At 71.1% G+C, this 55,984-nt stretch carries 51 protein-coding genes (1 of these 51 cut by a window edge); 21 read left to right on the top strand and 30 right to left on the bottom strand.

The features are described 5' to 3' along the window. Window positions 1-138, top strand: partial view of a Uma2 family endonuclease gene (locus ACFVFH_RS05315; protein WP_383763747.1) — the end only. 483 nt of this gene lie to the left of the window's left edge; only the last 138 of its 621 coding nucleotides appear in the window; its start codon lies off the left edge, out of view; the stop codon is at window positions 136-138. Window positions 139-166: 28 nt separating this feature from the next. Here the strand turns inward: ACFVFH_RS05315 and recQ are convergent, their stop codons facing one another. The 15 genes from recQ to ACFVFH_RS05240 all read right to left on the bottom strand — a co-directional run bounded on the left by recQ (window position 167) and on the right by ACFVFH_RS05240 (window position 18,331). Continuing rightward, complete coding sequence (recQ, locus tag ACFVFH_RS05310; RefSeq protein WP_383763744.1) at window positions 167-2,164, bottom strand: DNA helicase RecQ; 1,998 nt, start codon at window positions 2,162-2,164, stop codon at window positions 167-169. A gap of 139 nt (window positions 2,165-2,303) precedes the next feature. Then, window positions 2,304-3,968: an NADH-quinone oxidoreductase subunit NuoN gene (nuoN, locus tag ACFVFH_RS05305; RefSeq protein ID WP_383763741.1), complete on the bottom strand. Its 1,665-nt coding sequence runs from the start codon at window positions 3,966-3,968 to the stop codon at window positions 2,304-2,306. Beyond that, the gene (locus ACFVFH_RS05300; RefSeq protein ID WP_383763739.1) at window positions 3,965-5,536 is read right to left on the bottom strand and encodes an NADH-quinone oxidoreductase subunit M; all 1,572 of its coding nucleotides are present in this window, start codon (window positions 5,534-5,536) and stop codon (window positions 3,965-3,967) included. Before ACFVFH_RS05300 ends, nuoN begins: the two co-directional genes overlap by 4 nt. Window positions 5,537-5,541: 5 nt before the next feature. Then, window positions 5,542-7,437 carry an NADH-quinone oxidoreductase subunit L gene (nuoL, locus tag ACFVFH_RS05295; RefSeq protein ID WP_383763735.1) on the bottom strand — a complete coding sequence of 632 codons (1,896 nt, stop codon included), beginning with the start codon at window positions 7,435-7,437 and terminating at the stop codon, window positions 5,542-5,544. Window positions 7,438-7,451: 14 nt separating this feature from the next. Next, the gene (nuoK, locus tag ACFVFH_RS05290; protein ID WP_093543641.1) at window positions 7,452-7,751 is read right to left on the bottom strand and encodes an NADH-quinone oxidoreductase subunit NuoK; all 300 of its coding nucleotides are present in this window, start codon (window positions 7,749-7,751) and stop codon (window positions 7,452-7,454) included. Further along, window positions 7,748-8,575 (bottom strand): NADH-quinone oxidoreductase subunit J, encoded by an 828-nt coding sequence (locus ACFVFH_RS05285; protein WP_383763732.1) that lies wholly within the window; start codon window positions 8,573-8,575, stop codon window positions 7,748-7,750. The genes nuoK and ACFVFH_RS05285 overlap by 4 nt, the downstream gene beginning before the upstream one ends. Continuing rightward, complete coding sequence (gene nuoI / locus ACFVFH_RS05280; RefSeq protein ID WP_383763730.1) at window positions 8,572-9,237, bottom strand: NADH-quinone oxidoreductase subunit NuoI; 666 nt, start codon at window positions 9,235-9,237, stop codon at window positions 8,572-8,574. The genes ACFVFH_RS05285 and nuoI overlap by 4 nt, the downstream gene beginning before the upstream one ends. Further along, entirely contained in the window at window positions 9,230-10,633 is a 1,404-nt protein-coding gene (gene nuoH, locus ACFVFH_RS05275) for an NADH-quinone oxidoreductase subunit NuoH (protein ID WP_383763728.1), read from the bottom strand. The genes nuoI and nuoH overlap by 8 nt, the downstream gene beginning before the upstream one ends. After that, on the bottom strand, window positions 10,630-13,146 hold the full coding sequence (locus ACFVFH_RS05270) for an NADH-quinone oxidoreductase subunit G (protein ID WP_383763725.1): 2,517 nt from the start codon (window positions 13,144-13,146) through the stop codon (window positions 10,630-10,632). The genes nuoH and ACFVFH_RS05270 overlap by 4 nt, the downstream gene beginning before the upstream one ends. After that, window positions 13,143-14,519 carry an NADH-quinone oxidoreductase subunit NuoF gene (gene nuoF, locus ACFVFH_RS05265; RefSeq protein ID WP_383763722.1) on the bottom strand — a complete coding sequence of 459 codons (1,377 nt, stop codon included), beginning with the start codon at window positions 14,517-14,519 and terminating at the stop codon, window positions 13,143-13,145. The genes ACFVFH_RS05270 and nuoF overlap by 4 nt, the downstream gene beginning before the upstream one ends. After that, entirely contained in the window at window positions 14,519-15,340 is an 822-nt protein-coding gene (gene nuoE / locus ACFVFH_RS05260) for an NADH-quinone oxidoreductase subunit NuoE (RefSeq protein ID WP_383765539.1), read from the bottom strand. Before nuoE ends, nuoF begins: the two co-directional genes overlap by 1 nt. Window positions 15,341-15,369: 29 nt before the next feature. After that, on the bottom strand, window positions 15,370-16,692 hold the full coding sequence (locus ACFVFH_RS05255) for an NADH-quinone oxidoreductase subunit D (RefSeq protein WP_383763719.1): 1,323 nt from the start codon (window positions 16,690-16,692) through the stop codon (window positions 15,370-15,372). Then, window positions 16,692-17,402, bottom strand: coding sequence for an NADH-quinone oxidoreductase subunit C (locus ACFVFH_RS05250; protein WP_383763717.1), 711 nt, complete (start codon window positions 17,400-17,402; stop codon window positions 16,692-16,694). Before ACFVFH_RS05250 ends, ACFVFH_RS05255 begins: the two co-directional genes overlap by 1 nt. Continuing rightward, on the bottom strand, window positions 17,399-17,953 hold the full coding sequence (locus ACFVFH_RS05245; protein ID WP_030926341.1) for an NADH-quinone oxidoreductase subunit B family protein: 555 nt from the start codon (window positions 17,951-17,953) through the stop codon (window positions 17,399-17,401). The genes ACFVFH_RS05250 and ACFVFH_RS05245 overlap by 4 nt, the downstream gene beginning before the upstream one ends. A gap of 18 nt (window positions 17,954-17,971) precedes the next feature. After that, the gene (locus ACFVFH_RS05240; protein WP_003992243.1) at window positions 17,972-18,331 is read right to left on the bottom strand and encodes an NADH-quinone oxidoreductase subunit A; all 360 of its coding nucleotides are present in this window, start codon (window positions 18,329-18,331) and stop codon (window positions 17,972-17,974) included. Between the two features lie 831 nt (window positions 18,332-19,162). Between ACFVFH_RS05240 and ACFVFH_RS05235 the strand changes: the two genes are divergently transcribed. Then, window positions 19,163-19,996: a C40 family peptidase gene (locus ACFVFH_RS05235; RefSeq protein WP_383763713.1), complete on the top strand. Its 834-nt coding sequence runs from the start codon at window positions 19,163-19,165 to the stop codon at window positions 19,994-19,996. Window positions 19,997-20,298: 302 nt separating this feature from the next. Further along, the gene (locus tag ACFVFH_RS05230) at window positions 20,299-21,543 is read left to right on the top strand and encodes an MFS transporter (protein WP_383763709.1); all 1,245 of its coding nucleotides are present in this window, start codon (window positions 20,299-20,301) and stop codon (window positions 21,541-21,543) included. A gap of 70 nt (window positions 21,544-21,613) precedes the next feature. Here ACFVFH_RS05230 and ACFVFH_RS05225 read toward each other — a convergent pair whose 3' ends face one another. Beyond that, window positions 21,614-22,024 carry a hypothetical protein gene (locus ACFVFH_RS05225; RefSeq protein WP_383763706.1) on the bottom strand — a complete coding sequence of 137 codons (411 nt, stop codon included), beginning with the start codon at window positions 22,022-22,024 and terminating at the stop codon, window positions 21,614-21,616. 188 nt (window positions 22,025-22,212) lie between these two features. Here ACFVFH_RS05225 and ACFVFH_RS05220 point away from each other — a divergent pair, with 188 nt between their 5' ends. After that, window positions 22,213-23,667, top strand: a complete 1,455-nt coding sequence (locus ACFVFH_RS05220; protein ID WP_383763703.1) for an acyltransferase — start codon at window positions 22,213-22,215, stop codon at window positions 23,665-23,667. A gap of 65 nt (window positions 23,668-23,732) precedes the next feature. Here ACFVFH_RS05220 and ACFVFH_RS05215 read toward each other — a convergent pair whose 3' ends face one another. From ACFVFH_RS05215 to ACFVFH_RS05205, 3 genes are all read right to left on the bottom strand, one after another. Next, the gene (locus ACFVFH_RS05215) at window positions 23,733-24,323 is read right to left on the bottom strand and encodes a TetR/AcrR family transcriptional regulator (RefSeq protein WP_383763701.1); all 591 of its coding nucleotides are present in this window, start codon (window positions 24,321-24,323) and stop codon (window positions 23,733-23,735) included. Then, on the bottom strand, window positions 24,320-24,709 hold the full coding sequence (locus tag ACFVFH_RS05210) for a hypothetical protein (protein WP_383763698.1): 390 nt from the start codon (window positions 24,707-24,709) through the stop codon (window positions 24,320-24,322). Before ACFVFH_RS05210 ends, ACFVFH_RS05215 begins: the two co-directional genes overlap by 4 nt. A gap of 72 nt (window positions 24,710-24,781) precedes the next feature. Then, entirely contained in the window at window positions 24,782-25,249 is a 468-nt protein-coding gene (locus ACFVFH_RS05205; protein ID WP_383763695.1) for an ATP-binding protein, read from the bottom strand. Between the two features lie 241 nt (window positions 25,250-25,490). Between ACFVFH_RS05205 and ACFVFH_RS05200 the strand changes: the two genes are divergently transcribed. The 6 genes from ACFVFH_RS05200 (at window position 25,491) to ACFVFH_RS05175 (ending at window position 30,500) form a co-directional block, all read left to right on the top strand. Continuing rightward, window positions 25,491-26,339 carry a helix-turn-helix domain-containing protein gene (locus tag ACFVFH_RS05200; protein WP_383763692.1) on the top strand — a complete coding sequence of 283 codons (849 nt, stop codon included), beginning with the start codon at window positions 25,491-25,493 and terminating at the stop codon, window positions 26,337-26,339. 10 nt (window positions 26,340-26,349) lie between these two features. Next, entirely contained in the window at window positions 26,350-26,550 is a 201-nt protein-coding gene (locus ACFVFH_RS05195; protein ID WP_124717024.1) for a DUF397 domain-containing protein, read from the top strand. Between the two features lie 220 nt (window positions 26,551-26,770). Continuing rightward, window positions 26,771-27,172, top strand: coding sequence for a hypothetical protein (locus tag ACFVFH_RS05190; protein ID WP_383763690.1), 402 nt, complete (start codon window positions 26,771-26,773; stop codon window positions 27,170-27,172). Window positions 27,173-27,268: 96 nt separating this feature from the next. After that, entirely contained in the window at window positions 27,269-28,483 is a 1,215-nt protein-coding gene (locus ACFVFH_RS05185) for an MraY family glycosyltransferase (RefSeq protein ID WP_383763687.1), read from the top strand. A 238-nt stretch (window positions 28,484-28,721) separates the two neighbouring features. Continuing rightward, window positions 28,722-29,882 carry an abortive phage infection protein gene (locus tag ACFVFH_RS05180; protein ID WP_383763685.1) on the top strand — a complete coding sequence of 387 codons (1,161 nt, stop codon included), beginning with the start codon at window positions 28,722-28,724 and terminating at the stop codon, window positions 29,880-29,882. Window positions 29,883-30,008: 126 nt separating this feature from the next. Then, on the top strand, window positions 30,009-30,500 hold the full coding sequence (locus ACFVFH_RS05175) for a hypothetical protein (RefSeq protein ID WP_383763682.1): 492 nt from the start codon (window positions 30,009-30,011) through the stop codon (window positions 30,498-30,500). Between the two features lie 30 nt (window positions 30,501-30,530). On the opposite strand, the gene ACFVFH_RS05170 is transcribed toward ACFVFH_RS05175, so the two are convergent. Beyond that, window positions 30,531-31,451, bottom strand: a complete 921-nt coding sequence (locus tag ACFVFH_RS05170; protein WP_383763679.1) for a helix-turn-helix transcriptional regulator — start codon at window positions 31,449-31,451, stop codon at window positions 30,531-30,533. A gap of 206 nt (window positions 31,452-31,657) precedes the next feature. Between ACFVFH_RS05170 and ACFVFH_RS05165 the strand changes: the two genes are divergently transcribed. Continuing rightward, window positions 31,658-32,509 (top strand): oxidoreductase, encoded by an 852-nt coding sequence (locus ACFVFH_RS05165; protein WP_383763676.1) that lies wholly within the window; start codon window positions 31,658-31,660, stop codon window positions 32,507-32,509. A 100-nt stretch (window positions 32,510-32,609) separates the two neighbouring features. Here the strand turns inward: ACFVFH_RS05165 and ACFVFH_RS05160 are convergent, their stop codons facing one another. Continuing rightward, complete coding sequence (locus ACFVFH_RS05160) at window positions 32,610-33,896, bottom strand: geranylgeranyl reductase family protein (RefSeq protein ID WP_383763674.1); 1,287 nt, start codon at window positions 33,894-33,896, stop codon at window positions 32,610-32,612. A 97-nt stretch (window positions 33,897-33,993) separates the two neighbouring features. Between ACFVFH_RS05160 and ACFVFH_RS05155 the strand changes: the two genes are divergently transcribed. After that, entirely contained in the window at window positions 33,994-34,500 is a 507-nt protein-coding gene (locus tag ACFVFH_RS05155; protein WP_383763671.1) for a GNAT family N-acetyltransferase, read from the top strand. Between the two features lie 298 nt (window positions 34,501-34,798). On the opposite strand, the gene ACFVFH_RS05150 is transcribed toward ACFVFH_RS05155, so the two are convergent. Continuing rightward, on the bottom strand, window positions 34,799-35,491 hold the full coding sequence (locus ACFVFH_RS05150; RefSeq protein WP_383763668.1) for a demethylmenaquinone methyltransferase: 693 nt from the start codon (window positions 35,489-35,491) through the stop codon (window positions 34,799-34,801). A 246-nt stretch (window positions 35,492-35,737) separates the two neighbouring features. Here ACFVFH_RS05150 and ACFVFH_RS05145 point away from each other — a divergent pair, with 246 nt between their 5' ends. Continuing rightward, window positions 35,738-36,376, top strand: coding sequence for a DUF3152 domain-containing protein (locus ACFVFH_RS05145; protein WP_383765538.1), 639 nt, complete (start codon window positions 35,738-35,740; stop codon window positions 36,374-36,376). Window positions 36,377-36,866: 490 nt separating this feature from the next. On the opposite strand, the gene ACFVFH_RS05140 is transcribed toward ACFVFH_RS05145, so the two are convergent. From ACFVFH_RS05140 to ACFVFH_RS05125, 4 genes are all read right to left on the bottom strand, one after another. Then, window positions 36,867-37,493 (bottom strand): hypothetical protein, encoded by a 627-nt coding sequence (locus ACFVFH_RS05140; RefSeq protein WP_383763665.1) that lies wholly within the window; start codon window positions 37,491-37,493, stop codon window positions 36,867-36,869. 159 nt (window positions 37,494-37,652) lie between these two features. Further along, entirely contained in the window at window positions 37,653-38,852 is a 1,200-nt protein-coding gene (gene mqnC / locus ACFVFH_RS05135) for a cyclic dehypoxanthinyl futalosine synthase (RefSeq protein ID WP_383763663.1), read from the bottom strand. Between the two features lie 72 nt (window positions 38,853-38,924). After that, entirely contained in the window at window positions 38,925-40,724 is a 1,800-nt protein-coding gene (locus ACFVFH_RS05130; protein WP_383763660.1) for a protein kinase, read from the bottom strand. A 585-nt stretch (window positions 40,725-41,309) separates the two neighbouring features. Further along, a complete protein-coding gene (locus ACFVFH_RS05125; RefSeq protein WP_383763657.1) occupies window positions 41,310-42,188 on the bottom strand; it encodes a menaquinone biosynthetic enzyme MqnA/MqnD family protein in 879 nt (292 codons plus the stop codon). A gap of 415 nt (window positions 42,189-42,603) precedes the next feature. Here ACFVFH_RS05125 and ACFVFH_RS05120 point away from each other — a divergent pair, with 415 nt between their 5' ends. Continuing rightward, the gene (locus ACFVFH_RS05120) at window positions 42,604-42,807 is read left to right on the top strand and encodes a cold-shock protein (protein ID WP_003967102.1); all 204 of its coding nucleotides are present in this window, start codon (window positions 42,604-42,606) and stop codon (window positions 42,805-42,807) included. Between the two features lie 192 nt (window positions 42,808-42,999). Continuing rightward, entirely contained in the window at window positions 43,000-43,824 is an 825-nt protein-coding gene (locus ACFVFH_RS05115) for a MerR family transcriptional regulator (RefSeq protein WP_383763655.1), read from the top strand. Window positions 43,825-44,061: 237 nt separating this feature from the next. On the opposite strand, the gene ACFVFH_RS05110 is transcribed toward ACFVFH_RS05115, so the two are convergent. Beyond that, window positions 44,062-45,291, bottom strand: a complete 1,230-nt coding sequence (locus ACFVFH_RS05110; protein ID WP_383763653.1) for an amidohydrolase family protein — start codon at window positions 45,289-45,291, stop codon at window positions 44,062-44,064. 275 nt (window positions 45,292-45,566) lie between these two features. Between ACFVFH_RS05110 and ACFVFH_RS05105 the strand changes: the two genes are divergently transcribed. Together ACFVFH_RS05105 and ACFVFH_RS05100 are read left to right on the top strand one after the other, a co-directional pair. After that, window positions 45,567-48,530 (top strand): BTAD domain-containing putative transcriptional regulator, encoded by a 2,964-nt coding sequence (locus ACFVFH_RS05105; protein WP_383763651.1) that lies wholly within the window; start codon window positions 45,567-45,569, stop codon window positions 48,528-48,530. Window positions 48,531-48,713: 183 nt separating this feature from the next. Beyond that, a complete protein-coding gene (locus ACFVFH_RS05100) occupies window positions 48,714-48,932 on the top strand; it encodes a hypothetical protein (protein ID WP_383763648.1) in 219 nt (72 codons plus the stop codon). Window positions 48,933-49,109: 177 nt separating this feature from the next. Here ACFVFH_RS05100 and ACFVFH_RS05095 read toward each other — a convergent pair whose 3' ends face one another. Next, entirely contained in the window at window positions 49,110-50,672 is a 1,563-nt protein-coding gene (locus tag ACFVFH_RS05095) for a FadD3 family acyl-CoA ligase (RefSeq protein ID WP_383763645.1), read from the bottom strand. Between the two features lie 89 nt (window positions 50,673-50,761). On the opposite strand from ACFVFH_RS05095, the gene ACFVFH_RS05090 reads away from it, so the two are divergent. From ACFVFH_RS05090 to ACFVFH_RS05080, 3 genes are read left to right on the top strand one after another with little or no spacing between them, the layout of a single operon-like run. Further along, window positions 50,762-51,910, top strand: a complete 1,149-nt coding sequence (locus ACFVFH_RS05090; protein WP_383765536.1) for a lipid-transfer protein — start codon at window positions 50,762-50,764, stop codon at window positions 51,908-51,910. A gap of 13 nt (window positions 51,911-51,923) precedes the next feature. Beyond that, on the top strand, window positions 51,924-52,364 hold the full coding sequence (locus ACFVFH_RS05085; RefSeq protein ID WP_383765534.1) for a Zn-ribbon domain-containing OB-fold protein: 441 nt from the start codon (window positions 51,924-51,926) through the stop codon (window positions 52,362-52,364). A gap of 5 nt (window positions 52,365-52,369) precedes the next feature. Beyond that, window positions 52,370-53,143, top strand: coding sequence for an enoyl-CoA hydratase/isomerase family protein (locus ACFVFH_RS05080; RefSeq protein WP_383763642.1), 774 nt, complete (start codon window positions 52,370-52,372; stop codon window positions 53,141-53,143). 16 nt (window positions 53,144-53,159) lie between these two features. Here the strand turns inward: ACFVFH_RS05080 and ACFVFH_RS05075 are convergent, their stop codons facing one another. Continuing rightward, a complete protein-coding gene (locus ACFVFH_RS05075; RefSeq protein ID WP_383763639.1) occupies window positions 53,160-53,708 on the bottom strand; it encodes a hypothetical protein in 549 nt (182 codons plus the stop codon). Window positions 53,709-53,865: 157 nt separating this feature from the next. Here ACFVFH_RS05075 and ACFVFH_RS05070 point away from each other — a divergent pair, with 157 nt between their 5' ends. Then, complete coding sequence (locus ACFVFH_RS05070; protein ID WP_383763636.1) at window positions 53,866-54,636, top strand: hypothetical protein; 771 nt, start codon at window positions 53,866-53,868, stop codon at window positions 54,634-54,636. Between the two features lie 59 nt (window positions 54,637-54,695). Here ACFVFH_RS05070 and ACFVFH_RS05065 read toward each other — a convergent pair. Next, a partial coding sequence (locus tag ACFVFH_RS05065) for a PQQ-binding-like beta-propeller repeat protein (RefSeq protein ID WP_383763633.1) occupies window positions 54,696-55,984 on the bottom strand: 1,289 nt, incomplete at its 5' end.

Below are 55,984 nucleotides of genomic sequence, written 5' to 3'. Positions count from 1 at the left end.
TTCGAGCTGGAGCCGTCGACCGGGGCCTACACCTCCACCGGGATCTTCCACGACCGGATGAAGGTCTCCGTCCCCTTCCCGGTCGATCTGGATCTCACCGCGATCACCACCCGCCGCCGGGCGGCGGACCCGCGGTAGGTCCGTCCGCCGCCCGGCCCCGTACCGCTCAGTCGTACTCGGGCGGCTCCTCGTCCCAGCCGAACTCCGGGTCCGCTTCGGGGGCCGCCGGGGTCGCCGGGGCCGGTGCGGGGGCGGCCGCGCGGGCCGGGGCCGGTTCCGCGGGGGCCTTCGCGGGCTCCGCCTCCCCGAACGTCGCCAGCACCTCCAGCACGCCCTCCCCGTACGTCGCCAGCTTCTTCTCGCCCAGGCCGCTGATCCCGCCCAGCGCGGAGACCGAGTCCGGCCGCACCGTCGCGATCTCGCGCAGCGTCGCGTCATGGAAGATGACGTACGCCGGGACGCCCTGCTCCTTCGCCTGGGCGCCCCGCCAGGCCCGCAGCGCCTCGAAGACCGGGACGGCCTCGGGAGCCAGCTCGGCGGCGGCCGCCCGCGACTTCGACGTGCGTTCCGCCTTGGTGGAGCGCGAGGCGGGCTTCGGGGCCTCCTTGCGCAGCAGTACGTCACGCTGCCGGCCGAGCACCGATCCGCTCTCCTCCGTGAGCACCAGCGTGCCGTACTCGCCCTCGACCGCGATCAGCCCCTGGGCGAGCAGCTGGCGCACGACACCACGCCATTCGGCCTCGGCCAGCTCCTCGCCGATGCCGAAGACCGAGAGCTGGTCGTGGTCGAACTGGATGACCTTGGCCGTCTTGCGGCCGAGCAGGATGTCGATGATCTGGCCCGCGCCGAACTTCTGCCCGCGCTCCCGCTTCAGCCGCACCACGGTCGACAGCAGCTTCTGCGCGGCCACCGTGCCGTCCCAGCTCTCGGGCGGGGTGAGGCAGGTGTCGCAGTTGCCGCAGTCCGCCGCGGTGGGCTCCTGGCCGAAGTACGTCAGCAGCTGGGCACGGCGGCACCGGACCGTCTCGCACAGGGCGAGCATCGAGTCGAGGTGGGAGGCCGCGCGGCGGCGGAACGCCTCGTCGCCCTCGCCGCCCTGGATGAGTTTGCGCTGCTGGACGACGTCCTGGAGTCCGTATGCCATCCAGGCCGTGGACGGCAGTCCGTCACGGCCGGCGCGGCCGGTCTCCTGGTAGTAGCCCTCGACCGACTTCGGCAGGTCGAGATGGGCGACGAAGCGTACGTCGGGCTTGTCGATGCCCATGCCGAAGGCGATGGTCGCGACGACGACCAGGCCCTCCTCGCGCAGGAACCGGGACTGGTGGGCGGCGCGCGTGCCCGCGTCGAGCCCCGCGTGGTACGGAACGGCCTCGATGCCGTTGCGGCAGAGGTACTCGGCGGTCTTCTCCGTCGAGTTGCGCGAGAGGCAGTAGACGATGCCCGCGTCCCCGGCGTGCTCGTCCTTGAGGAAGGAGAGCAGCTGCTTCTTCGGGTCGGCCTTCGGCACGATCCGGTACTGGATGTTGGGCCGGTCGAAGCTGGCGACGAAGTGCTTGGCGTCGGGCATGCCCAGACGCTGGGTGATCTCCTGGTGCGTGGCGTCGGTCGCGGTCGCCGTCAGGGCGATCCGCGGTACGTCGGGCCAGCGCTCGCCGAGGACGGAGAGGGCCAGGTAGTCGGGGCGGAAGTCGTGACCCCACTGGGCCACGCAGTGCGCCTCGTCGATCGCGAAGACGGAGATCTCGCCGCGCGAGAGCAGCGCGAGCGTGGAGTCCAGACGGAGCCGTTCCGGGGCCAGGTAGAGCAGGTCGAGTTCACCGGCGAGGAACTGGGCCTCCATCGAGCGGCGCTCGTCGAAGTCCTGGGTGGAGTTGACGAATCCGGCCCGCACGCCGAGCGCGCGCAGCGCGTCCACCTGGTCCTGCATCAGGGCGATCAGAGGGGAGACGACGATCCCCGTACCCGCTCTGACCAGGGACGGGATCTGGTAGCAGAGGGACTTGCCGCCACCGGTGGGCATGAGCACGACGGCGTCACCGCCGGACACCACATGGTCGACGATCGCTTCCTGCTCGCCGCGGAACGTCTCGTACCCGAACACCTTGTGCAGCGTCCGCCGTGCGTCGCTCTCGGTCGCATCCATGGTCCCGCCCGTCGTGCTCATCGCTCTTGTCCCCCGGGTCCGTCCCGCTCGTGCCGTGCTGCCGCCGTCCCCTGACACGATAGGCGCCGCCTACGACAACGCCGGACGGGCTTGACTTCTCAAGCCCGTCCGGCGTCGCTGCGACCGTGCGCGGTGTGCGCTACCTCACGAACACCCCGGCCTGGCCGGCCAGGTCCAGGAAGTACTGCGGGGCCAGGCCCAGCACCAGCGTGACCGCCACACCGACCGCGATCGTCGTCATCGTCAGCGGGGAGGGGACGGCGACCGTGGGGCCGTCCGCCTTGGGCTCGCTGAAGAACATCAGCACGATGACCCGGATGTAGAAGAACGCGGCGATCGCCGAGGAGATCACACCGACCACGACCAGTCCGCCCGCGCCGCCCTGGGCCGCGGCCTTGAAGACCGCGAACTTCCCGGCGAAGCCGGAGGTGAGCGGGATGCCGGCGAAGGCCAGCAGGAACACCGCGAAGACCGCGGCGACCAGCGGCGAGCGGCGGCCGAGCCCGGCCCACTTGGACAGATGCGTGGCCTCGCCGCCCGCGTCGCGCACCAGGGTGACGACGGCGAACGCGCCGACCGTCACGAAGGAGTACGCGCCCAGGTAGAAGAGGACCGACGAGATGCCGTCCGGGGTCGTCGCGATCACACCGGCGAGGATGAATCCGGCGTGGGCGATCGAGGAGTAGGCCAGCAGCCGCTTGATGTCGGTCTGGGTGATGGCGACGATCGCACCGCCCAGCATCGTGACGATCGCGACGGCCCACATCACCGGGCGCCAGTCCCAGGCGAGCCCCGGCAGCACCACGTACAGCAGGCGCAGCAGGGCACCGAACGCGGCGACCTTGGTGGCCGCGGCCATGAAGCCGGTGACCGGGGTCGGGGCGCCCTGGTAGACGTCCGGGGTCCACATGTGGAACGGGACGGCACCGACCTTGAAGAGCAGACCGGTCAGGATCATCGCGCCGCCGATCAGCAGCAGCGCGTCGTTGCCCATGGTGTCGGCGAGGGCCGGGTCGATCTGGGTGACGGAACCGTCGACCACATGGGCGATGGCCGCGTACGAGACGGAGCCCGCGTACCCGTAGAGCAGGGCGATCCCGAAGAGCAGGAACGCCGAGGAGAAGGCGCCGAGCAGGAAGTACTTCACCGCGGCCTCCTGCGACATCAGCCGCTTGCGGCGGGCGACGGCGCACAGGAGGTAGAGCGGGAGGGAGAAGACCTCCAGGGCCACGAAGAGCGTCAGCAGGTCGTTGGCCGCGGGGAAGACCAGCATCCCGGCCACCGAGAAGAGGACCAGCGGGAAGACCTCGGTGGTGGTGAATCCGGCCCTGACCGCGGCCTTCTCGCTGTCGCTGCCGGGGACCGAGGCGGCCTGGGCCGCGAAGGAGTCGACCTGGTTGCCGTGCGAGGCGGGGTCGAGCCGCCGCTCGGCGAAGGTGAAGACGGCGACCAGCGCGGTCAGCAGGATGGTGCCCTGCAGGAACAGCGTCGGGCCGTCGATCGCGAGGGCGCCCATCGCGGCGATGTGCGCCTTCGTCGTGCCGTATCCGCCGGCCGCCAGTCCGACGACCGCGGCGAACGCGGCGGCGAGGGCGACGACGGTGAGGAAGACCTGTGTGTGGTAGCGGGCCCGGCGCGGCACGAAGGCCTCGACGAGGACGCCCACCACGGCGACACCGATCACGATGAGGACCGGGGTCAGCTGGGTGTACTCGATGACCGGTGCCTTGAACTTCTCGGCCGGGGCGGCCGAGGTCATCCCGCCCGCCGTCGTCCACAGGCTGTGGACAGCTGTTGCGCTCACTTGGCGGCCTCCACCTCAGGCTGGGGGTCCTTCTTCTGGACGTCCGACATGGTGTGCTGCACCGCCGGGTTGACGATCTCGGTCAGCGGCTTCGGATAGACACCCAGGAAGAGCAGCAGCGCGATCAGCGGGAGGACCACCACCAGCTCCCGGACCTTGAGGTCCGCCATGCCCTGGACCTCGGCCTTCACCGGGCCCGTCATCGTCCGCTGGTAGAGGACGAGGACGTAGAGCGCGGCGAGCACGATGCCCGTCGTGGCGATGATGCCCGCCGCCGGATAGGCGCTGAACGCGCCGACCAGCACCAGGAACTCACTGACGAACGGGGCGAGTCCGGGCAGCGACAGGGTGGCCAGACCGCCGATCAGGAAGGTGCCGGCCAGGATCGGCGCCACCTTCTGCACCCCGCCGTAGTCGGCGATGAGCCGCGAGCCGCGCCGGGTGATCAGGAAGCCCGCCACCAGCATCAGGGCGGCGGTCGAGATGCCGTGGTTGACCATGTAGAGCGTGGCGCCGGACTGGCCCTGGCTGGTCATCGCGAAGATGCCCAGGATGATGAAGCCGAAGTGCGAGATCGACGCGTAGGCGATCAGGCGCTTGATGTCGCGCTGGCCGACGGCGAGCAGCGCCCCGTACACGATGCTGATCAGCGCCAGGACGATGATCACCGGCGTCGCCCACTTGCTGGCCTCCGGGAAGAGCTGGAGGCAGAAGCGGAGCATCGCGAAGGTGCCGACCTTGTCGACGACCGCGGTGATCAGGACGGCGACCGGGGAGGTCGCCTCGCCCATCGCGTTGGGCAGCCAGGTGTGCAGCGGCCACAGCGGGGCCTTCACCGCGAAGGCGAAGAAGAACCCGAGGAAGAGCCAGCGCTCGGTGCCGGTCGCCATGGAGAGCGAGCCGTTGGCGCGGGCCTCGGCGATCTCGGAGAGCGAGAACGTCCCCGCGACGACATAGAGCCCGATCACGGCGGCCAGCATGATGAGGCCGCCGACCAGGTTGTAGAGCAGGAACTTGACTGCGGCGTAGGAGCGTTGCGCCGCCGCGTTCTCGTCGCTGCCGGTGTGCGCCCGGTCCCCGAAGCCGCCGATGAGGAAGTACATCGGGATGAGCATGGCTTCGAAGAGGATGTAGAAGAGGAAGACGTCGGTGGCCTCGAAGGAGAGGATCACCATCGCCTCGACCATGAGGATCAGGGCGAAGAAGCCCTGGGTCGGGCGCCAGCGCGAGGACTTCGTCTCCAGGGGGTCGGCGTCGTGCCAGCCGGCCAGGATGACGAAGGGGATCAGCAGGGCGGTGAGCGCCATGAGCGCCACCCCGATGCCGTCCACGCCCAGTTCGTACCGGACGCCGAAGTCCTTGATCCAGGCGTGCGATTCGGTGAGCTGGTAGCGGGCGCCGCCGGGCTCGAAGCGGGCGAGCGCGACGCCCGCCAGGACGAGCGTGGCCAGCGAGAAGATCAGCGCCAGCCATTTGGCGGCGGTGCGCCGGGCGGCCGGGACGGCGGCGGTGGCGATCGCACCGATCGCCGGGAGCGCCGCCGTCGCTGTCAGGAGGGGAAAGGACATGGTGATCAGACCGCCCTCATCAGCAGGGTCGCGGCGATGAGAACCGCCGTACCGCCGAACATCGAGACCGCGTAGGAGCGGGCGTAGCCGTTCTGCAGCTTGCGCAGCCGGCCGGAGAGCCCGCCCATCGAGGCGGCCGTGCCGTTGACGACGCCGTCGACCAGGGTGTGGTCGACGTACACCAGGGAGCGGGTGAGGTGCTCGCCGCCGCGGACCAGGACCACATGGTTGAAGTCGTCCTGGAGGAGATCGCGGCGGGCGGCCCGGGTGAGCAGCGAGCCGCGCGGGGCGACGACCGGAACGGGCTTGCGTCCGTACATCGCCCAGGCGATGGCGACGCCGACGACGAGCACCACCATGGTGGCGGCGGTGACCGTCGTGGCGCTGACCGGGGCGTGTCCGTGGCTGTGGCCGGTGACCGGCTCCAGCCAGTTCAGGAAGCGGTCGCCGATGGAGAAGAAGCCTCCGGCGAAGACCGAGCCGAACGCCAGGACGATCATGGGGATGGTCATCGACTTCGGGGACTCGTGCGGATGCGGCTCGTGGCCGTCCGCGTCGGGCTGCCAGCGCTTCTCGCCGAAGAACGTCAGCAGCATCACGCGCGTCATGTAGAACGCGGTGATCGCGGCGCCCAGCAGGGTCACCGCCCCGAGGATCCAGCCCTCGGTGCCGCCCTTCGCGAAGGCCGCCTCGATGATCTTGTCCTTGGAGAAGAAGCCGGACAGGCCGGGGAAGCCGATGATCGCCAGATAGCCGAGGCCGAAGGTGACGAAGGTGACCGGCATGTACTTCCTGAGTCCGCCGAACTTCCGCATGTCGACCTCGTCGTTCATGCCGTGCATGACCGAACCGGCGCCGAGGAAGAGCCCGGCCTTGAAGAAGCCGTGCGTCACCAGGTGCATGATCGCGAAGACATAGCCGATCGGGCCGAGCCCGGCGGCCAGGATCATGTAGCCGATCTGCGACATCGTCGACCCGGCGAGGGCCTTCTTGATGTCGTCCTTCGCGCAACCGACGATCGCACCGAAGAGCAGCGTGACCGCCCCAACGACCACCACGACCAGCTGTGCGTCCGGCGCCGCGTCGAAGATCGCGCCGGAGCGGACGATGAGGTACACCCCCGCGGTCACCATGGTCGCGGCGTGGATGAGGGCCGAGACCGGGGTCGGGCCCTCCATCGCGTCGCCCAGCCAGGACTGCAGCGGCACCTGGGCCGACTTGCCGCAGGCCGCGAGCAGCAGCATCAGGCCGATCGCCGTCAGCTTGCCCTCGCTCGTCTGCCCCGTCGCTTCCAGGACGGGGCCGAAGGCGAAGGTGCCGAAGGTGGTGAACATCAGCATGATCGCGATCGACAGGCCCATGTCACCGACGCGGTTGACCAGGAATGCCTTCTTGGCGGCCGTGGCCGCGCTGGGCTTGTGCTGCCAGAAGCCGATGAGCAGGTACGACGCCAGACCGACGCCCTCCCACCCGAGGTACAGCAGCAGGTAGTTGTCGGCGACGACCAGGATCAGCATCGCCGCGAGGAACAGGTTCAGATAGCCGAAGAAGCGGCGCCGGCGCTCGTCGTGCTCCATGTAGCCGATCGAGTAGATGTGGATCAGGGTGCCCACACCGGTGATCAGCAGCACGAACGTCATCGACAGCTGGTCGAGCTGGAAGGCCACATCGGCCTGGAAGCCCTCGACCGGGATCCAGCTGAACAGCTTCTGGTGCAGCGTCCGGTCCTCGGCGCCCTTCCCCAGCATGTCCAGGAAGAGCACGACACCGACGACGAACGACGCGGCGGCGAGCAGGGTGCCGAGCCAGTGTCCGGCACGGTCCAGCCGTCGGCCGCCGCAGAGCAGGACCGCCGCTCCGAGCAGGGGCGCCGCCACGAGCAGCGCGATCAGGTTCTCCACGATTCAACGTCCCCTTACAGCTTCATCAGGCTGGCGTCGTCGACCGAGGCCGAGTGGCGGGAACGGAACACCGACACGATGATCGCGAGCCCGACCACGACCTCGGCGGCGGCGACGACCATCGTGAAGAAGGCGATGATCTGGCCGTCGAGATTGCCGTGCATCCGGGAGAAGGTCACGAACGCGAGGTTGCAGGCGTTGAGCATCAGCTCCACGCACATGAACACCACGATCGCGTTCCGCCGGATCAGCACCCCGGCCGCGCCGATGGTGAACAACAGGGCTGCGAGATAGAGGTAGTTGACCGGGTTCACTTGGCGACCTCCTCTTCTTCGTTGTCACGGCCGAGCCGCTCCTCGGAGCGCTGCTCCAGCGCCTTGAGCCGCTCCAGCGACTCGTTCGACACATCGCGGATCTGGCCGCGGTCGCGCAGCGTCCGCATGACGGTGAGCTCGGAGGGCGTGCCGTCCGGGAGCAGCCCCGGGATGTCCACGGCGTTGTGCCGGGCGTAGACGCCGGGGGCGGGCAGCGGCGGTAGCTGCGCTCCGCGTACGCGCTCCTCGGACATCTCCCGCTGGGTCCTGGCCCGTTCGGTGCGCTCCCGGTGGGTGAGCACCATCGCGCCGACCGTCGCCGTGATCAGCAGGGCACCGGTGATCTCGAAGGCGAAGACGTACTTGGTGAAGATGAGACTGGCCAGTCCCTCGACGTTCCCGCCGTGCTCGACGTTGGCGGTGCCCAGTCCGTCGAAGGTGTTCAGCGAGGCGTTGCCGATGCCCGCGATCAGCAGGACGCCGAAGCCGATCCCGCAGCCCGCGGCCAGCCAGCGCTGGCCCTTCAGGGTCTCCTTCAGCGAGTCGGCCGCGGTGACACCGACCAGCATGACCACGAAGAGGAACAGCATCATGATCGCGCCGGTGTAGACGACGATCTGGACGATGCCCAGGAAGTAGGCCCCGTTGGCGAGGTAGAACACCGCCAGGACGATCATGGTCCCGGCGAGGCTCAGCGCGCTGTGCACGGCCTTCTTCATCAGTACGGTCGACAGCGCGCCGATCACGGCGACGGTGCCGAGCAGCCAGAACTGGACGGCCTCGCCGGTCGAGGTCTGGGAGGCCGCGGCGGCCAGGGCGTTCATGCGCCCACCCCCTGCGCCGAGCCGTTGTTCTCGCTGTGCTCGTCGTCCGGCTTCTCGCCCTTGGAGACGGCGGTCTGACGCTCCGTACCGGGGGCGGCCTCGGTGACCAGGCCCCGGTAGTAGTCCTGTTCGTCCATCCCCGGGTAGATCGCGTGCGGGGTGTCGACCATGCCCTCCTCCAGGCCCGCGAGCAGCTCGCCCTTGGTGTAGATGAGGCTCTCGCGGGTGGTGTTGGCGAGCTCGAACTGATTGGTCATCGTCAGCGCCCGGGTCGGGCAGGCCTCGATGCACAGTCCGCAGAGGATGCAGCGCGCGTAGTTGATCTGGTAGACGCGGCCGTAGCGCTCACCCGGGGAGTAGCGCTCCTCGTCGGTGTTGTCCGCGCCCTCCACATAGATCGCGTCCGCCGGACAGGCCCAGGCGCACAGCTCGCAGCCGACGCACTTCTCCAGACCGTCCGGATGGCGGTTGAGCTGGTGCCGGCCGTGGAAGCGCGGCGCCGTCACCTTCGGCGTTTCCGGATACTGCTCGGTCAGCCGCTTCTTGAACATGGCCTTGAAGGTCACGCCGAAGCCGGCGACGGGGTTCTGGAACTTCTCCCCCGAGGACTCCGGGGACCCCGAGGATCCCGGTGCTCCCGAGGACTCCGATGACTCAGACACCGTCCGCCTCCTTTCCGTCACTCGAATTTCCGTCACTCTGAGTATCCGGCCCACCACTGACAACGAGCTCCCGTTCGCCCCGCGGCCTGCGGCGCGGCACCGGCGGCAGGGTCTGTCCGGGCAGCGGTGGCACCGGGAATCCGCCCGCCATCGGGTCGAACGCGGGCTCCGGACCGGCCTCCGCCTCGGCGGCCCGGCCCTTCTTGTCGCGGAAGACGTCGGCGACGAAGGAGATCAGCAGGATCGCGATCACGGCCCCGGCCACGTACAGCACGATCTTCGTGAAGTCGTAGCCCTCGTTGCGCAGCGCCCGGACCGTCGCGACCAGCATCAGCCAGACCACGGAGACCGGGATCAGGACCTTCCAGCCGAGCTTCATCAGCTGGTCGTAGCGGACCCGGGGCAGCGTGCCGCGCAGCCAGATGAAGAAGAACAGCAGCAGCTGGACCTTGATGACGAACCAGAGCATCGGCCACCAGCCGTGGTTCGCGCCCTCCCAGAAGGTGCTGATCGGCCACGGGGCCCGCCAGCCGCCCAGGAACAGGGTCGTGGAGACCGCGGAGACGGTGACCATGTTGACGTACTCGGCGAGCATGAACATCGCGAACTTGATCGACGAGTACTCGGTGTTGAAGCCGCCGACCAGGTCGCCCTCGGACTCCGGCATGTCGAACGGGGCGCGGTTGGTCTCGCCGACCATCGTGACGATGTAGATGAGGAAGGAGACCGGCAGCAGGATGATGAACCAGCGGTCCTGCTGCGCCTCCACGATCTTCGAGGTCGACATCGACCCGGAGTAGAGGAAGACCGAGGCGAACGCGGCGCCCATCGCGATCTCGTAGCTGATCATCTGTGCGCAGGAGCGCAGACCGCCCAGGAGCGGGTACGTCGATCCGGACGACCAGCCGGCCAGCACGATGCCGTAGATCCCGACCGAGGCGACCGCGAGGATGTAGAGCATCGCGATCGGCAGGTCGGTGAGCTGCATCGCCGTACGGTGGCCGAAGATCGAGACCTCGTTGCCGGACGGGCCGAACGGGATGACCGCGATCGCCATGAACGCCGGGATGGCGGCGACGATCGGGGCGAGGACATAGACGACCTTGTCCGCCCGCTTGACGACGACGTCCTCCTTCAGCATCAGCTTGATGCCGTCGGCGAGCGACTGGAGCATGCCCCAGGGGCCGTGCCGGTTGGGGCCGATGCGCAGCTGCATCCAGGCGACGACCTTGCGCTCCCACACGATGGAGAAGAGCACGGTCACCATCAGGAACGCGAAGCAGAACACCGCCTTGATGACGACGAGCCACCACGGGTCGTCGCCGAACATCGACAGGTCCTCGGCGGCGAGCACGGCACTGTGCGGTGCCGCGGCCAGTTGAGCGAAGGCACTCACGCCCCCACCTCCGGTGTGACGTCGGGAGTACCGGGCGCGGCGGGGCCGATCCGGACCAGGCCGCCGGGCCGGGCGCCGGTGTCGGCCGGAACGCCCCGCCCGGCGGAGTTCAGCGGAACCCAGACCACCCGGTCCGGCATGTCGGTGACCCGCAACGGGAAGGCGACGCTGCCCGCCGGGCCGGTGACGGCCAGCAGGTCTCCGTCCTTCACGCCCGTCTCGGCCGCGGTGGCCGCGGAGAGCCGGGCGACCGCGGCGTGCCGGGTACCGGCCAGCGCCTCGTCGCCCTCCTGGAGCCGGCCCAGGTCGAGCAGCATCCGGTGGCCCGCGAGGATCGCCTCGCCGTCGCCGGGGCGGGGCAGCGGTCGCGCCGGCTCGTTCGGTTCGGTGGCGCGCGCCCCGGTCCAGCCGCCGAGCCGGTCCAGCTCACGGCGTACGGACTTCAGATCCGGCAGCGCGAAGCGCGTGGCGCCCGCGGTCATCGCGTCGGCCAGCATGTGCAGCACCCGGGCGTCGGTCGGCGCGAGCGCGCGCGTCATCTGCTCGGGCTTCAGCGCGGCCTCGAACATCCGCGCCCGGCCCTCCCAGTTGAGGAAAGTGCCGGACTTCTCGGCCACCGCGGCGACCGGGAACACCACGTCGGCGCGGTCGGTGACCTCGCTGGGCCGCAGCTCCAGCGAGACCAGGAAGCCGACCTGGTCCAGGGCCTCCAGGGCCCGTGCCGGGTCCGGCAGGTCCACGGGCTCGACCCCGGCGACGAGCAGCGCGCCCAGTTCGCCGGTGGCCGCGGCCTCGACGATCTGGCCGGTGTCGCGGCCGAAGCGGGACGGGAGTTCGGTGACGCCCCACGCGGCCGCCACCTCGTCGCGGGCCCGCGGGTCGGTGGCCGGGCGGCCGCCGGGCAGCAGCGACGGGAGCGCGCCCGCCTCCACCGCACCGCGTTCGCCGGCCCGGCGCGGGATCCACACCAGCGCGGACCCGGTCGCGGCGGCCGTGCGCACCGCGGCGGTGAGTCCGCCCGGTACCGCGGCCAGCCGCTCGCCGACCACGATCACGGAGCCGTCGCCGCGCAGCGCCCCGGCCGCCTCGGCTCCTTCGCCGTCGAGCCCGACGCCGCCCGCGATCGCGTCCAGCCACTCGGTCTCGGTGCCGGGGGCGGCGGGGAGCAGGGTGCCGCCCGCCTTCTCCAGGCCGCGGGTGGCGTGCGAGGCGATGGCGTAGGTGCGCTGCCCGTGCTTGCGGTGGGCCTTGCGCAGCCGCAGGAAGACGCCGGGCGCCTCCTCCTCCGACTCGAAGCCGACCAGCAGCACCGTCGGGGCCTTCTCCAGCGAGGTGTACGTGACACCCGAGCCGTCCAGGTCCCGGCCGCGCCCGGCGACGCGGGCGGCCAGGAAGTCGGCCTCCTCGCCGCTGTGCACCCGGGCCCGGAAGTCGATGTCGTTGGTGTCCAGCGCGATCCGGGCGAACTTGCCGTAGGCGTAGGCGTCCTCGACGGTCAGCCGGCCGCCGGTGAGCACGCCGGTCCGGCCGCGCGCGGCGGAGAGACCGGTGGCCGCGGCGGCCAGCGCCTCGGGCCAGCTCGCCGGTTCCAGGACGCCGTCGGCGTTGCGCACCAGCGGGGTGGTGAGCCGGTCCCGCTGCTGTGCGTAGCGGAAGCCGAAGCGGCCCTTGTCGCAGACCCACTCCTCGTTGACCTCGGGGTCGTCGGCGGCGAGCCGCCGCATGACCTTGCCGCGCCGGTGGTCGGTGCGGGTGGCGCAGCCGCCCGCGCAGTGCTCGCAGACCGAGGGCGAGGAGACCAGGTCGAAGGGGCGGGAGCGGAATCGGTACGCCGCGGAGGTGAGCGCCCCGACCGGGCAGATCTGGATGGTGTTCCCGGAGAAGTACGACTCGAAGGGGTCGCCCTCGCCGGTGCCGACCTGCTGGAGCGCGCCGCGCTCGATCAGCTCGATCATCGGGTCGCCCGCCACCTGGTTGGAGAACCGGGTGCAGCGCGCGCAGAGCACGCACCTCTCGCGGTCCAGCAGCACCTGGGTGGAGATCGGGACGGGCTTCTCGTAGGTCCGCTTCTTGCCGTCGAAGCGGGAGTCCGCGTCGCCGTGCGACATCGCCTGGTTCTGGAGCGGGCACTCGCCGCCCTTGTCGCAGACCGGGCAGTCCAGCGGGTGGTTGATGAGCAGCAGCTCCATCACACCCTTCTGGGCCTTCTCGGCGACCGGTGAGGTGAGCTGCGACTTCACCACCATGCCGTCGGTGCAGGTGATGGTGCAGGACGCCATCGGCTTGCGCTGGCCCTCGACCTCGACGATGCACTGGCGGCAGGCGCCGGCCGGGTCGAGGAGCGGGTGGTCGCAGAAGCGCGGGATCTCGATGCCGAGGAGTTCGGCGGCCCGGATGACCAGGGTGCCCTTGGGCACGCTGATCTCGATGCCGTCGATGGTCAGCGTGACCAGGTCCTCGGGCGGGATGGCCGCCTCGCCGCCCCCGGAGGGCGCACTCGTGGTGACTGTCATGCGTTCACCCCCTGGTGAGCGTTCTTGTCGTCGGCCCAGACGGTCGACCTGGCGGGATCGAAGGGGCAGCCCTTGCCCGTGATGTGCTGCTCGTACTCCTCGCGGAAGTACTTCAGCGAGGAGAAGATCGGCGAGGCGGCGCCGTCGCCGAGGGCGCAGAAGGACTTGCCGTTGATGTTGTCGGCGATGTCGTTGAGCTTGTCGAGGTCGGGCATCTGTCCCTTGCCGGCCTCGATGTCGCGGAGCAGCTGGACGAGCCAGTAGGTGCCCTCGCGGCAGGGTGTGCACTTGCCGCAGGACTCGTGGGCGTAGAACTCGGTCCAGCGGGTGACGGCCCGTACGACGCAGGTGGTCTCGTCGAAGCACTGGAGCGCCTTGGTGCCGAGCATGGATCCGGCGGCGCCGACGCCCTCGTAGTCGAGCGGTACGTCGAGGTGTTCGTCGGTGAACATCGGGGTGGAGGAGCCGCCCGGGGTCCAGAACTTCAGCCGGTGGCCGGGGCGCATGCCGCCGCTCATGTCGAGCAATTGGCGCAGGGTGATGCCGAGCGGTGCCTCGTACTGGCCGGGGCCCGCGACGTGCCCGCTGAGCGAGTACAGCGTGAAGCCGGGGGACTTCTCGCTGCCCATCGACTTGAACCAGTCCTTGCCCCGGTTCAGGATCGCGGGAACCGAGGCGATGGACTCGACGTTGTTCACCACAGTGGGGCAGGCGTACAGACCGGCGACCGCGGGGAAGGGGGGTCGCAGCCGGGGCTGGCCACGCCGTCCTTCGAGAGAGTCGAGCAGCGCGGTTTCCTCACCACAGATGTACGCACCGGCGCCCGCGTGCACCGTGAGTTCCAGATCGAGCCCCGAACCCAGGATGTTCGTCCCCAGATAGCCCGCCTCGTACGCCTCTCGGACGGCCTCGTGCAGTCGTCGCAGCACGGGGACGACCTCGCCGCGCAGGTAGATGAACGCGTGCGAGGAGCGGATCGCGTAGCAGGCGATCACGATGCCCTCGATGAGGCTGTGCGGGTTGGCGAACAGGAGCGGGATGTCCTTGCAGGTGCCCGGTTCCGATTCGTCGGCGTTGACGACCAGGTAGTGCGGTTTGCCGTCTCCCTGGGGGATGAACTGCCACTTCATCCCGGTGGGGAAGCCCGCGCCGCCGCGGCCGCGCAGGCCGGAGTCCTTGACGTAGGCGATCAGGTCGTCCGGGGCCATGGCGAGGGCCTTGCGCAGTCCCTCGTAGCCCTCGTGGCGCCGGTAGGTCTCCAGGGTCCAGGATTCCGGCTGGTCCCAGAAGGCGGAGAGGACGGGGGCGAGGAGCTTTTCCGGGTTCTCCCCGTTGCCGTTTCCGTTGTCGTCGATCTCGGTCGTCAACGTCATCACTCCCCCTCCTCGGCGATCGGGCCGGCCGGATGGTCCGGGTCGGAGGCCGAGGTCTGCTGCGGTGCGTCGTGCGAGCTGAGGTGCCCGGACGGCGACGGGTCGTGGGGCTGGGCGCCGGTGGGGCGTTCACCGCGCGGGGCGACGACACGCGGATGGGGCTCCTCGCCCTTGGCGAGCCGGAGGCCGATCAGCGAGGCGGGGCCCGCGCCGCCGGTGGCCTCGACGGCCCCGGGGCGCTCGTCGGGGAAGCCGGCCAGGATCCGGGCGGTCTCCTTGTACGTGCACAGCGGGGCGCCGCGGGTGGGTTCGACGGTGCGCCCGGCGATCAGGTCGTCGACGAGCCGGGTCGCGCTCTCGGGGGTCTGGTTGTCGAAGAACTCCCAGTTGACCATCACCACGGGCGCGAAGTCGCAGGCCGCGTTGCACTCGATGTGTTCGAGGGTGACCTTGCCGTCCTCGGTCGTCTCGTCGTTGCCGACGCCGAGGTGTTCCTTGAGCCGGTCGAAGATGGCGTCGCCGCCCATCACCGCGCAGAGCGTGTTGGTGCAGACGCCGACCTGGTAGTCGCCGCTCGGCCTGCGCCGGTACATCGTGTAGAAGGTGGCGACGGCGGTGACCTCGGCGGTGGTGAGACCGAGCAGTTCGGCGCAGAACGCCATGCCCGTACGGGAGACGTAACCCTCCTCGGACTGCACCAGGTGCAGCAGGGGCAGCAGGGCGGAGCGGCTGCCGGGGTAGCGGGCGATCACCTCCTTCGCGTCCGCTTCGAGCCTGGCGCGCACCTCGGCCGGGTAGGCGGGGGCGGGGAGCTGCGGCATCCCCAGACTGACTTCCTGACGTGCTTCGGTCACCGGTCGACGCCTCCCATCACGGGGTCGATGGACGCGACGGCGACGATGACGTCGGCGACCTGGCCGCCCTCGCACATCGCCGCCATGGCCTGGAGGTTGGTGAAGGACGGGTCGCGGAAGTGGACCCGGTAGGGGCGGGTGCCGCCGTCCGAGACGACGTGCACGCCGAGTTCGCCCTTGGGCGACTCGACGGCGGTGTACGCCTGTCCGGCCGGGACCCGGAAGCCCTCGGTCACCAGCTTGAAGTGGTGGATCAGGGCCTCCATGGAGGTGCCCATGATCTTCTTGATGTGGTCGAGCGAATTGCCGAGTCCGTCCGGGCCGAGCGCGAGCTGGGCGGGCCAGGCGATCTTCTTGTCGGCGACCATCACCGGGCCGGGCGCGAGCCGGTCGATGCACTGTTCGACGATCCGCAGCGACTGGCGCATCTCCTCCAGGCGGACGAGGAAGCGGCCGTAGGCGTCGCAGCTGTCGGCGGTGGGGACGTCGAACTCGTAGTTCTCGTACCCGCAGTAGGGGTCGGTCTTGCGCAGGTCGTGCGGGAGTCCGGCGGAGCGCAGCATCGGGCCGGTGACGCCGAGCGCCATGCAGCCGGTCAGGTCGAGATAGCCGACGTCCTGCATGCGGGCCTTGAAGATGGGGTTGCCGGTGGCGAGCTTGTCGTACTCCGGCAGGTTCTTCTTCATGGTCTTCACGAACTCGCGCAGCTGGTCGATCGCGCCGGGCGGCAGGTCCTGGGCGAGTCCGCCGGGGCGGATGAACGCGTGGTTCATGCGCAGGCCGGTGATCAGCTCGAAGAGGTCGAGGACGAGTTCACGGTCGCGGAAGCCGTAGATCATGATCGTCGTGGCGCCGAGCTCCATGCCGCCGGTGGCGATGCACACCAGGTGCGAGGAGAGCCGGTTGAGCTCCATCAGGAGCACGCGCAGGACGGTGGCCCGGTCCGGGATCTGGTCCTCGATGCCGAGGAGCTTCTCGACGCCCAGGCAGTACGCCGCCTCGTTGAAGAAGGGCGTCAGGTAGTCCATGCGCGTGACGAAGGTGGTGCCCTGGGTCCAGTTCCGGAATTCGAGGTTCTTCTCGATGCCGGTGTGGAGGTAGCCGATGCCGCAGCGGGCCTCGGTGACGGTCTCGCCGTCGATCTCCAGGATCAGCCGCAGCACTCCGTGCGTGGAGGGGTGCTGGGGGCCCATGTTGACGATGATGCGCTCGTCGTCGGACTTGACCGCGGACTCGACGACCTCGTCCCAGTCGCCGCCGGTGACTGTATATACAGTCCCCTCGGTCGTGGCCCGGGGCGTGGAGTGGGGAGTAGACATCAGGAGTACGACCTCCGCTGGTCCGGAGCCGGGATCTGGGCGCCCTTGTACTCGACGGCGATGCCTCCGAGCGGGTAGTCCTTGCGCTGCGGGAAGCCCTGCCAGTCGTCCGGCATCATGATCCGGGTGAGGGCGGGGTGCCCGTCGAAGACGAGCCCGAAGAAGTCGTATGCCTCGCGCTCGTGCCAGTCGTTGGTCGGGTAGACCGCGACGAGGGACGGGATGTGCGGATCGCTGTCCGGGGCCGACACCTCCAGGCGGATCAGCCGGCCGTGCGTGAGCGAGCGCAGGTGGTAGACGGCGTGCAGCTCGCGGCCCTTGTCGCCGAGGTAGTGGACGCCGCTCACGCCCGTGCAGAGCTCGAAGCGCAGCGCCGGGTCGTCGCGCAGCGTCTTCGCGACGGCGGGCAGGTGCTCGCGGGCGATGTGGAAGGTCAGCTCGCCGCGGTCGACGACGGTCTTCTCGATGGCGTGCGCCGGAAGCAGGTCCTGTTCCTCCAGGGCCCCTTCGAGTTCGTCGGCGACTTCGTCGAACCAGCCGCCGTACGGGCGGGGCGTGGCGCCCGGCAGGGTCACGGTACGGACGAGGCCGCCGTAGCCGGAGGTGTCGCCGCCGTTGGCGGCGCCGAACATGCCCTTGCGTACGCCGATGACCTCGCCGTGCTCGTCGCGCGGGGCGGGGACGCCGTTGTTGTTCTGCTCGTCGCTCACCGGAGCAGCCCCTTCATCTCGATCAGGGGCAGGGCCTTGAGCGCCGCGTCCTCCGCCTCGCGGGCGGCCTCCTCCGCGTTGACCCCGAGCTTGGAGCCCTGGATCTTCTGGTGGAGCTTGAGGATCGCGTCCATCAGCATCTCGGGCCGCGGCGGACAACCCGGCAAATAGATGTCAACCGGAACAATATGATCAACACCCTGAACAATGGCGTAATTGTTGAACATTCCACCCGATGACGCGCAAACGCCCATGGAGATCACCCACTTGGGGTTGGGCATCTGGTCGTAGACCTGCCGCAGGACGGGAGCCATCTTCTGGCTGACCCGTCCTGCCACGATCATCAGATCCGCCTGCCGCGGCGATCCGCGGAAGACCTCCATCCCGAAACGGGCCAGGTCGTAACGCCCGGCCCCGGTCGTCATCATCTCGATGGCGCAACAGGCGAGGCCGAAGGTGGCGGGGAAGACGGAGGACTTCCGCACCCATCCGGCGGCCTGCTCGACAGTGGTCAGAACGAAGCCGCTGGGCAGCTTCTCTTCGAGTCCCATGGTGTGCCCCTCAGCCCCTCAGTCCCATTCCAGACCGCCGCGACGCCACACGTACGCGTAGGCGACGAAGACGGTGAGCACGAAGAGCAGCATCTCCACGAGCCCGAAGATCCCCAGGGCGTCGAAGGTGACCGCCCAGGGATAGAGGAAGACGATCTCGATGTCGAAGACGATGAAGAGCATCGCCGTCAGGTAGTACTTGATGGGGAAGCGGCCGCCTCCGGCCGGCGTGGGTGTGGGTTCGATACCGCACTCGTACGCTTCGAGCTTTGCCCGGTTGTAGCGCTTGGGGCCGATAAGCGTGGCCATGACCACGGAGAAGATCGCAAACCCTGCCCCGAGGGCGCCGAGCACGAGGATGGGCGCGTAGGCATTCACGCTCCTCGCTCCTTCCAGTCGTCCTTGACCGTTGGACCGCATCGGGCGACCGGCTCACCGCCTCACCAAGATCGTGCACATGTGAGGCAGTTCACAAGCCCGACTGCCCCGCATCCTATGCCCGCCGTCCTGTGATCTGCGACACGGGGTACGACAACGCCTTTGTGATCTCCACCACCTGACGAAGGATCATGAAGTCGGATGAGCGGTGATCTTCACACGCGAAGCGGCCGAGTGATCACGAGACGTGACATCTGATGCTGTTACCGCTGGTCAAACGCCTGTCGCCCTATCAAGAGATGGCCATGGCAAGCAAATTGGCGATGGACTCCACGGAGTGATAAAGGAACCGGCACCCCCCGGCCCCGGCCACCCCGCCCATGGACCCCGCCACGCGCCGCCCCGGGGCGGCGCGACCCCCGCCCGTTCCGTCCGGAGTCACCCGGGAGGAGACATCACGAGGAGCAAAGTAGACACTCGGGTGCATTTACGATCATCAGCGCGAACAGGGCATCTCCCCTCGCTCGCCGCCGCCTTGGGGTCATGGCGCATAACCGCCCCTCACGCACCGAGCACACTGTGACCTGCGTCACTCCGGTACGGCTTCCATAAAAGCGGGCTTGGCCATCGGTGTGAACGGATGGTAGGTGGCGGGCAATTCGGGCGTATTGCCGAAAGGCCGTGATCACAGCGGTGATCAGGCATGACCGTTTTGCCCGTTACGGCGTCAATAAAGGGTTCCAGAAAGCGGATTCACAGATTCCGGACGTAACTGTGTCGCAACACACGTTTCTTGATGGGAGCCCCAGGGCCCTGATAGCGCTAGTACCCATGTCCCACACCGCTCACATACCCAGCCACCGGAAGCCCCGCCGAAACGCCCCGAAGACGGCGCTGCGGGCCGGAGTTGCCGGTGGCGTCCTCAGCACCATCGCGGTCGCAGGCGCGGCCGGTCCGGCCCAGGCCGAGCCGGTGACCCAGACCATCGAGATGCCCACCATCACCGCCGGGCTCTCCACCGCCGTCGCCGCCTCCGCCCAGGCCACGCAGCAGGTCGCCCAGGACCTGCAGACGCAGGCCCAGGAGGACGCCGCAGCCGCCACCGCGGCCAAGGCCGCCAAGAAGGCCAAGGCCGAGGCGGTCCGCAAGGCAGAGGCCAAGAAGAAGGCGGAGGCAGCCGCCAAGGCCAAGGCGGAGGCCGCCGAGCGCGCCTCCCGCTCCACCGCCCGCACGACGCTGAGCGCGACCTCCGGCTCCAGCACCGGCACGACCGTCTCCACGTCGTCCTCCTCTTCCTCGTCGAGCGCGACCGGCTCCGCCGCCGCGGTCATCGCCTTCGCGCAGGCCCAGGTCGGCGACGCGTACGTGCCCGGCGGCACCGGCCCCAACTCGTGGGACTGCTCCGGCCTCGTCCAGGCCGCGTTCCGCTCGGTCAACATCGACCTGCCGCGCGTCTCGCAGGCCCAGTCGACCGCCGGCACCCAGGTCTCCCTGAGCAACCTCCAGCCGGGCGACATCCTGTACTGGGGCGGCGCGGGCAGCGCGTACCACGTGGGGATCTACGTGGGCAACGGCCAGTTCGTCGGCGCGCAGAACTCCAGCACCGGTGTGGTGCAGCGTCCGCTGTCCTACGACCCGCCGTCGGGCGCGGTCCGCGTTCTCTGATCTGACGGAACCTCCGGGTCCGCCCGGGTTCACGGATTCACAAGCGCTTCGCGGCGCGCGGCGAAGGGCCGTCACTCCCCCGCTCGGGAGCGACGGCCCTTCGCCGTTCCCGCTGCTCCGCGCCGCCTCCGCGCTTCCCCGTGTCCTCCGCGCGCGTCCCGGTGCCGGGGCCGCTCCGGCAGTTTCGCGACATCGACGCCGCCCACCGGGGTTGATGTCGCGAACCTGCCGGACGCCGTCCGCCGCCGCTTGTGAACTGGGGCGAACAGCCCTCGCGTCACCGAGCACAGGACGGCCCCGCCATGACCACCCCCGCGGCCACCCCCGCATCCGCCAGTCCCGCACCCCCCGCATCCGGCTCCGCCCCCGGACGCACGCCCTTACGCGGTCGGCTCGCCGTCGTCTCCGTGATGCTGGGCATCTTCTCGATCGTCACCACCGAGATCCTGCCCATCGGCCTGCTCACCTCGATCGGGGCCGACTTCGACGTCTCGGACGGCACCGCGGGCCTGATGATGACCATGCCCGGACTCCTCGCGGCGGTCTCCGCCCCCGTGGTCACCGTGGCGACGGCCCGCGTCGACCGTCGCCTGATGCTCGGCGCCTTCGTCCTCCTGCTGGCCCTGGCCGACTTCCTCACCGCCGCCGCGACCGACTACCGCCTCATCCTGGTCGCCCGGGTGATGGTCGGGGTCACCATCGGCGGCTTCTGGTCCATCGGCTCCGGACTGGCCGGCCGGCTGGTCCGCCCGGCGTCGGCCGGGCGGGCCACGGCGGTGATCTTCTCGGCCGTCCCGCTGGGCTCCGTGCTGGGCGTCCCCGCCGGTACGTTCCTCGGCGGGCTGGCCGGCTGGCGGACCGCGTTCGTCGTCATGGGGCTGCTGAGCGTGGGCGTACTGGCCCTGATGCTCCTGGTGGTCCCGCCGCTGCCGCCGACCCGGGTCACCCGCGCGAGCCTGCTGCGTACCGTGCTCAACCGGCCCGGCACCCTGTTCGCCCTGCTCCTCACCTTCCTCGTCGTGCCGGCGCACTTCGCGACGTACACCTATGTCACGCCCTTCCTGGAGCGGGTCACGCACGCCGGTCCGACGACGATCACGGTGTTCCTGCTGGTCTACGGCGCCGCCGGGATCGTCGGCAACTTCGCGGGCGGCGCGCTCGTGACGCGCCGCCCGCGCACCGCGGTCGCCCTCGCCGCGGGGCTGATCGCCACCGCGACCGTGCTGCTGCCGGTGCTCGGCCGGTGGGAGGCCGGGGCCGTCGCGCTGCTGGCCGTCTGGGGGGTCGCCTACGGTGCGGTGCCGGTCTGCTCGCAGACCTGGTTCACCAGGGCCGCGCCCGACGCGCCCGAAGCGGCGTCCGTCCTCTTCACCGCGTTCTTCCAGGCGGCCTTCGCCCTCGGCGCCCTGGCGGGCGGGGCGGGCCTGGACCACCTGTCCGTCTCGGCGGTCATGCTGCTCGGCGGCGCGACGGCGGCGCTCGCGGTGGTGGCGGCGGTGGCGGGAGCCACCAGGGGGCGCCCCGGCGGCTCGGGGCGGCTCGGGTGAGCCGCGCGGGGCCCGCCCGGCACCCGGCCGGGCGGGCCCCCGGGGCCGCTCCTTCGGCGCCCCGTCGGCCCTACGGGCGTCCGTAGCGCTTGCAGCTCAGGTACGTGGCCGGGGACCCGCCGTCGTCGAGGCAGATCCGCACGACCGCGGCGCCACCGGCGACGTCCGCCGGAACGACGAAGGGGTAGAACTTCTCGCTGGCCCCGCAGGTCTGGGAGCTGTAGTGGCTGCCCAACTGCTTGTTGGCGGAGTCGAGGGTGAAGGCGGTGGTCCCCCGGCAGCTCGTATCGGACACCGACTTCTGCTCCCCCGCCACGGTGACGGACCGGTTGTGCCAGGTGATCGTGCCCCGGGTGTAGGTGTTCCCGACGGTGACGTCGAACGTGCTGACGGGATCGGCCGCGTGGGCAGCGGGTGCGCTGACCAGCATGCCGGAGCCCAGGACGGCCGTTGCGGCGACAGCGGCGAGGCGTGCGCGCATGTAATCCTCCGTTTTACGGAATTGTCCGGTCGAACGGAATCAGCGTAGGAGCGGGCGCCGCTCCGTATCCGGGGAATGCGCCAACGATCAAGAACGACCCGTCCGGACGCCACCGGCCCCGCCCCGCCCGGCGCGCGGGGCCCGGCGCGCGGGGCCGCTGCACGGGGCCCGGTGGGGAGAACCCCACCATGACGCGCGGTGCTGGCACCCCGATGAATTCGGGGGACCGCGTCACTGCCTCCAACGCCTGCCGAACGCAGGATGATTACATGCAGCAGCCCCCCGCTCATTCGCCCGATCGCAGCCGCTTTCGCGGTCGCGATTCCTTCATAGACGTCATCAGAGCGCTCTGTGTGCTGGCCGTCATTTCCCAGCACTGGCTCATGCCCGTACTGTCCTATGGAAATGGGCATTTGAGCACCGGGAATGCCCTTTCGAGTCCCGGCTGGTGGGTCGTCACCTGGCTGACGCAGGTCATGCCCATGGTGTTCTTCGCCGGTGGTGCCGCCAATTTCTTCTCGTTCCGGTCGACGGCATCGGTGCGCACCTGGCTCCGGGGCCGTATCGCGCGTCTCCTCGTCCCGGTCGTACCCCTGGCGGCCGTATGGCTGCTGCTGCCGCACGCACTGACCGGGGCGGGAGTGCCGCGGCAACCGGTGCTGTTGGCGGGCAAGACGGCCGGCCAGCTGCTCTGGTTCCTCGCCGTCTACATACTCGTGGTCGCGCTCACGCCCGTGATGTACGCCTGGTACCGCCGTCACGGATGGCGGGTGATCGGTGTCCTCGCGGTCTGCGCCCTGGTCGTCGACGTGCTGCGCTTCGAGGTCTCCCCCGCGATCGGTTTCCTGAACGCCCTGTTCGTCTGGCTGGCCGCCCACCAGTTCGGCTTCCACTACGCGGACGGCAGCCTGCGCGTGCGCTGCGGACGGGCGTCGGCGGGTGTGGCCGCCCTCGGCTTCGGCCTCACCGCGGCCGCCGTGTTCTTCGGGCCCTATCCGCCCTCCATGATCGGAATGCCCGGGGCCCCGGTCTCCAACATGAGCCCGCCGACCGCCCTGATGCTGTCGCTGACCATCGGCCAGCTGGGGCTCTGGCTGACGCTCAAGCCGGTCATCACACGGTGCGCCGGACGCCCACGGGTCACCGCCCTTCTGCAATGGTGCGGAACCCGTTTCATGACCCTGTACCTCTGGCACATGCCCGCGCTCGTGACGACGGCCGGAATCTTCATTCTCGGATTCGGATTCTCGACACCGACGCCCGGAAGTCCGATGTGGTTCGCGGTGGCACCGCTGTGGGTCGGGATTTCGGCGGTGTTCCTGGTGACTTTCACCCGGGTGTTCGGCCGGTTCGAAATCCGTCGCCCGTCCGGAGCGGTATCGGAGATGGGCCTCGGAAAGCTCGTCCTCGCGGCGGTCCTTTCCGCCGGTGGTCTGCTCGGACTCGCCGCACAGGGATTCGTGCTCCCCGAGAATCCGCTCGCCCCGGTGCTCTGGGTGCTGCTGGTGCTGGCGGGACTGCTCGTCGTACGGGAGAAGAGCGCCCCGGGGGTCCTGGTCCGGCAGAGCCCGCCCGCCACGCCCGTCCGGCAGGCCGCGCGTCCGGCGGGCGCCCCGGTCCTCTCCCGGCCGGGCAGCGCCTGAGCAGCACCCTCATGTGCGGCGGCCGCGCGGCAGGGAACGCCACGCGGCCGCCGCGCCTTCGCACCTCACGCCCCGTCGGCCGCCATCCGCTGCCGGACCATGCCGACCAGCCCGTCGACGAGAGGACCGGGCTCGACGGACGGGTCGAGCGACCGCTGGAGCAGGTAGCCGTCGATCGCCGCCGTGAGCGTCACCGCGACGGCGAGCGGACGCGCGACCCCCCGGGCCGCGAACCAGTCGCACAGCCGCTGCCGCAGCTCCGCCAGCAGGGCGGCGATTTCGGCGCGCAGCTGGTCGTCCCGGCTCGCGGCGACGAGCGACTCGTACAGCAGCAGGAGTTCCGGATCGCGCGGATCGTTGGCGGACAGCGCGCGGAGCATGGTTTCCACGGCCACGGCCGGGTCCTCCAGCGACAGTGCCTCGTCGATCCGGCCGAGAAAGAACGCCCGGACCTTCCGGACCGCCGCGATGCGCCGGAGTTCGCCGATGCTCCCCACGTGGTAGTGGATCACTCCGGTGTTCACGCCCGCGCGCTCCGCCACCCGTCGGCTGCTCACATCGCCCCAGCCCAGCTCGGGAATGAGGGAGGCGGCCGCTTCGATGATCTTCTCGCGCGTATCCGTCCCGCGCGAGGGGCCCGTGGACTCGCCCGTCACAGCCGTACCCCCTGGATCGCGATCACGGCGAGCACCCCGGCCGAGGCCAGCGCGATCGCTTCGAGAACGAGCAACTGTACCGGCAGGGGGTCGGGCACGACGGGGAAGACCGCGCCGAGGTCGGCCGCGAAGACCGCGATGTAGCCGAGGCTCAGCACCAGTGCCGCCACGAAGGCCCAGTGCTGATCGGCCATGGCGAACCCGGCCACCACGAAGCTGGCCAGCCCGAGGGAGGTCAGATACACGTTGAAGCCGTTGTACTGCCACCGGGGCAGCGGGGCGAAGTCCCTCGTGTCGATCAGCTTCCCCGGGACCATGGGAATCAGCAGGAGCGCCTCCCAGACCAGGAGGGCCGCGGTCACGGTGGCCAGCAGGGATTGGTTCATCACACTCTCCGATACGTGTACGTGCGGGAGTCGGCCGACTGTTTGGACGATAGACCTGGACGGTCGTCCAAATCAAGCGGAGAGGTGAGCCGTGCCGGTGGCGGAGAGGGTGAACCACACCGCCTTCGAGTGCGGCGACCGCGCCCCGTACGCGGTGGTCCCCCACCGCACGGCGAGCGCGTCGACGAGGAGCAGCCCCCGGCCGTGCTCGTCCCGGTCCGGCCGCACGGCGGTGCGGGGGCAGGGCGTCGAACCGGGGTCGTCGTCCGTGACGTACACCGTCATCTGCCGGTGGTCGACGGTGACCTCCACCCGGACCTGCGGCGAGTCCGTATGGCAGTACGCATTGGAGACGACCTCGCTCACGCAGAGCCGGGCGTCGTCGACGAGGTGCGGGTGCTCGGCGGCCCACAGCACCGTCGCCACGAAGTCCCGCACGATCCTGGGGGCGGTGGGCGCGTTCGGCACGACGAGCCGGTAGCGCCCGCCGCGCTGGGGCAGGTAGGGGGCGGGTGACGAAGGAACGGATACGGAGGTCATGGCGCGGTCTCCCTGCGTGAGGCGGTCTCCGGGGCGTCGTGCGGTGGGCGCGACCCGTGGCATCGGCCAGACCCGTGAGCGTTCAACTCACTTACGGGGGGCTGCACTTCGGGCCGATCCACCCGCGGGCTCGACACCTCCGGACGCTAGGGCACAACAATGGGACGGCCGTAGCACCCATACGAGTGGACCAGCGGCCCGGTCGGGCGGCACACTCGTACCCGCACGAAGGGGAGGGTCCATGCCACCGAGGAGCTATCCGACCGCCAGGCAGCGGCGGTTGGGTGCGGAGCTTCGCAAGCTGCGCGAGCGTGCGGGGATGTCCGGGAGCGAAGCGGCCGCGTACCTGGGCGGCGAGCGAGCCCAGATCAGCCACATCGAGTCCGGCCGCTACGGAGTGAGCAGCGAACGGGTACGCCGACTGGCGGCCCACTACTCGGCGTCGGACAAGCACCTGGTCGACGCCCTGGCCGAGATGGCCGACGAACGCACCAGGGGATGGTGGGACGACTACCGCGGAATACTCTCGCCCGGATTCCTGGACCTGGCGGAGCTGGAGCACAAGGCGTCCTACATTCGCGCCATCCAGATGCTCATCATCCCTGGCGTGTTCCAGACGGAGTCGTATGCACGGGCCATCATCCGGAGCGGGATCACCGACCTTCCCGCCAACGAACTGAACGCCCGCGTCGAGCACCGCACCAGACGGCGCGACATTTTCGATCGCCCCAGGCCGACCCCGTTCGAGGCGTTCATCCACGAGGCCGCGTTGCGGATGCGGTACTGCGACCCCGAGACCATGCGGGCGCAACTCGCCTTTCTGCACGAGGTTTCCACCTGGCCGTCCGTGACGATCCGCATCATCCCGTTCACCAGGCAGATCACCGGTTCAGTGCATTCGACGCTGTACGCCGGAGCCGAAATTCCGGCACTCGACACCGTCCAGCTGGACAGCGCCTTCGACGCGGGCTTCCTGGACGCCGAGGCCCAGCTGGCGCGATATCGAGCCCTCTTCGACTCCATCGAGTCCATCTCTCTCGACACGGAGGAGTCCGCACAATTCATTCAACACATCGCACAGGAAATGTGAGTCCACCCGCATGACCGACGCAATCAACTGGCAGAAGTCCTCGTTCTCCGGAGCGGACAACAATCAGAGCTGCATCGAGCTGGCCCCCGTCGACGGCTCGATCAAGATGCGCGAGAGCGATGACCCCGACATCGTCGTCACCACGAGCGTCGCCAAGCTGCGCGCGTTCGTGCTCGGCGTGAAAGCCGGGGAGTTCGACCACCTGATCTGAGCACGGCCCGCAAGCGCCCTCCGGTTCCAACGCCGGAGGGCGTTCCGCGCTCCGGCGCAACATAGGGACGTCACACTGTTGCGCCGCATCCACTCGTAACGCTACCGTCGCCCTGCGTCGCCACGCCACGAGGCCGGCCGCCTCCGCCCGCCGCGCCGCACCACAACTCCCCGTGCCCGCAAGCCATTTGGCATGCTCGCCTGCGATCGGACGGTCGACGATGCGTACGTCCCTCACTCCCTTACGGCCAGCCGTCGAGCGCGGCTACCGGTTCGAGGCCCTCCGCCACGGCCCCGCCACCGGCTTCGTCCCCGAGCCGGTCGACCTGCGCATCATGGCGACGCCCCAGGAGGCCGTCCGCGCCATCCGCGTCCAGCTCCGGGCGAACCATCTCTTCGGCCTCACACCGCGTGAGCTGATCCGCGCCCATCACTGGGCGGACCAGGGCGGCTGGGTGCAGGCGCTCGGCGCGCTCCATCGCGGCGAACCCTGCGGGTTCACGCTCCTGTTGCGGGGCGGCCGGCACCTCGAATGGCACATCCGCCCGCTGACGTACGTATCGATCGACGCCCGCACCGACCACGGCCCCGCCCCACGCCCCGTCGCGCTGAAATCCGCATGAGCTAGGCTCGCCGGGGCGCAGCGAGGGCATCGATCGGGCTCGGGTATCGGCCCGCTGGGCCGGATTGTGAGGCCGCCCGTGCGGGATTACTTGCTCATGCTGTTCATCACGGCGGCCGTGACCCATCTTCTGACCGGCCCCGTAAGGAAGTTCGCGATCTCCATCGGGGTGGTCCCCGAGGTCAGGGCCCGCGACGTCCACCGCGAGCCCACTCCGCGTCTGGGGGGCATGGCCATGTTCGGCGGGCTGCTCGCCGGGCTTCTGGTCGCCTCCCACCTGCCGCACCTGGAAGAGATCTTCACCCAGAGCTCGACACCGCGCGCGCTGTTGTCCGGTGCGGCGCTGATCTGTCTGCTCGGCGTGCTGGACGACAAATGGGGCGTCGACGCGCTGGTCAAGCTCGGCGGTCAGGTGCTCGCCGCCGGGGTGATGGCGTTCCAGGGGCTGACGATCCTCTGGCTCCCGGTGCCCGGCACCGACGGGATCTATCTCTCCGACTGGCAGGGCACTCTGCTGACCGTGGGGCTGATCGTCGTCTCCATCAACGCGGTCAACTTCGTCGACGGGCTCGACGGGCTGGCCGCGGGCACGGTGGGCATCGCGGCCACGGCGTTCTTCCTGTACGCGTACCGGCTCTGGTACGGCTACGGGATCGAGGCCGCCGCGTCCACCACGCTGATCTCCGCGATCCTGGCGGGCATGTGCCTCGGCTTCCTGGTCCACAACTCGCATCCGGCCAGGATCTTCATGGGCGACTCGGGCTCGATGCTGCTCGGGCTGCTCATCGCCGGATGCGCGGTCTCGGTGACGGGCGAGGTCGACCCGAGCCTCCTCAAGCAATCGGTGGACGGCACGTCCGGTTCGGCCGCGATGGTGCCGGTCTACATTCCGCTGATGCTGCCGCTGTCCGTGATCGCGCTGCCGGTCGCGGACCTGGTGCTCGCCGTCATCAGGCGTACGTGGAACGGGATGTCCCCGTTCGCCGCCGACAAGGGTCACCTCCACCACCGTCTGCTCCAGCTCGGCCACTCGCACCGCCGGGCCGTGCTGCTCATGTACTTCTGGTCGGCGCTGTTCTCGTTCGGGATCGTGGCCTACTCGGCGCGGGGCGCCAAGTCCTGGATGCTCTTCGGGGTCGCGTTCGTCTGCGCGGTGGGCCTGTTCCTGCTGCTCCAGCCCCGCTACGCGTCCGGCCTCACCCGCCGGCTGCTGCCGCGCGGGCGCGGGGGGCGGGTGGTCGCCTCCGGCGGAAAGCGCACCACGGCCGCCGACCACCGCACACGCGTGGACGCCGGCCTGCGCGACGGCTGACGGGGTCCGGGGGGCGGGCGCCGGGGCCACTCGGCCCGCCGTCAGGCCCCGCTCCACCCCCACCGCATGCCGCCGGTCAACCTCCGAAGGCCGCCCGCAGCAGTCCGTAAGTCTCCTCTCCCCCAGCCCGGTTCATCCCTTGGTCGCGCACCCGCAGACTTTCGGCGGACGCCCCCGCCCGTGCCCCCTCGGCAGACTGACGGCGACACGAGAACCGCCGACCACACGGGGAGTCAGAGTGCATCGCGACGTACGCAGCGGGGGTATCAGCCGGGCGGGGTTCCTGGCCGGGGCGGGGGCGATCGGGGCGGCGGCGGCCGCCGGACCGCTCCTGGCCGGGGCCCCCGCGTCGGCGGCCACGGCCGGGCGACGGGACGGCCGCGCCCGGGGCCACGGGCTGACGCATCGAGGGGTCTGCTACACGGTCGGCGCGGGCGAGACCCCCGGCACCGCGTGGAGCGCCTCACGCATGCGCGAGGACCTGCGTGCCATCAGGGACGACCTGCACGCCACATCGATCGAGGTGACGGGCGACGGCGTCGACCGCCTCGACGCCACCGCGTCCGAGGCCGCCGAGCTGGGCCTCCACATCTGGCTCCAGCCGACACTGGGCGACCGCCCCGCTGCGGAGATCCTCGACCACCTCGCGGAGACCGGCCGCCACCTGGAGCGGCTGCGCCGCCAGGGAGCGCGGGCCGACCTGAGTGTGGGGTGCGAGTTCTGGCTCTTCGTACCGGGGATCGTGCCCGGGGAGAACGCGGAGGAGCGGATCCGCAATCTGATGGCCGGGAACTACGACCCGCAGCAGATGATGCGCCGCCTGACCGCGTTCACGGCACGGGCCGCGAAGGTCGGCCGGTCGGTCTTCGGCGGCAAGCTGTCGTACGCGGCCGCTCAGGACGACGAGGTCGACTGGAGCCTGTTCGACATCGTGGGCATCGACTACTACTCGTACTTCCCCGACCGCGCGGACTACGTACGCGAACTGCGCCGGTACCTGCGCTGGGGCAAGCCGCTCGCGATCACGGAGTTCGGCACCTGCACGTACGCGGGGGCACCCGAGCAGGGCGGCATGGGATGGGACACCATCGACTACACCAAGCAGCCGCCCGAGATCAAAGGCGGCCTCGTGCGCAGCGAACGCACCCAGGCCGCCTACCTCACCGAACTCCTGGGCGTCTTCGAGGAGATGGGCCTCTACGCCGCCATGGCCTTCGAGTTCCTGACCCCCGACGCCCCGCACTCCCCCGTACCCCGCTACGACCTGGACATGGCGAGCTACGCCGTGGTGAAGCCGATCAAGGACCGGTTCGACGACCCGGCGTCCGACTGGCACTGGGAACCGAAGCAGTCCTTCCACGCCCTGGCCCGGTGCTACGGGCGAGCGGGACGCCGTTGAGGGGCGCGGCGCCGCCCTGCCGAAAGACCGCTCAAGGTCACTTGGAGCTCGTCACACGATCATGAGCGGAGCACTACGGCATCCTCATGGGCTGCGCGCCGCGAAGGGCGTGGCATCGTCGTGCGGATGAGCCACGTCAACAACGCTGCCAGGTCCTCCGAAGACGCCTGGATCTTCGGTCTGGAGGAGATCCCCGCCGCTGACGTGAGCGAGGACGGCACGATCCATCAGGTCGCTCCCGCCTTCGGCAGGACTCTGATCAGGGCCCCCGAGGGCACTCCACAGGCTTTGCGATGGGCGGCGGAGGAATTCGTTGACCAGTCCGGGCCCGACTGGGCCATCTCGTCCCTCCTGCTGCAATGGCTCAGGATCGAGGCCGGTGACGAGCGACTGCTGGGCGTGGAAAGCTGCGTCCTGGAGCGTGTCTCCGACGATCGGATCCGCCTTCACGCCAACTACAACCAATGGGACGATCTGGTCGTCCCCATCTCGGTTGTTCGACGCATGCTGGTCGACATGGCGCACTTCGTCGTCACGGAGGCCCGCCACCCACTGCCTGCCTGGCGAATCAGACGGCTGGGAGAGCGGAACTCGAGCCAAAGGCACGACGCCGAGTAGACCACTCGAACGGGGGCCGAGTATCCGTACCTACCCCGGGTCCGCCGAAGGAGCGGGGCGACGCGCGCCGGTACCGCTGCGGTGGTCCTCTCGGAGCCCCTGCGCGGTCTCGGGCTGCCGTATCCACGCGGCCAGCAGCCGCAGCGCCTCTTCCGAGGGGGAGCCCGCCTCGGCGGTGTAGACGCTCAGGCGCTGGTCCTGGTCGGCGGGCAGGGTGAGGGACTCGTAGTTGAGGGTGAGCGGGCCCGCGATCGGGTGGTGGAAGTGTTTGGTGCCGTGCGTGTGCCGGTGCACGTCCTGGTCGGCCCACCAGCGGCGGAAGTCCTCGTCGGTGATGGAGAGTTCGCCGACGAGTTCGGCGAGCAGCGGATCGTGGGGGTGGCGTCCGGCGTCGCGGCGGAGCGAGGCGACGATGTCCCGGGCGTGGGTGTCCCAGTGGGTGTACAGCGAGCGGGCGGTCTCGTCGCAGAACATGAACCGCACCAGGTTCCGCTCGCGGTGCGGCAGCGCGTCGAAGTCGGTGAGCAGCGCACGGGCCATCTCGTTGGACGCCAGTACGTCCAGTCGCCGTCCCAGCACGAGAACGGGGGTGTGGTCGAGGATCCGGAGCAGGTCGCGCAGCCCGGGGCGGACCGGCTGCGGGCGCGTCACCGAGCGGCGGGGCCTGCCCGCGGCAGACTTGGCGAGCTGGAACAGATGGGTGCGTTCGACGGGGTCGAGGCGCAGCGCGCGGGAGAGGGCGTCCAGCACGGTCTCGGAGACGTTCAGCCGGCGTCCGCGTTCCATGCGTACGTAGTAGTCGACGCTCACGCCCACCAGTCGCGCGATCTCCTCGCGGCGCAGTCCGGGCACGCGCCGGGAGCCGCCGTCGTCGGGCAGGCCCGCCTGGCGCGGGGTGATCCGCGCACGCCGGGAGCGGAGGAACTCACCGAGGGCTGTGTTGCGGTCCATGCCGTTCACGATAGGGCCCGGGATCGTCCCGGCGGCCGACGAAGGGGGGTCTGCCAGTCCCCCGGTCCCCCCGTCCCCGGGGCGGAGCGGGCTCCCCGGAACCCGGTCGGCGGCGGATTCCGGTGCTGAAGTGGAACGTGTCGAGACCGGCCGGGGCGCAGCCGCCCCGTCCGGCCCGCGTTCGCATCGTACGAAGGGGAACTCCCGTGTCGGACACCAAGACTTTCCTGATCACCGGCGTCAGCACCGGCCTGGGCCGCGCACTGGCCCGCGCGGCGCTGGCCGCGGGCCACCGGGTGGTGGGCACGGTGCGCACGGCCGCCGACGCGCACGCCTTCGAGGCGCTCGCGGGCGACGCGCACGCCCGCGTCCTGGACGTGACCGACCACGACACCGTGGGCAGGGTCGTGGACGGGGCCGAGCGCGAACTGGGCCCGGTCGACGTGCTCGTCGCCAACGCCGGGTACGGCCACGACGGCCTCTTCGAGGAGTCGTCGATGGACGACCTGCGCCGACAGTTCGAGGTGAACGTCTACGGAACCGTGGCGGTGATCAAGGCCGTGCTGCCGTACATGCGGGAGCGCCGTTCGGGCCACATCATCGCCGTCACCTCGATGGGCGGGCTGATCACCATGCCGGGCCTCAGCTTCTACCACGGCAGCAAGTTCGCGGTGGAGGGCATCCTCGAAACGCTCGGCAAGGAGGTCGCCGATTTCGGCGTCCGTGTCACCGCCGTCGAGCCGGGCAGTTTCCGGACCGACTGGTCCGGCCGCTCGATGGTCCGCGCGCCCCGCTCGATCGCCGACTACGACGAGCTGTTCGAGCCGCTGCGCGCCCGGCGCGTCCACGGCAGCGGACAGCAGCCGGGCGACCCGGACAAGGCCGCGGCCGCGGTGCTGCGGATCGTGGCGGCCGAGCAGCCGCCGGCGCGCCTGCTGCTCGGCCCCGACGCGCTTCGGCTGGTCCGGGCCGGACGCGAGTCCTTCGCACGCGACATGCTGGCGTGGGCCGAGCTGTCGGCCTCCACCAACTTCGACGACATCGGCCGGTCCGCCTGACGTCACGCGCTGCCGGGCCCGGCGCCCGCCCCGGAGCGGGGCCCGGCAGCGGGCATCGGCAGCGGGCATCGGCACCGCGCCGGAACGGCGGCCCGGAGCGTCAGGCCTTCGGGGCCACCTTCGAGAGGCCGTTGATGACGCGGTCCATCGCGTCGCCGCCCGTCGGGTCGGTGAGGTTGGCGAGCATCTTGAGGGTGAACTTCATCAGGAGGGGGTGGGTCAGGCCGCGCTGGGTGGCGACCTTCATGACCTTCGGGTTGCCGATCAGCTTCACGAAGGCGCGGCCCATCGTGTAGTAGCCGCCGTAGGTCTCCTTGAGCACCTTCGGGTAGTTGTTCAGGGCCAGTTCGCGCTGGGCGGGCGTCGCGCGGGCGTGGGCCTGGACGATGACGTCGGCGGCGATCTGGCCCGACTCCATGGCGTACGCGATGCCCTCGCCGTTGAACGGGTTGACCATGCCGCCCGCGTCACCGACGAGCAGCAGGCCCTTGGTGTAGTGCGGCTGGCGGTTGAAGGCCATCGGGAGGGCGGCGCCGCGGATCGGCATCGTCATGTTCTCCGGGGTGTAGCCCCAGTCCTCCGGCATCGACGCGCACCACGCCTTGAGGACCTCGCGCCAGTCCAGCTCCTTGAAGGCGGAGGAGGAGTTGAGGATGCCGAGGCCGACGTTGGACGTGCCGTCGCCCATGCCGAAGATCCAGCCGTAGCCCGGCAGCAGCCGGTCCTGGGGGCCGCGCCGGTCCCACAGCTCCAGCCAGGACTCCAGGTAGTCGTCGTCGTGGCGGGGCGAGGTGAAGTACGTACGCACGGCGACGCCCATCGGGCGGTCCTCGCGGCGGTGCAGGCCCATGGCGAGCGACAGCCGGGTGGAGTTGCCGTCGGCGGCGACGACGAGTGGGGCGTGGAAGGTGACCGGGGTCTTCTCCTCGCCGAGCTTCGCGTGGACGCCGGTGATGCGGCCGGTGCGGTCGTCGACGACCGGGGCGCCGACGTTGCAGCGCTCGTACAGCCGCGCGCCCGCCTTCTGCGCCTGGCGGGCCAGCTGCTCGTCGAAGTCGTCGCGCTTGCGGACCAGTCCGTAGTCCGGGTACGAGGCGAGGTCGGGCCAGTCCAGCTGGAGGCGGACGCCGCCGCCGATGATGCGCAGGCCCTTGTTGCGCAGCCAGCCGGCCTCTTCGGAGATGTCGATGCCCATGGAGACGAGCTGCTTGGTGGCGCGCGGGGTGAGGCCGTCGCCACAGACCTTCTCGCGGGGGAAGGCCGTCTTCTCCAGGAGCAGGACGTCCAGTCCGGCCTTGGCGAGGTAGTACGCGGTCGTGGAGCCTGCCGGGCCCGCCCCGACGACGATCACGTCCGCGCTGTGCTCGGAGAGGGGCTGCTCGGTCACGGTCGGATCTCCCGAGGACTCGAAATCACGTGCCGCGCGGCACCTGTCCCATGCAGTCTAGGGGGGCCTGCTGATCCATTTCCCGAAGGGCTCCTCGATGTCAGCTCCCCGCATAGACCTGCGTGTCCCCACGGACGAGGACGCGATCTCCTGGCATCGCGTGTTCGACGACCCCGAGGTGATGGAGTTCTTCGGCGGCAGGTCGTCGGAGCTCTCGGTGTACGAGGAACTGACCGCCAGACAGCGCAGACACGACGCCGAACTGGGGTTCTGCCTCTGGACGGTGCTCGACGAGGACGGCGAGGCGGTCGGCTTCGCCGGTGCGCAGCCCTGGCCGCACACCTCGTTCGGCCCGGTGGGCGAGATCGAGATCGGCTGGCGGCTCGGCCGGGCGGCCTGGGGCCGGGGCTACGCGACCGCCGCCGCGCGCGTCACCCTGGAACGGCTGCGCGCGGCAGGAGTGGGCGAGGTGGTGGCGGTGATCGACGCCCGGAACGAGCGCTCGATGGCCGTGGCGCTGCGGCTCGGCATGGAACGGGCGGAGGAGGTCACGACGGCCTCGGGGCGCAAGGGGTACTGCTTCCGGCTGTCACCGGCCCGGTGACGGACGGGCCCGGGACCCGGGGCCCGTGACCGCCGGTCCGGGCCCTGGCCCGGGACCCGCCCATGGTCTCCGGCGCAGGGGCCTCGCGTCCGGGCCTCGCGTCCGGGTCGCGCCGGGCTGGGTCGCGCCGGGCCGGCGCGCGCCGGGTCCCGCTTCCCGGTCCGGTGTCGTGCACCGCGAGGCGGAGGGACGCCCGAACACTGGACGCGTTCGGGCGTTCCGACAACGCGCCGAGGTGCCGTGGCTGTCGCAGCTGTCGTCGCGCGACCGCCAGGACCACGAGAGGGCGGAAGGGCCCTCAGTCGCGTACGCCCCGGTGCAGCGCCACCACGCCGCCGGTGAGGTTGCGCCAGGCGACCTTCGACCAGCCGGCCCGCTGGAGCGCGGCCGCGAGTCCCGGCTGGTCGGGCCAGGCGCGGATGGACTCGGCGAGATAGACGTACGCGTCGGGATTGGACGACACCGCGCGCGCGACCGGCGGCAGCGCCCGCATCAGGTACTCGGTGTAGACCGTGCGGAACGGCGCCCAGGTCGGCTGCGAGAACTCGCAGATCACCACCCGGCCGCCCGGCTTGGTCACCCGGTACAGCTCGCGCAGCGCCGTGTCCGTGTCCTGGACGTTGCGCAGCCCGAAGGAGATCGTCACCGCGTCGAAGGTCTCGTCGCGGAACGGCAGCCGGGTCGCGTCGCCCGCGGTGAAGGGCAGCCAGGAGTTGCGCTTCTTGCCCTCCTGGAGCATGCCGAAGGAGAAGTCGCACGGCACGACGTACGCGCCGGTCGCGGCGAACGGCAGCGACGACGTCGCCGTGCCGGCGGCCAGATCGAGGACCTTCTCCGCGGGCCGGGCGTGCACCGCCTTCGCGACCTCCTTGCGCCACAGCCGGGCCTGGCCGAGTGACAGCACATCGTTGGTGAGGTCGTAGTTCGCCGCCACGTCGTCGAACATCGTGGCGACTTCGTGCGGCTGCTTGTCCAGGGAGGCTCGGGTCACCCGTCCATTCAAGCAGCCCGGTCCGCGGCACTCCGCGCAGGTCACAAGTCGTTATCCGGGTGGACTGAACCAATCGGTCGCCGCGACGGTCAGTACAGAGGGGGCACGAGAGCCACCGGGATCCAGGGGGGAACCCAGATGTCCGCACGAGGTGCACGCCTCCGGCCGGGGCCGGACGGCCACCGCGGCAGCCGAGGCCGCCTGTTCGCCGTCGTCGTCACGGCGGCGCTGATCTGCGCCGCCGCCGTGCTGGGGCCGCGTTGGAACAGCGGTGCCGACGGCAGGACGGCCGCGCCGTCCGCGTCCGGGAGTTCGCCGGGCACCGGCACGTTCGCCGTCGCCCGCGCGGACGCCCCGGGCTCCGGCGCGGGCCGGGCCAAAGGCGGCGGCAAGGCGTACCGCGTCGAGGTCGAGGACGGCTCGGGCGTCGACCCGGAGCGGGCCGCGGCCGAGATCGCCCGGATCCTCGCGGCCCCGCGCGGCTGGTCGCACCACGGCGAGCAGAGCTTCCACCGGGTCGCCGACGGATCGGCCGGGCTGGTCATCCGCATCGCCACCCCCGCGACCACCGACGCGCTCTGCGGGAAGGGCGGTCTCGACACCCACGGCGAGGTCAACTGCCGGGTCGGCATCGATGTCATGGTCAACCTCAAGCGCTGGCAGCAGGGATCGCCCGAGTTCCACGGCCCGCTCGCCGAGTACCGCGCCCTGATCATCAATCACGAGGTCGGCCACTGGCTGGGCCACGGCCACGAGACCTGTCCGGGCAAGGGCCGCCCCGCCCCCGCGATGATGCAGCAGATATACGGGCTGAAGGGGTGCGTCTCCAACGCCTGGCCGTACGACGCCAAGGGCCAGTACCTGGGCGGCCCGCCGGTGCCGTGAGCCGGACCGCGTGCGCGTGAGCCATGAAGCGTGAGCCGGACCGCGTACGCGTCAGCCGTGAACCGGGCCGCATACGCGCGAGCCGAGCACCGAACCGCATACGCGCGAGCCGCGAGCCGGACCGCGTACGCGTCACCCGCGCACGAGACCGCCCACGCGCGAGCCGAGCACCGGACCGCGTACGCGTCCGCGTCAGCCGTGAACCGGCACCGCCCACGCGTGAACCGTGAGCGGGACCGCGTACGCGCGAGCCATGAGCCGTGAGCCGGACCGCGTACGCGTCACCCGCGCACGAGACCGCCCACGCGCGAGCCGAGCACCGGACCGCGTCCGCGTCCGCGTCAGCCGTGAACCGGCACCGCCCACGCGTGAACCGTGAGCGGGACCGCGTACGCGCGAACCATGAGCCGCGAACCGGACCGCGTACGCGTCACCCGCGCACCGGACCGCCCACGCGTCAGCCGCCCTACGCGTCAGCCGTACGCGGGTGTCAGCTGCGGCGGAAGACCAGGCGGCCGCCGAGCACCGTCGCCACGCAGCTTCCGGCGCCCTCGGCGCGCAGTGCCGCCGGGTCCGGTACTCCGAACACCGCCAGGTCCGCGGGGCCGCCGACCGTCAGGGCGCCCGCGAACGCCCCGGCCGGGTCCGGTACGGACGTCAGCGGGTCCAGCGAGATCTGGTCCGGTGCCGGGCCGGGGCCGTGGACGCGCAGGCCCGAGCGGGCCACCGCGATGCGCACGGCGGGGCGGGTGAAGGGGCCCCGGACGGCGGTCGTGCCGTGCCGCAGCATCCGTTGCAGGCCGCGCCGGGCACTCGCGCCCCAGCGGGCCTCGTCCATGGGAAGTGCGGTGAGCGCGTCCCCGGTGAGGGGTTCGGTGCCGAGTGCGTCGGCCTCGCGCGGGTCGGGGTGGTAGGCGGCCTCCAGCAGGGCCGGGGCCGCCGCGTTCAGCAGCCCCGGGGTGATCAGCCCGGACCACCGCCGGACCCGGGCCCCGGGACGGGCGGCGGTCAGCTCCCCGTACGTGCCGACGGCGACGATCAGGCCCCCGTCCACGGCCACGGCGTCCGCGCCGTCCGGGGCGCCGTGCACCGCGTCGGCGGCATGGACCGTCAGCACGGCAGCCCCATGACGACCGGAGGCCGGGGGGCGGCGTCGCGGAGCCGGGCAGGCCCGACTGGCGCGTCGTCAGTCACCGCGGCTCCGCCGGACCTCGGCCCTCCGCCTCGCGGCCGCACGCACCCGGCCCCGCTCCTTCTCACCGGTTCCGGACCGGTCTCAGTTGGCGTCGAGGAGCTTCAGCTCCGGGTGGGCCGTACCGCCCTCGATGGCGGTGGACGAGATGTGCGAGACCACGCGCTCGTCGACCGGGTCGTTCGCCGGGTCGTCGTGGACGACGAGGTGCTCGTACGTCGTGGCGCGCTGGGCGGGCACCCGGTCCGCCTTGCGGATCAGGTCGATGATCTCCAGGCGGTTGGAGCGGTGCTTGGCACCGGCCGAGGAGACGACGTTCTCCTCCAGCATGATCGAGCCGAGGTCGTCGGCGCCGTAGTGCAGCGACAGCTGGCCGACCTCCTTGCCGGTGGTCAGCCAGGAACCCTGGATGTGCGCGACGTTGTCCAGGAAGATCCGGGCGATGGCGATCATCCGCAGGTACTCGAAGAGGGTGGCCTGCGTCCGGCCCTTCAGCTTGTTGTTCTCGGGCTGGTACGTGTACGGGATGAACGCGCGGAAGCCGCCGGTGCGGTCCTGCACGTCGCGGATCATCCGCAGGTGCTCGATGCGCTCGGCGTTGGTCTCGCCGGTGCCCATCAGCATGGTGGAGGTGGACTCGACGCCGAGGCCGTGGGCGATCTCCATGATCTCCAGCCAGCGCTCGCCGGACTCCTTGAGCGGGGCGATCGCGGTGCGCGGCCGGGCGGGCAGCAGCTCGGCTCCGGCTCCGGCGAAGGAGTCGAGACCGGCCGCGTGGATGCGGCTGATCGCCTCCTCGGCGGAGACCTTCGAGATGCGGGCCATGTGCTCGATCTCGGAGGCGCCGAGGGAGTGGATCACCAGCTGCGGGAACGCCTTCTTGATCGCGGAGAAGTGCTCCTCGTAGTACTCCACGCCGTAGTCCGGGTGGTGCCCGCCCTGGAACATGATCTGCGTGCCGCCGAGCTCGACGGTCTCCGCGCAGCGGCGCAGGATGTCGTCGAGGTCGCGGGACCAGCCCTTGGCGGTGTCCTTGGGCGCGGCGTAGAAGGCGCAGAACTTGCAGGCCGTGACACAGACGTTCGTGTAGTTGATGTTGCGCTCGATGATGTACGTCGCGATGTGCTCCGTACCGGCGTAACGGCGTCGGCGTACGGCGTCGGCGGCCGCGCCCAGTGCGTGCAGCGGTGCCGAGCGGTAGAGGTCGAGCGCCTCCTCCGGAGAGATCCGACCGCCTTCGGCGGCTCGGTCGAGGATGGGCTGAAGGTCGGCCTTCTCGGTCACCGGGCTGTCACCTTTCGGCGGTTTTTCAACGGATCTACGGACCGGTTCAGCGTACGCCAGCCCCTTGCGGGGTCAGCCGCCGGACCGGCTCAGCGTGCCGTACGGCAGCCCCGCGCCCCGCTCCTCGGACCGGAAGCGCAGGGTGCCGTCGGCGGCCCGGGTGAAGTGGACGTCGGTGGTGGTGGAGGTGCACAGGCCCGGGGTGCTGGGCCGGTCCGGGTCGCTGCGCTCATGGAGGGTCAGCTCCTCGGCGGTGCCGGAGGTGAGGCTGGCGACGCTGTTGCAGCTGACGGTGATGCCCAGTCCGGTGATCTCGGTGTTCATGCGGACCACGTCCTTGCCCGTCCGGCCCGCGGTGAAGACGGCGGTGAGGGTGCCGTGCGGTTCGCCGGTGGTCTTCTCGGTGACGGGCCCCTTCCAGGTGCCGATGAACTCCTTCGGCAGCTCGGTGATCCGCTCCGGTCCTGCCGTGCCCTGGTCCGCGGGGTTCGAGGTCCTGCCGGACGGGGTGGCGGCCGGTGGGGTGCTCCCGGCCTCGTTCCGGGTGCCGCCGCCCGGCAGCAGGTCGAGGAGGAACGCCCCGCCCACGGTCACGGCCGCGAGCGCGCCCGCCACCGCGAGGGCGACGGTGCAGCTCAGCCGCCTGCCCCGGTCGGCGTCCGGCCGGTCCTGGCCGGGGTCCGCGCCGACGGTGGCGGAGAACCGGGGGTCGGAGGGGCGCGGTCCGGGCACTCCGGAGCCGTCGGCCCGGGGCGGCGGCCCGGACGCCCCCGAGGACCTGGGCGCCCCGGCCGTGCCCACGGTCGCGGGCCACGAGGGCAGCACGCCCGGATGGGACAGCCGGGTCGGGTCGTGCGTACGGAAGGGCTCGGGCGGCGATCCGAACCCGCCGCCCACGCCGTGGCCGCCCCCGGCCTCGCTCGCGTCCCACGCCGCCTGGCTGAAGGGCACCGGCCCCGACTGCGCCGGCGCGTCCTGCGGCTCCAGGTCCAGCAGCGCGACCGCCGCCCGGCTGACCTCGCGCACCAGCGGTCCGGGCAGCCAGCCGGCCGCCACCAGGGCCGAGGCCCCGCCCGGTGCCAGCCGCCGGGCCAGCTCCATGGGCGTGGGCCGGTCCGCGGGCTCCTTCTCCAGGCACCCGGCGACCACCTCCAGCAGATCGCCCTCCAGCTCCCCCAGCTCCGGCTCCTCGTGCACCACCTTGTAGAGGAGTACGGCCGAGGAGTCGCCGAGGAAGGGAGCGGTGCCGGTCGCCGCGTACGCCAGCACCGCGCCGAGCGAGAAGACGTCGGCCGCGCCCGAGATGTCGACGCCCCGGATCTGCTCCGGCGCCATGTAGCCGGGCGAGCCGACCGAGACCCCGGTGGAGGTGAGCGAGGCGGTGGCGCCCATCGCGTGGGCGATCCCGAAGTCGATCAGGCGGGGGCCGTCCAGGGCCAGCAGCACGTTGGACGGCTTCACGTCGCGGTGGATGACGCCCTGCGCGTGCACCGCGGCCAGCGCCTCGCCGAGCCCGGCGCCCAGCGTCCGTACCGCGTGCTCGGGCAGCGGCCCGTGCTCGGCGACCGTGGCGGAGAGCGGGGGGCCGGCCACGTAGCCGGTGGCGACCCAGGGAATGGGGGCGTCCGGGTCGGCGTCCAGGACCGGGGCCGTCCACTGCGCGCCGATCCGCCGTGCCGATTCCACCTCGCGGCGGAAGCGCGCGCGGAACTGCTCGTCGAGGGCGAAATGCGGGTGCACGACCTTGACGGCGACGGTGCGCCCGCCCGCGCTGCGCCCCAGATAGACCCGGCCCATGCCGCCCGCACCGAGCCTGCCGAGCAATCGGTAGGCACCGATGGTCAGCGGTTCGCCGGCTTCCAGCGGCTGCATATGGACTCCCCCTGTGGACCGGCCCGACCTCCGACCGAAGCCTAGGGGGCGAAGGTCATCAGGTCACAGAGGAAACCATCCGCCTATTTCGCCCCTAAGGGAACGAACAACGGCTTTCGACACAACAAAAGGCGTGAATGCGTCGTTCACCCGAGCGATTCCAGGATCCGGCCAGGTCGTACTGCAAGCATCCTCCGGGAATCGGCTATTCGACGCGAATTCACCCGAATCGAGGCCCAATCGAGGCCGGACCGGCGGAAGAGCCGGCGGAAGAGCTGACAGAAGGACCGGCGGAAGGCGCGGAAGAGGGAGCGGGAGAAGCCTCGGAAGAAGGGCGGGAGAGGGAGAGCCGGGTGCGGGAGAGAAGGGCACCGGCAAGCGGCGGGAGGGCGCGGGAAGGACGCGGAGAGAGAAGAGAAGGACAGGGGGACGGAAGGGCGGACGGATAAGCGGCCCGAGAAGTACAGGATTCATCTATTGCCCCGCATATCCCGGACGCGCCCCGTCACCGGCGCCCGTCGCGGACGCCCCCGCCGCGAGCGCCCCGCCGGGCGCGTCCGGCGTCCGCACCCGTGCGCCGTCCGGTCAGCCGCCGAGCAGCTCGACCTTCACGTCCGCCGGGAAGCCGGTCGTCGGACCGACGCGGCGCGCGAACTCCCGTACGCCCGCCAGCTGGTCCGGGCCGAAGCGGAAGTCCAGGGTCGTGAAGTACCGCTCCAGCACCTGGGCGTCGAAGGCCTCCCAGCGCGCCGCCTGCTCCGCGACCTTGGTGACCTCCTCCAGGGAGAGGTCCCGCGAGGCGAGGAAGGCCTCGTGCGCCTTGTTCACGTGGTGGGGTTCGGCCGCCAGGTAGTCCTTGCGGGCCGCCCAGACCGCGAAGACGAACGGCAGCCCGGTCCACTCCTTCCACATCTGGCCCAGGTCGTGGACCTGGAGGCCGAGCCGGGGCGCGTCGTGCAGATTGGCGCGCAGCGCGGCGTCGCCGATCAGCACGGCGGCGTCCGCCTCCTGCATCATCAGGCCGAGGTCCGGCGGGCAGGTGTAGTAGTCCGGGCTGACCCCGTACCGCTCGGAGAGCAGCAGCTGGGCCAGGCGCACGGAGGTCCGCGAGGTCGAACCGAGCGCCACCCGGGCCCGGTCCAGCTGGTCCAGCGGCACCTGCGACACGATCACGCACGACATGACGGGCCCGTCGCAGCCCACCGCGATGTCGGGGAAGGCGACCAGGTCGTCGGCGTTGCGCAGGAACTCCACCAGCGTGACCGGGCCGATGTCCAGATCGCCCCTGATCAGCTGCTCGCTGAGCTTCTCCGGGGTGTCCTTCGAGAGCTCCAGGTCGAGCAGGGTCCCGGTGCGTGCCAGGCCCCAGTACAGGGGAAGGCAGTTCAGGAACTGGATGTGGCCGACGCGCGGCCGGTTGCGACGGTCGTCGCCTGCGACGGTTGAGACGGTTGAATTGTCCACATCGCGAGGCTAGACCCGTGGCGCGGTCCCGGCGCCACCGGGGGCGCGGGGCGTGCCCGACGCCACTCCCCGGGAGCGCGGATCACTCGTACGGGGACACGGTCGCCGCCCGGGGCGGAACCGGAACCCCTTCCGGGCACCCGGGCGGGGTTCCCCGTACCCCTGGAAGTCGCCTCTCCGACACCCTCCGGCAGGCCCTCTTCGTCAGCTCATCGACATGGCAATCAAACATCCGAGTGAAGTGATCTTTCCCTCTACCGTTCGATACACGCTGCGTGCTAGGCTCGACGCAAGTTGCAGTTTGGTTTCCCTTGCAGTACAGAGCCTGCGGAGCATGTAACCCGCAGGCTTTTGTAGTTTTCAGACTTCTTTGCAGGTTCTGGAGCAGGGCAACCCTTTGGCCCAAGGAGGGCTTATGGCTACCGGAACCGTCAAGTGGTTCAACGCTGAAAAGGGCTTCGGCTTCATCGCCCAGGACGGCGGCGGCCCGGATGTCTTCGTCCACTACTCCGCGATCAACGCGTCCGGGTTCCGCTCCCTCGAGGAGAACCAGGTCGTGAACTTCGACGTCACTCAGGGACCCAAGGGTCCGCAGGCTGAGAACGTCACCCCGGCCTAGTTGCCCGGGTCGGCCGATCGCGGCCGGCTAGTAGTACCCAAGGAGCCCCGCTCCTCCGCTTCGGCGGGGAACGGGGCTCCTGCCTTTTCCGTTCCTCCGCATCCTCCGACGCCCGCCTTTTCTTCCGGTGTCCGAGCCCGGGACCGCGAGGCTTGACCTTGACACCGTGTGAAGCGGTGACGTGGAGACATCATGTTCACCATCGGAGACTTCGCCCGGTACGGACGGGTGTCGGCCCGGATGCTGCGTCATTACGACGCCATCGGGCTGCTGCCGCCCGACCGCACCGACCCCGCCACCGGCTACCGCTTCTACGGGGCCGCCCAGCTCGCCCGCCTCAACCGGATCATCGCGCTCAAGGACCTCGGCTTCACGCTCCAGCAGGTGCGGGCCGTCCTCGACGAGCAGGTGGGACCGGAGGATCTGCGCGGGATGCTGCGGCTGCGCCGGGCGGAGCTGGAGGAGGCCGTGCGGGCGGCGGGTGCCCGGCTGGCACAGGTCGAGGCGCGGCTCCGGTCGATCGAGAGCGAGGGACACATGCCCATGGACGATGTCGTCATCAAGAAGGTCGCCGCGGTACGGGTCGCCGAACTGGCGGGCACCGCGCCCGGCTACGAACCGGAGGACATCTCTCCGGTGATCGGCCCGTTGTACGACCGGCTGTTCCCGTTGCTGGGCCAGGCGGGCGTCCGCCCGAGCGGTCCGGGGATCGCGTACTACGAGGACGACCCGGAGGACGGCACGGTCGTCGTCCATGCGGGGGTCACGGTCTCCGCGCCGGTGGGCCCGCTGGGCGACACCGGGATCACGGTGGTCGAGCTGCCGCCGTTCGAGGCGGCCACCATCGTGCACCGGGGCTCGATGGACGGCGTGCTGCCGACGTCCCAGACGCTGGCCCGCTGGATCGACGCCAACGGCTACCGGTCCGCGGGGTACGCCCGGGAGATCAGCCTGGAGTGCCCGGAGGACCGGGACGAGTGGGTGACGGAGCTCCAGGAACCGGTCACCCCGGCCTGATCCGGCCAACGGCCCCGGGGCGGCGCGAGCCCGTCCCGGGGCCCCAGGCCCTGCCGTAGAGCCGCCGCCTGACGTGCGGCGCCCGGTACGCACGCGCGCCACGTGGTCGGAACCGTCCCCGTACACCCGGTACGGGGACGGCCCTCCGCCCTGCGCTCGCACGTACCGGACACCGCGCGGCCCGGCCCCCGGCCGGACGACGGCACCTCGACGGCAGGCCCCGGCCCTCCCCCGCCGTCAGCTCCCTCCGGGCCCCGCCCACAGCCCGTCGTCCGTCAGGCCCAGCAGGTCGATCGCGTTGCGGCGCACGATCCGGTCCACCACATCGGCGTCCAGATGCCCCATCTGCGCCTCGCCGACCTCGCGCGACTCGGGCCAGGTGGAGTCGGAGTGCGGGTAGTCCGTCTCGTACAGGACGTTCCCCACCCCGATCGCGTCCAGGTTCTTCAGTCCGAAGGCGTCGTCGAAGAAGCAGCCGTGGACGTGGTCGGCGAACAGCTCCGACGGCGGGCGGTGGACCTTGTCGGCGACGCCGCCCCAGGCCCGGTTCTCCTCCCAGACCACGTCGGCGCGTTCCAGGATGTACGGGATCCACCCGATCTGCCCCTCGGCGTACATGATCCGCAGGTTCGGGAACCGTTCGAACTTGCCGCTCATCAGCCAGTCGACCATCGAGAAGCAGCAGTTGGCGAAGGTGATGGTGGAGCCGACGGCGGGCGGGGCGTCCGCCGAGGTGGACGGCATCCTCGACGACGAACCGATGTGCATCGCGATCACCGTCCCCGTCTCGTCGCAGGCGCGCAGGAACGGATCCCACTCGTCCGTGTGAATCGACGGCAGCCCCAGGTGCGGGGGTATCTCGGAGAACGCCACCGCGCGCACGCCGCGCGCCGCGTTGCGCCGTACCTCGTCGGCGGCCAGGTGCGCGTCCCAGAGCGGGATCAGGGTGAGCGGCACGAGCCGGCCGTGTGCCTCGGGGCCGCACCACTCCTCGACCATCCAGTCGTTGTACGCGCGCACCCCGAGCAGCCCCAGTTCGCGGTCCTTCGCTTCGGTGAAGGTCTGGCCGCAGAAGCGCGGGAAGGTGGGGAAACAGAGGGCGGACTGGACGTGGTTGACGTCCATGTCGGCGAGCCGCTCGGGGACCGAGAACGAACCCGGGCGCATCTGCTCGTACGTGATGATCTCCAGCTTGATCTCGTCCCGGTCGTAGCCGACCGCGGTGTCGAGCCGGGTGAGTGGGCGGTGCAGGTCCTCGTACACCCACCAGTCGCCGATCGGCCCGTCATCGCCCTTCGCACCCATCACGGGCGCGAACTTCCCGCCCATGAAGGTCATTTCCTTGAGCGGAGCGCGGACGATCCGCGGGCCGCGGTCGAGGTACTTCGACGGGAGCCGGTCCCGCCAGACATGAGCGGGCTCCACCGTGTGGTCGTCCACCGAGATGATCTTCGGGAAGGTCTCCATGCTCTCCACGGTAGCGCTGATCTGACGAACCGTCAGCTATCTGGACCGGACCCCGTACCGCAATCGTTGTCGAGGGCTTGTGCAGAGAGTCACCCACTGCTGACGAGCCCGCCCAAGACAAGGCAGACTGTTGAGCGCGATACCAGCGGTACCGAGCAATCCGGATCCACCCGCCCCGGACCGGCACACGGGCGGGCAATCCAGGCGGACGGCATCAGCGCGCGGGATCGGCAGGATGGGCAGGACCGGCGGGGCGAGCAGGGCAGGGGGCAGCAATGGACCGTGACAACGGGCCGCACACGCGTGTTCCGGAGCAGCGCGCTCCGCGACAGCGATCGGCGTGCGGCGTCGATCTGCGCTTTTCCGTGCTCGGTCCGGTACGGGCATGGCGGGACGGCGAGGCGCTGTCGTCCGGTTCGCCGCAGCAGCGCGCCCTGCTGGCGGCGCTGCTGCTGCGCGGCGGCCGCACGGCCACCGCCGCCGAGCTCATCGACGCCATCTGGGGCGACGAGCCGCCCTCGCAGGCGCTGGCCACGATACGTACGTACGCCTCCCGTCTCCGCAAGGTCCTCGACCCGCAGACGCTGGTCAGCGACGCCGGCGGCTACGCGATCCGGGCCGGGCAGGACGCCCTCGACGTGCATGTGGTGGGCGATCTGGCGGCCGAGGCGGAGAAGGCCCGCGCGGGCGGCGACCGTTTCCAGGCCCGCTCCCTGCTCGACAAGGCGCTCGGGCTGTGGGACGGCGAGGCCCTGGCCTCCGTGCCCGGACCGTACGCCGAGAACCAGCGCACCCGGCTGGAGGAATGGCGGCTCCAGCTCACCGAGACCCGCCTGGATCTGGACCTGGAGGTCGGCTGCCACGCGGAGGCGGTCTCCGAGCTGACCGCGCTGACGGCCGCGCACCCGCTGCGGGAACGGCTGCGCGAGCTCCTGATGATCGCCCTGTACCGCAGCGGCCGCCAGGCCGAGGCGCTGGCGGTCTACGCGGACACCCGGCGGCTGCTCGCCGACGAACTGGGCGTGGACCCGCGCCCCGAGCTCGCCCAGCTCCAGCAGCGCATCCTGCGGGCCGACGAGGAGCTGGCCCGCCCCGCGGACGAACCGGCCCCGCCGCCCGCGCCGGTGCGCCCCGCCCAGCTCCCGGCCACCGTCCCGGACTTCACCGGCCGCGCCTCCTTCGTCCGTGAGCTGGGCGCCCGGCTGGCGACCGCCGAGGGCTCGGTGATGGCCGTCTCGGCACTGGCCGGCATCGGCGGCGTCGGCAAGACGACCCTCGCCGTGCACGTCGCCCACCAGGCGCGCCAGCACTTCCCGGACGGCCAGTTGTACGTGGACCTCCAGGGCGCGGGGGCGCGGGCGGCCGAACCGGAGACGGTCCTCGGCGCGTTCCTGCGGGCCCTGGGCACCGCGGACTCGGCGATCCCCGACTCCCTGGACGAGCGCGCCGCGCTGTACCGCTCCACGCTCGACGGCCGCCGCATCCTGGTCCTCCTCGACAACGCGCACGACGCGGCCCAGGTCCGCCCGCTCCTGCCCGGCACCGCGGGCTGCGCGGCGCTGATCACCAGCCGGGTGCGGATGGTCGACCTGGCGGGCTCCCATCTGGTCGACCTGGACGTGATGTCGCCCGAGGAGGCGCTCCAGCTCTTCACCCGTATCGCGGGCGAGGAGCGCATCAGCGCCGAGCGCGAGGCCGCCCTGGACGTGGTCGCCGCGTGCGGCTTCCTGCCGCTGGCCATCCGCATCGCCGCCTCCCGCCTGGCCGCCCGCCGCACCTGGACGGTCTCCGTGCTGGCCGCCAAGCTCGCCGACGAACGCCGCCGGCTGGACGAGCTCCAGGCGGGCGACCTCGCGGTGAAGGCCACCTTCGAACTCGGCTACGGCCAGCTGGAGCCCGCCCAGGCCCGCGCCTTCCGCCTGCTCGGCCTGGCCGACGGACCCGACATCTCCCTCGCCGCCGCGGCGGCCCTGCTCGACCTGGAGGACCACGCGGCGGAGGACCTCCTGGAGGCCCTGGTCGACACCAGCCTCCTGGAGTCGGCCGCCCCGGGCCGCTACCGCTACCACGACCTCGTGCGCCTCTACGCGCGTGCCTGCGCGGAGCGCGACGAGGAGCCCGAGCAGCGGGAGTCGGCGCTGTCGCGGCTGCTGGACTTCTATCTGGCGACGGCGGCGGGGGTGTACGCGCTGGAGCGGCCGGGGGACCGGCTGGTGGACCATCTGGAGGCGACGGGGCACGCGGGGCTGACCTTCAGCGACCGGCACGACGCCCAGGACTGGCTCTACTCGGAAGCCGGTCCGCTGCTGGCCTGTGTGCGCCAGTCCTCCGGACCGGAAGTGCTCCGCCGGGCGATCGACCTTCTGTGGGCCGCCCTGGACCTCGCCGAATCCGGCGCGAACTCCAAGCAGTACGAGGCCGCGGCCTCATCCATGCTGAGTGCCGCCCGCACCTGCGGCGACCTCCGGGCCGAACGGCGCGCCCTGGTCACACTGAGCAACGCGCACCTGGGCGCAGGCCGGTTCGCCGAGGCCGACCAGGAGGCTCTCCAGGTGGTGGACCTGTCGCACGACGGGAACGATCCGCTTCCCAGCTGCTGGGCGCTCAACCACCTCGGGGTCATCGCCATTTACCAGAGCCGCCACGAGGACGGCGAGAAGTACCTGACCCAGGCGATCGAGGACTTCCGCGCCGGTGAGAACCTCCCGGGGGAGGCGTCCGCGCTGTGCAACCTGTCCCGGGTCCACCTGGCCATGGGCCGGACGGCGAGCGCCGTCGCGCTGGCGCGGCAGGGGATCGAGCTCTACGAGGGCCTGGGGCACTCGCTGCGGGGAGCCAACGCCCGGTACGCCCTCGGCATCGCGTTGACCCGGTGCGGGGAGCTGGCCGAGGCGACCGACAGCTTCCTGGAAGCCCTGAAGGTCTTCCGTGACAGCCGCCAACGGCTCTGGGAGGGCATGACCTTGTTCCGCCTTGCGGAGGCGGATCTGGCCGGGGACAACGCGGCCCAGGCCGCTTCCAAGGCGGAAATGGCGCTGACCGTCCTGCGGGGCATCGGCGGCGAGTGGCGCCGGGGGAACGTGCTCACCGTTCTCGGGCACGCCCTCGACGGGATAGGCCAGTCGGGCAGGGCCGTGGTCTGCTGGCGCGAGGCCCTCACGATCTACGACGACCTCGGTTCCGACGAGGCATCGGGTATCCGCGATCTTCTTCTCCGGGTCTCGCCCGAGCACGCATGACCTCGGCCCCGCACGGTCGTTCATCGTTCGTTTATCGCCGGACGGCAAGCTCATGCCTGTCGATCCGTCGTGTCGGGGGGCAGACGGGGCGACGAGCGGCCGAACCATTAGGGTGAGCGGCCCTGACAGGGGTCCGTCCGGCAGTCCACGGGGGAACAGCTGGACGGGCCTCTCCTACGCAGCATGCCAGCCACAACGGAGATGACCACCATGGGTGAAAAGAAGAAGGCCGACCCGATCACCAAGCCGCAGGACACCCACGCCACCGGCGCGGAGACCGGCTCGGTGACGACCCAGGACACGCACGCCACTGGTGGCGACATCAAGCTCAAGGACACCCACGCGACCGGCGGCGAACTCAAGCCCCTGGACACCCACGCCACGAGCGAGCCCGCCAACTAGAACTGCTGTCGACGGGGTACGGGGGAGCGGCCGCGGCGGCGCGGAGGGGGAGCCGTCGCGGCCGCTGTACGTCCGGGGGGGGCGGTACGGCCGCCACCAGAAGAGGGGCACGGGCCACGGGCCCGTGCCCCTCTTCTCGTCAGGCGCCTCCGGAGGCGCGCACCCGGGCGGCGCCCGTCAGTGGTCCATACGTCCCCGCAGCTCCCCCTTCACCACCTTGCCGCTCGCGTTGCGCGGCAGCCCGGTGACGAACTCCACCGCTCTGGGGACCTTGTAGTTGGCCATCTCGCGCCGGGCCCAGGCGATCAGGTCGTCGGCGGTCAGGGTCGTGCCCGGCCTGCGTACCGCGTAGGCCTTGCCCACCTCGCCGAGGCGGGGGTCGGGGACGCCGATCACCGCGACGTCGGCCACGTCCGGGTGCAGGCCCAGGAGCTGTTCTATCTCGGCGGGGTACGCGTTGAAGCCGCCGACGATGAACATGTCCTTGATCCGGTCGGTGATCCTGAGGTTGCCCGCCTCGTCGAGGACGCCCACGTCGCCCGTGTGGAGCCAGCCGTCGGGGGTGATCGTGGCGGCCGTGGTCTCCGGGTCCTCGAAGTAGCCCCGCATCACATGGAATCCGCGGACCAGGATCTCTCCGGGCGTGCCGGGGGCGGCCAGGACGCAGACCTCGGTGTCCGGGATCGCCCGGCCGGACGTCGAGGCGATCGTCTCGGCCGGGTCGCCCCGGCGGCACATGGTGACGATGCCGCTCGCCTCGGAGAGGCCGTACGCGGTGAGGACCGTGGCGATGTGCAGCTCCTCGCGCAGGCGTTCCACCAGCCTCAGCGGGACCACCGCCGCGCCCGTCACCACCAGGCGGAGGGCGGAGAGGTCATGGGCTCCGCGCGCCGGGTGGTCCAGGAGGGACTGGTGGAGGGTGGGCGGGCCGGGCAGGACCGAGATCCGCTCGGCGGCGATGTTGGCCAGCACCGTGTCCACGTCGAAGACCGGCTGCGGGACCATCGTCGCGCCCCGCATCAGGCAGGCGATGACGCCCGCCTTGTAGCCGAAGGTGTGGAAGAAGGGGTTCACGATCAGATAGCGGTCGCCCTCGCGCAGATCCGCCAGCTCGCTCCAGATCGCGTAGCAGCGCAGGGTCTGGGCGTGGCTGATCACGGCGCCCTTGGGGCGGCCCGTGGTGCCCGAGGTGTAGATGATGTCGGAGGGGGACTCGGGGGCGACGGCGTCGGCGCGGGCGCGTACCGCGGCGCCCGGCACCCCCTCCCCCGACGCCAGGAAGTCCTTCCAGGTGACGTAGTCGTCGGGGGCGGCGTCCGCCAGGACCACCACCTTCTCCAGGCAGGGCAGCTCGGCCCCCGCCCGGCGCAGCGACGCCACGTACGACGTGCCGAGGAAGGTGCCCGTGACGAAGAGGAGCTTCGCCCGGCTGCGTTGCAGGACGTACGCCGCCTCGCTGCCCTTGAAGCGGGTGTTGAGGGGGACGAGGACCGCGCCGGCGGTGACCGCTCCCAGCGCGGAGACGATCCAGTCCAGGGTGTTCGGGGCCCAGACCGCGACCCGGTCCCCCGGCTCGACGCCCGAGGCCATGCACGCGGCGGCGGCCCGCTCCACGCGCTCCCCGAGCTCGGCGTACGAGACCCGGGTGCGGCCCTCGACGACCGCCTCCCGGTCCCCGTAGCGCCGGGCCGCCGCCCGGACCAGCTTCGGGATGCTGCCCCACTCCTCGTCGCCGCGCATCGTGCCCTCCTGACGCAGTAGCTGACTATCCGTCAGATTAGCTGTAGCCTCAGCCGCTGTCAGCAGTCATGACGGCCTGGGAGGTGGCGGTGACGGCACTCAAGGACGCGACGGCGATAGCCGGCATAGGACAGACGGCCTTCGCGAAACAACTGCCGGAATCCGAGAAGACCTTGGCCTGCCGGGCCATCGTCGCGGCGCTCGACGACGCGGGCATCGACGCGTCGGAGGTGGACGGATTCGCCTCGTACACGATGGAGGAGACCGACGAGGTCGAGGTCGCCAAGGCCATCGGGGCGGGCGATGTCACCTTCTTCAGCAAGGTGGGGTACGGGGGCGGCGGCTCCTGCGCGACGGTCGCCCATCTCGCCGCCGCCGTGGCGACCGGGCAGGCGCACGTGGGGGTCGCCTGGCGGTCGCGGAAGCGGGGTTCGGGGCCCCGGCCCTGGAAGAACACCGCCGTGCAGCTGCCCACCCCCGCCCAGTGGACCCGTCCGTACGGGCTGCTGCGGCCGGCCGACGAGATCGGGATGCTGGCGCGGCGGTACATGCACGAGTACGGGGCGACCCGCGACCATCTCTTCAACGTCGCCCTCGCCTGCCGCAACCGCGCCAACCAGAACCCGGACGCGGTGATGTACGAACGGCCGCTGACCCGGGACATGTATATGACCTCGCGCTGGATCAGCGAGCCGCTCTGTCTCTTCGACAACTGCCTGGAGACCGACGGCGCGCTGGCCTGCGTCATCGTCTCCGCCGAGCGGGCCCGCGACTGCCGGCAGAAACCGGTCTACCTGCACTCCGTCGCCCAGGGACTGCCCGCCCAGCACCACGGGATGGTCAACTACTGGAACGACGACCCGCTCACCGGACCCGCCTGGACGGCCGCCCGGCAGCTGTGGAAGCAGGCCGACTTCGGGCCGGACGACGTCGACGTGGCGCAGATCTACGACGCGTTCACCCCGCTCATCCCGCTCTCCCTGGAGGGCTACGGCTTCTGCGGGCGCGGCGAGGGCGCCGCGTTCACCGAGGGCGGGGCGCTGGAGAGCGGCGGGCGGCTGCCCATCAACACCGGGGGCGGCGGGCTCAGCGAGGGGTATGTGCACGGCTTCAACCTGATCAACGAGGGCGTCAAGCAGTTGCGCGGCGTCTCCACCGCCCAGGTCCCGGACGCCGGGACGTGTCTGGTCACCGCCGGGGAGGGCGTGCCCACGTCCGCCCTGCTGCTGAGGAGTTGAGGAGTTGACCGGGATGGATGGACTGCTGCTGCCCGTCGTGGACGACGACGGCGCCCCCTTCTGGGAATACGCGGCCCGCGGCGAACTCCGCGTCCAGGCCTGCGCCGCCCCGGAGTGCGGACGGCTCCGCTTCCCGCCGCGGCCGTGCTGCCCGCACTGCCGGTCCTTCGAGAGCGAGTGGCGGCCGATGAGCGGACGCGGCCGCGTCTGGTCCTATGTGCTGCCGCATCCGCCGCTGCTGGACGCGTACGCCGCGCAGGCCCCGTACAACGCCGTGGTGGTCGAGCTGGCGGACGCGCCGGAGATCCGGCTGGTGGGGAATGTGGTGAGCGGCCCGGACGCCCCGCTGGACTCGGTCGATCCGGCGCGGCTGCGGATCGGGGCGCCGGTACGGGCGGTGTTCTGCCCGGCCGGTCCCGGGGCGACCCTGGTGCGCTGGCTGCTGGAGAGGTGAGGGCGATGGCGCTGCGCACGGAGAGGGACCAGGAGACCGGGGTCGCGCTCGTCACCCTCGACCGGCCCGCGAAGCACAACGCGATCGACCTGGCCACGGCCGCCGAACTGGCCGCCGCCTGGCGTTCGTTCCGCTACGACGACGGGGTGCGGGCGGTGGTCCTGACCGGCGCGGGCGACCGGGCCTTCTGCACCGGGATCGACCGGGGCGTGGACGTGCCGCAGCCCTCGTCCCCGTACACGATCGACGATCCGCTGCTCGCGATCGGGCCGAAGGCGAACGACCTGTGGAAGCCGGTGGTCGCGGCCGTGGAGGGGATGGCCTGCGGCGGGGCCTTCTATCTGCTGGGCGAGGCCGAGTTCGTGATCGCGTCCGGGACGGCGACGTTCTTCGACCCGCACACGTCCTACGGCATGGTCAGCGCGTACGAGGCGATCTCCATGGCGCAGCGGATGCCGTTCGGCGAGGTGGCCCGGATGGCGCTGATGGGCACGGCCGAACGGGTCTCGGCCCGGCGCGCGTACGAGATCGGGCTGGTCAGCGAGGTGACGGCGCCCGGCGGCGCGGTGGCGGCCGCGCTGCGGGCGGCGGCCGTGATCGCCTCGTACCCGACGGAGGCGGTGCAGGGGACGGTACGGGCGGTGTGGTCCGCGCGGGAGGCGGCCCGGACGCAGGCGATGGCCCACGCCCCGCACCTCGTCGCACTCGGCAATCTGTCGCCGGAGCGGCAGGCCGAACTGTTCCGGGGGCGGGGCGGCGGCGAGTTCCGGACACGGTGACGGTCCGGACGGGGGGTCAGTAGGACATCTCCGCCTCGACCCGGCACTTCCTCACCCGGGAGACCTTCCCCGGGCTGCCCATCGGGACGGAGAGGGTCACTTCCTGGCCGCCCTCGGCGTCCACGGTGGCGTAGCCGGTGTCGACGGTCCCGCCGCGGGCGTCCAGGAAGGTCACGTCGACCGTGTACGTGTGCGCGCCGGAGGTGTTCGCGGCGAGCCGGACGGTGGAGGTGGTGACGGCCTTGCGCTTGCCCTTGCGGGGCTGAGCGCAGCGGACGACGTACGCCTGGGGCGCGGCGGACGACGTGGCGTCCGGGGTCGCCGTCTCGTAGTCGGTGCTGCCCGAGGAGCTGCTCGACGAGCCGTAGTCGTCATCGTCGTCGTAGTCGGTGCGGTGGTAATTCCCGTTGCTCTTGTGGGAGTTGGAGCAGCCACCGCCGCTGCTGCTGCTACTTGATCCGCGGCTCTTGCTCTTGCCGCTGCGGCTGCCGTGGGTGGAGAAGCCGGTGAGGGCGAGTACCACCACGACCAGGACCGCGGAAAGTTTTATGTGCTGCCGCATCATCGATGCAGCCCCCCTTGTTTTCTGTCCGTTTCTGCAGTTGTCGAACGACCGTGCGTCACGCTAGCGCAAGGTGGCGGGGGCGGGGAGGCGGGCGTAGCGTCGAGGCCGAGAGCGGTGCAGAGCTGTGACTCCGGTCCGTGCACGCGGGAGGCCGATGATGATCCGCAACGTCCTCGGTTCGGTCCTCGCTCTCGTCGGAGCGGCGGCCGCCGTGCTGAGCCCCTTCCGTGACTGGTACGACGGCCGCCTCGGGCGTCACTACCGGATCGATGAGCTGTTCACCGGCATCACGGCCGGACGGCCCGGTCCGCTGGGCTCGATCCTGCTCGCCTTCCTCTTCGCCGCCCTGCTGACGGTGGTCGGGGTGGTGCTGCGGTCGCGGCTGCTGGTGGGTGCGGCGGGGGTGGTGGTGCTGGGGTTCACCGTGCTGTGGATGGTGCGCCAGGGCCAGGCGAGGGGCGGTCTGGCCGTCGCGGCCGACGGCTCCGGGCTGGGCTGGGGCGTGGCCGGTGCCCTCGCGGGCGGGGTGCTGTTGCTGGTGGGCGCGGCGGTGATGCGGGGGCGGCGGTCCGTTCGCACGGCGCGCGAGCGGCCGTACGCGGCGCCCGGATCGGAGGACCCGGACACCTGGCCGCCGACGCAGGAACCGGGGCCGTCCGTGCAGACGAGCACCCTGCCGGAGCCCGAGCCGGACCCGTACACGGGACCGGACCCGGTCGCCGCCCGACGCGGCCCGGGTCGGGGGCACGCACCGGCACCGGAGGAGCGGGACACCGCGCCGTACCCCGTCGTACGGGACGACGGGGGGCGGGACACCGCGGGACGGGACGCGGGACGGGACGACGCGGGCACGGGCGAAGGCCCCGCCGAAGGCCCGCGCGGAGGCACCGGCAAGGGCCCGGACGGGGATCGGCCTCCGCGCCGCTGAGCCCTGTGCCTCCGTACCTCTACGCCTCTACGCCTCTACGCCTCTACGCCTCCATGCCCCTACGCCCTGGCCCTGTTGTTCCCCGTGCCCGTGCCCTTCAGCGCGTCCAGCGCGTACACGCAGCGGTCCTTGCTGCACGCGTACACGACCCCGCCCTGCGCCACCGGCGAGCCGGTGATCTCCCCGCCGGTCGCCAGCTTCCAGCGGAGCTGGCCGCCCGCCGCGTCCAGGGTGTAGAGCACGTGGTCGGCGGAGCCGAAGTGCACCCGGCCGTCGGCGACCACCGGGGCGCCCACCACCTCGCCGCCCGCCGCGAACCGCCACTTCGGGGTGCCGGTGACCGCGTCGAGCGTGTACAGCGCGCTGCCGCTGCCGACGTGGACGTTCCCGGCCGTCACCAGGACCGGTTCGACGGACTGGCGGGACTCCGTGGCGATCCGCCAGCGGTCCTTGCCGGTCGAGGCGTCGAGCGCGTAGACCGTGCCGAGGTAGTCGGCGAGGTAGACACCGCCTCCGGTGACGGCGGGGCCGGGCGCGAACGCGGGCGGGGAGAGGAAGACCGCGGGCGACTCGAAGTGCCAGCGCACATGGCCGGACACGGTGTCCACGGCCAGCACCCGGGCCCCCGCGCAGACGTAGACGAAGCCGTCCGGCGCCGCGGTGACCCGGACCGGCACTCCGCCGCAGGAGGCGGCGTCGCCGATGGGGTAGGACCAGCGCTCGATGCCGGTACGGGCGTCGACGGCGCGCAGCCGGGCGTCCTGCCAGAGGTAGACCGTGCCGTCGTGGATCGCGGGCCCGGCCTCCGGCGTCTCGAAGTCGGTCTGGACGCCGCCGCTCTCCCACAGCTTCTCGCCCGTGGACGCCTCCCACGCCTGGACGCCGCCGCCCCGGGTGCCGGTGACGACGGTGCCGCGCTCGGCCTTGAGGGAGTACACCCAGGCATCCGTCTGGAGCCGCCAGCGCTCGGCGCCGGAGGCCGCGTCCAGGGCGTACAGCGAGGGCCCGTCGGAGGCGTGGATGCGGCCGCCCTCGACGGCCATCACCCAGGCCACGTCCCGGGTCTTGAACTGGCGGCGCCCGTTGCCGACGTCCAGGGCGTGCACCTCGAACGACGTGACGTAGAGGAGGTCCCCGGCGACCACCGGGGTGCCCCAGACGTCGTTGGACATCCGGAACCGCCAGGGGCGCCAGCGGTCCGGGCCGGGCGGCGGCTCCGGCGCGTGCGCGGGGGCGGGCACGGGGGCGGCCGTGGCGGCGCCGGTCACCCCGGCGGGCGGGCGCACCCAGCCGGTCGCGGGGCCGGCCTCCCCGGTGGCCGCGGCCCGGACGCCCTGGGCCCTGGGGC

This window comes from Streptomyces sp. NPDC057697 (assembly GCF_042799335.1).
Taxonomy (GTDB): Bacteria; Actinomycetota; Actinomycetes; order Streptomycetales; family Streptomycetaceae; genus Streptomyces.
The sequence above is the reverse complement of the archived record's forward strand: the minus strand, read 5'-3'. Positions and strand labels throughout refer to the sequence as shown.

Excerpts from the sequence above, each read along its gene's own strand:
- ACFVFH_RS05115 (WP_383763655.1), top strand. The coding sequence starts at position 43,000 with ATGTTCACCATCGGAGACTTCGCCCGGTACGGACGGGTGTCGGCCCGG.
- nuoF (WP_383763722.1), bottom strand. The coding sequence starts at position 14,519 with ATGACGTTGACGACCGAGATCGACGACAACGGAAACGGCAACGGGGAG.
- ACFVFH_RS05245 (WP_030926341.1), bottom strand. The coding sequence starts at position 17,953 with ATGGGACTCGAAGAGAAGCTGCCCAGCGGCTTCGTTCTGACCACTGTC.
- ACFVFH_RS05210 (WP_383763698.1), bottom strand. The coding sequence starts at position 24,709 with ATGAACCAATCCCTGCTGGCCACCGTGACCGCGGCCCTCCTGGTCTGG.
- ACFVFH_RS05075 (WP_383763639.1), bottom strand. The coding sequence starts at position 53,708 with ATGATGCGGCAGCACATAAAACTTTCCGCGGTCCTGGTCGTGGTGGTA.
- ACFVFH_RS05300 (WP_383763739.1), bottom strand. The coding sequence starts at position 5,536 with ATGTCCTTTCCCCTCCTGACAGCGACGGCGGCGCTCCCGGCGATCGGT.
- ACFVFH_RS05285 (WP_383763732.1), bottom strand. The coding sequence starts at position 8,575 with ATGAACGCCCTGGCCGCCGCGGCCTCCCAGACCTCGACCGGCGAGGCC.
- ACFVFH_RS05190 (WP_383763690.1), top strand. The coding sequence starts at position 26,771 with ATGCGTACGTCCCTCACTCCCTTACGGCCAGCCGTCGAGCGCGGCTAC.
- ACFVFH_RS05085 (WP_383765534.1), top strand. The coding sequence starts at position 51,924 with ATGGATGGACTGCTGCTGCCCGTCGTGGACGACGACGGCGCCCCCTTC.
- ACFVFH_RS05220 (WP_383763703.1), top strand. The coding sequence starts at position 22,213 with ATGACGCGCGGTGCTGGCACCCCGATGAATTCGGGGGACCGCGTCACT.
- ACFVFH_RS05155 (WP_383763671.1), top strand. The coding sequence starts at position 33,994 with ATGTCAGCTCCCCGCATAGACCTGCGTGTCCCCACGGACGAGGACGCG.
- ACFVFH_RS05070 (WP_383763636.1), top strand. The coding sequence starts at position 53,866 with ATGATCCGCAACGTCCTCGGTTCGGTCCTCGCTCTCGTCGGAGCGGCG.
- ACFVFH_RS05105 (WP_383763651.1), top strand. The coding sequence starts at position 45,567 with ATGGACCGTGACAACGGGCCGCACACGCGTGTTCCGGAGCAGCGCGCT.
- ACFVFH_RS05130 (WP_383763660.1), bottom strand. The coding sequence starts at position 40,724 with ATGCAGCCGCTGGAAGCCGGCGAACCGCTGACCATCGGTGCCTACCGA.
- ACFVFH_RS05255 (WP_383763719.1), bottom strand. The coding sequence starts at position 16,692 with ATGTCTACTCCCCACTCCACGCCCCGGGCCACGACCGAGGGGACTGTA.
- nuoE (WP_383765539.1), bottom strand. The coding sequence starts at position 15,340 with ATGCCGCAGCTCCCCGCCCCCGCCTACCCGGCCGAGGTGCGCGCCAGG.
- ACFVFH_RS05120 (WP_003967102.1), top strand. The coding sequence starts at position 42,604 with ATGGCTACCGGAACCGTCAAGTGGTTCAACGCTGAAAAGGGCTTCGGC.
- ACFVFH_RS05095 (WP_383763645.1), bottom strand. The coding sequence starts at position 50,672 with ATGCGCGGCGACGAGGAGTGGGGCAGCATCCCGAAGCTGGTCCGGGCG.
- ACFVFH_RS05200 (WP_383763692.1), top strand. The coding sequence starts at position 25,491 with ATGCCACCGAGGAGCTATCCGACCGCCAGGCAGCGGCGGTTGGGTGCG.
- ACFVFH_RS05230 (WP_383763709.1), top strand. The coding sequence starts at position 20,299 with ATGACCACCCCCGCGGCCACCCCCGCATCCGCCAGTCCCGCACCCCCC.
- recQ (WP_383763744.1), bottom strand. The coding sequence starts at position 2,164 with ATGAGCACGACGGGCGGGACCATGGATGCGACCGAGAGCGACGCACGG.
- ACFVFH_RS05225 (WP_383763706.1), bottom strand. The coding sequence starts at position 22,024 with ATGCGCGCACGCCTCGCCGCTGTCGCCGCAACGGCCGTCCTGGGCTCC.
- ACFVFH_RS05235 (WP_383763713.1), top strand. The coding sequence starts at position 19,163 with ATGTCCCACACCGCTCACATACCCAGCCACCGGAAGCCCCGCCGAAAC.
- ACFVFH_RS05205 (WP_383763695.1), bottom strand. The coding sequence starts at position 25,249 with ATGACCTCCGTATCCGTTCCTTCGTCACCCGCCCCCTACCTGCCCCAG.
- ACFVFH_RS05175 (WP_383763682.1), top strand. The coding sequence starts at position 30,009 with ATGAGCCACGTCAACAACGCTGCCAGGTCCTCCGAAGACGCCTGGATC.
- ACFVFH_RS05110 (WP_383763653.1), bottom strand. The coding sequence starts at position 45,291 with ATGGAGACCTTCCCGAAGATCATCTCGGTGGACGACCACACGGTGGAG.
- ACFVFH_RS05100 (WP_383763648.1), top strand. The coding sequence starts at position 48,714 with ATGCCAGCCACAACGGAGATGACCACCATGGGTGAAAAGAAGAAGGCC.
- ACFVFH_RS05080 (WP_383763642.1), top strand. The coding sequence starts at position 52,370 with ATGGCGCTGCGCACGGAGAGGGACCAGGAGACCGGGGTCGCGCTCGTC.
- ACFVFH_RS05270 (WP_383763725.1), bottom strand. The coding sequence starts at position 13,146 with ATGACAGTCACCACGAGTGCGCCCTCCGGGGGCGGCGAGGCGGCCATC.
- ACFVFH_RS05185 (WP_383763687.1), top strand. The coding sequence starts at position 27,269 with ATGCTGTTCATCACGGCGGCCGTGACCCATCTTCTGACCGGCCCCGTA.
- ACFVFH_RS05170 (WP_383763679.1), bottom strand. The coding sequence starts at position 31,451 with ATGGACCGCAACACAGCCCTCGGTGAGTTCCTCCGCTCCCGGCGTGCG.
- ACFVFH_RS05195 (WP_124717024.1), top strand. The coding sequence starts at position 26,350 with ATGACCGACGCAATCAACTGGCAGAAGTCCTCGTTCTCCGGAGCGGAC.